At 37.4% G+C, this 57,671-nt stretch carries 53 protein-coding genes, 4 tRNA genes and 1 riboswitch; of the genes, 27 read left to right on the top strand and 30 right to left on the bottom strand.

From position 1 onward, the window contains the following. The first annotated feature begins 42 nt into the window (after window positions 1-42). Window positions 43-1,290 carry a carbohydrate-binding domain-containing protein gene (locus HMPREF2832_RS05945; RefSeq protein ID WP_186823068.1) on the top strand — a complete coding sequence of 416 codons (1,248 nt, stop codon included), beginning with the start codon at window positions 43-45 and terminating at the stop codon, window positions 1,288-1,290. Window positions 1,291-1,379: 89 nt separating this feature from the next. After that, window positions 1,380-2,063 carry a DUF4947 domain-containing protein gene (locus HMPREF2832_RS05940; protein WP_083306324.1) on the top strand — a complete coding sequence of 228 codons (684 nt, stop codon included), beginning with the start codon at window positions 1,380-1,382 and terminating at the stop codon, window positions 2,061-2,063. Between the two features lie 369 nt (window positions 2,064-2,432). Here HMPREF2832_RS05940 and HMPREF2832_RS05930 read toward each other — a convergent pair whose 3' ends face one another. Beyond that, window positions 2,433-5,228, bottom strand: coding sequence for a YhgE/Pip domain-containing protein (locus HMPREF2832_RS05930; RefSeq protein WP_070505978.1), 2,796 nt, complete (start codon window positions 5,226-5,228; stop codon window positions 2,433-2,435). Window positions 5,229-5,362: 134 nt separating this feature from the next. Between HMPREF2832_RS05930 and HMPREF2832_RS05925 the strand changes: the two genes are divergently transcribed. Continuing rightward, window positions 5,363-5,896: a TetR/AcrR family transcriptional regulator gene (locus HMPREF2832_RS05925; RefSeq protein ID WP_003001962.1), complete on the top strand. Its 534-nt coding sequence runs from the start codon at window positions 5,363-5,365 to the stop codon at window positions 5,894-5,896. A gap of 151 nt (window positions 5,897-6,047) precedes the next feature. On the opposite strand, the gene rpsD is transcribed toward HMPREF2832_RS05925, so the two are convergent. The 12 genes from rpsD to HMPREF2832_RS05865 all read right to left on the bottom strand — a co-directional run bounded on the left by rpsD (window position 6,048) and on the right by HMPREF2832_RS05865 (window position 18,272). Then, a complete protein-coding gene (gene rpsD / locus HMPREF2832_RS05920; protein WP_003002210.1) occupies window positions 6,048-6,659 on the bottom strand; it encodes a 30S ribosomal protein S4 in 612 nt (203 codons plus the stop codon). A gap of 205 nt (window positions 6,660-6,864) precedes the next feature. Further along, window positions 6,865-7,596 carry an ABC transporter ATP-binding protein gene (locus tag HMPREF2832_RS05915; protein ID WP_070505976.1) on the bottom strand — a complete coding sequence of 244 codons (732 nt, stop codon included), beginning with the start codon at window positions 7,594-7,596 and terminating at the stop codon, window positions 6,865-6,867. Further along, window positions 7,589-8,584, bottom strand: a complete 996-nt coding sequence (locus HMPREF2832_RS05910) for an ABC transporter substrate-binding protein (RefSeq protein ID WP_070505974.1) — start codon at window positions 8,582-8,584, stop codon at window positions 7,589-7,591. The genes HMPREF2832_RS05915 and HMPREF2832_RS05910 overlap by 8 nt, the downstream gene beginning before the upstream one ends. 57 nt (window positions 8,585-8,641) lie before the next feature. Next, complete coding sequence (locus HMPREF2832_RS05905; RefSeq protein ID WP_070505973.1) at window positions 8,642-9,400, bottom strand: ABC transporter permease; 759 nt, start codon at window positions 9,398-9,400, stop codon at window positions 8,642-8,644. 74 nt (window positions 9,401-9,474) lie between these two features. Further along, a riboswitch (TPP riboswitch) is annotated at window positions 9,475-9,576 on the bottom strand. A gap of 34 nt (window positions 9,577-9,610) precedes the next feature. Further along, on the bottom strand, window positions 9,611-9,883 hold the full coding sequence (locus HMPREF2832_RS05900) for a Veg family protein (RefSeq protein ID WP_003009183.1): 273 nt from the start codon (window positions 9,881-9,883) through the stop codon (window positions 9,611-9,613). A gap of 1 nt (window position 9,884) precedes the next feature. Then, window positions 9,885-11,243 carry a replicative DNA helicase gene (dnaB, locus tag HMPREF2832_RS05895; protein ID WP_014714093.1) on the bottom strand — a complete coding sequence of 453 codons (1,359 nt, stop codon included), beginning with the start codon at window positions 11,241-11,243 and terminating at the stop codon, window positions 9,885-9,887. 25 nt (window positions 11,244-11,268) lie between these two features. Then, window positions 11,269-11,721 (bottom strand): 50S ribosomal protein L9, encoded by a 453-nt coding sequence (rplI, locus tag HMPREF2832_RS05890; RefSeq protein ID WP_070505971.1) that lies wholly within the window; start codon window positions 11,719-11,721, stop codon window positions 11,269-11,271. Beyond that, entirely contained in the window at window positions 11,718-13,697 is a 1,980-nt protein-coding gene (locus tag HMPREF2832_RS05885) for a DHH family phosphoesterase (RefSeq protein ID WP_083306323.1), read from the bottom strand. The genes rplI and HMPREF2832_RS05885 overlap by 4 nt, the downstream gene beginning before the upstream one ends. Before the next feature lie 195 nt (window positions 13,698-13,892). Further along, the gene (mnmG, locus tag HMPREF2832_RS05880) at window positions 13,893-15,803 is read right to left on the bottom strand and encodes a tRNA uridine-5-carboxymethylaminomethyl(34) synthesis enzyme MnmG (RefSeq protein ID WP_070505968.1); all 1,911 of its coding nucleotides are present in this window, start codon (window positions 15,801-15,803) and stop codon (window positions 13,893-13,895) included. 8 nt (window positions 15,804-15,811) lie between these two features. Next, window positions 15,812-16,267, bottom strand: coding sequence for an NUDIX hydrolase (locus HMPREF2832_RS05875; protein WP_049495763.1), 456 nt, complete (start codon window positions 16,265-16,267; stop codon window positions 15,812-15,814). A gap of 136 nt (window positions 16,268-16,403) precedes the next feature. Continuing rightward, window positions 16,404-17,525: a tRNA 2-thiouridine(34) synthase MnmA gene (gene mnmA, locus HMPREF2832_RS05870; RefSeq protein WP_023919979.1), complete on the bottom strand. Its 1,122-nt coding sequence runs from the start codon at window positions 17,523-17,525 to the stop codon at window positions 16,404-16,406. A 204-nt stretch (window positions 17,526-17,729) separates the two neighbouring features. Beyond that, window positions 17,730-18,272 carry an aggregation-promoting factor gene (locus tag HMPREF2832_RS05865; RefSeq protein WP_070505966.1) on the bottom strand — a complete coding sequence of 181 codons (543 nt, stop codon included), beginning with the start codon at window positions 18,270-18,272 and terminating at the stop codon, window positions 17,730-17,732. A gap of 228 nt (window positions 18,273-18,500) precedes the next feature. On the opposite strand from HMPREF2832_RS05865, the gene sdaAB reads away from it, so the two are divergent. The 3 genes from sdaAB to HMPREF2832_RS05850 are packed head-to-tail and all read left to right on the top strand — an operon-like array spanning window position 18,501 to window position 20,685. Then, entirely contained in the window at window positions 18,501-19,172 is a 672-nt protein-coding gene (sdaAB, locus tag HMPREF2832_RS05860) for an L-serine ammonia-lyase, iron-sulfur-dependent subunit beta (RefSeq protein ID WP_070505964.1), read from the top strand. Window positions 19,173-19,181: 9 nt separating this feature from the next. Beyond that, the gene (gene sdaAA / locus HMPREF2832_RS05855; RefSeq protein WP_045760056.1) at window positions 19,182-20,054 is read left to right on the top strand and encodes an L-serine ammonia-lyase, iron-sulfur-dependent, subunit alpha; all 873 of its coding nucleotides are present in this window, start codon (window positions 19,182-19,184) and stop codon (window positions 20,052-20,054) included. Window position 20,055: 1 nt separating this feature from the next. After that, a complete protein-coding gene (locus HMPREF2832_RS05850) occupies window positions 20,056-20,685 on the top strand; it encodes an HAD hydrolase-like protein (RefSeq protein WP_070505962.1) in 630 nt (209 codons plus the stop codon). Window positions 20,686-20,709: 24 nt separating this feature from the next. Here HMPREF2832_RS05850 and HMPREF2832_RS05845 read toward each other — a convergent pair whose 3' ends face one another. The 8 genes from HMPREF2832_RS05845 to yfmF all read right to left on the bottom strand — a co-directional run bounded on the left by HMPREF2832_RS05845 (window position 20,710) and on the right by yfmF (window position 27,486). Continuing rightward, window positions 20,710-21,351, bottom strand: coding sequence for a LysM peptidoglycan-binding domain-containing protein (locus HMPREF2832_RS05845; RefSeq protein ID WP_023919985.1), 642 nt, complete (start codon window positions 21,349-21,351; stop codon window positions 20,710-20,712). Between the two features lie 157 nt (window positions 21,352-21,508). Further along, a complete protein-coding gene (locus HMPREF2832_RS05840; protein WP_061455871.1) occupies window positions 21,509-22,306 on the bottom strand; it encodes an energy-coupling factor transporter transmembrane component T family protein in 798 nt (265 codons plus the stop codon). Next, a complete protein-coding gene (locus tag HMPREF2832_RS05835; RefSeq protein ID WP_070505960.1) occupies window positions 22,299-23,141 on the bottom strand; it encodes an energy-coupling factor transporter ATPase in 843 nt (280 codons plus the stop codon). Before HMPREF2832_RS05835 ends, HMPREF2832_RS05840 begins: the two co-directional genes overlap by 8 nt. Continuing rightward, window positions 23,126-23,950, bottom strand: a complete 825-nt coding sequence (locus HMPREF2832_RS05830) for an energy-coupling factor ABC transporter ATP-binding protein (RefSeq protein ID WP_070505958.1) — start codon at window positions 23,948-23,950, stop codon at window positions 23,126-23,128. The genes HMPREF2832_RS05835 and HMPREF2832_RS05830 overlap by 16 nt, the downstream gene beginning before the upstream one ends. Then, a complete protein-coding gene (gene pgsA, locus HMPREF2832_RS05825; protein ID WP_003009208.1) occupies window positions 23,951-24,490 on the bottom strand; it encodes a CDP-diacylglycerol--glycerol-3-phosphate 3-phosphatidyltransferase in 540 nt (179 codons plus the stop codon). A 31-nt stretch (window positions 24,491-24,521) separates the two neighbouring features. Further along, window positions 24,522-24,929, bottom strand: a complete 408-nt coding sequence (locus HMPREF2832_RS05820) for a helix-turn-helix domain-containing protein (protein ID WP_003009210.1) — start codon at window positions 24,927-24,929, stop codon at window positions 24,522-24,524. 26 nt (window positions 24,930-24,955) lie between these two features. Beyond that, a complete protein-coding gene (gene yfmH / locus HMPREF2832_RS05815) occupies window positions 24,956-26,230 on the bottom strand; it encodes an EF-P 5-aminopentanol modification-associated protein YfmH (protein ID WP_070505956.1) in 1,275 nt (424 codons plus the stop codon). A gap of 8 nt (window positions 26,231-26,238) precedes the next feature. Then, the gene (gene yfmF, locus HMPREF2832_RS05810; protein WP_070505954.1) at window positions 26,239-27,486 is read right to left on the bottom strand and encodes an EF-P 5-aminopentanol modification-associated protein YfmF; all 1,248 of its coding nucleotides are present in this window, start codon (window positions 27,484-27,486) and stop codon (window positions 26,239-26,241) included. Window positions 27,487-27,641: 155 nt separating this feature from the next. Here yfmF and yaaA point away from each other — a divergent pair, with 155 nt between their 5' ends. Both yaaA and recF read left to right on the top strand, forming a co-directional pair. Then, entirely contained in the window at window positions 27,642-28,004 is a 363-nt protein-coding gene (gene yaaA / locus HMPREF2832_RS05805; protein WP_061455875.1) for a S4 domain-containing protein YaaA, read from the top strand. Continuing rightward, window positions 28,004-29,098, top strand: coding sequence for a DNA replication/repair protein RecF (gene recF / locus HMPREF2832_RS05800; protein ID WP_070505951.1), 1,095 nt, complete (start codon window positions 28,004-28,006; stop codon window positions 29,096-29,098). Before yaaA ends, recF begins: the two co-directional genes overlap by 1 nt. Before the next feature lie 45 nt (window positions 29,099-29,143). Here recF and guaB read toward each other — a convergent pair whose 3' ends face one another. Continuing rightward, the gene (guaB, locus tag HMPREF2832_RS05795) at window positions 29,144-30,625 is read right to left on the bottom strand and encodes an IMP dehydrogenase (protein WP_003009220.1); all 1,482 of its coding nucleotides are present in this window, start codon (window positions 30,623-30,625) and stop codon (window positions 29,144-29,146) included. Between the two features lie 142 nt (window positions 30,626-30,767). Next, on the bottom strand, window positions 30,768-31,796 hold the full coding sequence (gene trpS, locus HMPREF2832_RS05790) for a tryptophan--tRNA ligase (RefSeq protein WP_003002236.1): 1,029 nt from the start codon (window positions 31,794-31,796) through the stop codon (window positions 30,768-30,770). A gap of 205 nt (window positions 31,797-32,001) precedes the next feature. Here trpS and HMPREF2832_RS05785 point away from each other — a divergent pair, with 205 nt between their 5' ends. Beyond that, window positions 32,002-33,627 (top strand): ATP-binding cassette domain-containing protein, encoded by a 1,626-nt coding sequence (locus HMPREF2832_RS05785; protein ID WP_049486042.1) that lies wholly within the window; start codon window positions 32,002-32,004, stop codon window positions 33,625-33,627. 49 nt (window positions 33,628-33,676) lie between these two features. Then, window positions 33,677-36,244 carry a YfhO family protein gene (locus tag HMPREF2832_RS05780; protein ID WP_070505949.1) on the top strand — a complete coding sequence of 856 codons (2,568 nt, stop codon included), beginning with the start codon at window positions 33,677-33,679 and terminating at the stop codon, window positions 36,242-36,244. A gap of 97 nt (window positions 36,245-36,341) precedes the next feature. Here HMPREF2832_RS05780 and HMPREF2832_RS05775 read toward each other — a convergent pair. The 6 genes from HMPREF2832_RS05775 to rlmH all read right to left on the bottom strand — a co-directional run bounded on the left by HMPREF2832_RS05775 (window position 36,342) and on the right by rlmH (window position 39,578). Next, window positions 36,342-36,415 (bottom strand) — tRNA-Asn (locus HMPREF2832_RS05775). Window positions 36,416-36,423: 8 nt separating this feature from the next. Beyond that, window positions 36,424-36,495: transfer RNA gene (locus tag HMPREF2832_RS05770), tRNA-Glu, on the bottom strand. A 50-nt stretch (window positions 36,496-36,545) separates the two neighbouring features. Further along, window positions 36,546-37,304, bottom strand: coding sequence for a response regulator transcription factor (locus HMPREF2832_RS05765; protein WP_049495803.1), 759 nt, complete (start codon window positions 37,302-37,304; stop codon window positions 36,546-36,548). Next, window positions 37,301-38,641 (bottom strand): sensor histidine kinase, encoded by a 1,341-nt coding sequence (locus HMPREF2832_RS05760; protein ID WP_070505948.1) that lies wholly within the window; start codon window positions 38,639-38,641, stop codon window positions 37,301-37,303. The genes HMPREF2832_RS05765 and HMPREF2832_RS05760 overlap by 4 nt, the downstream gene beginning before the upstream one ends. 341 nt (window positions 38,642-38,982) lie before the next feature. Next, window positions 38,983-39,056, bottom strand: a tRNA-Arg gene (locus HMPREF2832_RS05755). A gap of 42 nt (window positions 39,057-39,098) precedes the next feature. Further along, complete coding sequence (rlmH, locus tag HMPREF2832_RS05750; RefSeq protein WP_003009233.1) at window positions 39,099-39,578, bottom strand: 23S rRNA (pseudouridine(1915)-N(3))-methyltransferase RlmH; 480 nt, start codon at window positions 39,576-39,578, stop codon at window positions 39,099-39,101. A gap of 204 nt (window positions 39,579-39,782) precedes the next feature. On the opposite strand from rlmH, the gene HMPREF2832_RS05745 reads away from it, so the two are divergent. The 5 genes from HMPREF2832_RS05745 to HMPREF2832_RS05725 all read left to right on the top strand — a co-directional run bounded on the left by HMPREF2832_RS05745 (window position 39,783) and on the right by HMPREF2832_RS05725 (window position 44,923). Further along, the gene (locus tag HMPREF2832_RS05745; protein WP_049495809.1) at window positions 39,783-40,964 is read left to right on the top strand and encodes a serine protease HtrA; all 1,182 of its coding nucleotides are present in this window, start codon (window positions 39,783-39,785) and stop codon (window positions 40,962-40,964) included. A 71-nt stretch (window positions 40,965-41,035) separates the two neighbouring features. Continuing rightward, a complete protein-coding gene (locus HMPREF2832_RS05740; protein WP_049495811.1) occupies window positions 41,036-41,797 on the top strand; it encodes a ParB/RepB/Spo0J family partition protein in 762 nt (253 codons plus the stop codon). Between the two features lie 267 nt (window positions 41,798-42,064). Next, window positions 42,065-43,423: a chromosomal replication initiator protein DnaA gene (gene dnaA, locus HMPREF2832_RS05735; protein ID WP_049495814.1), complete on the top strand. Its 1,359-nt coding sequence runs from the start codon at window positions 42,065-42,067 to the stop codon at window positions 43,421-43,423. A gap of 159 nt (window positions 43,424-43,582) precedes the next feature. After that, on the top strand, window positions 43,583-44,719 hold the full coding sequence (gene dnaN / locus HMPREF2832_RS05730; RefSeq protein ID WP_021154169.1) for a DNA polymerase III subunit beta: 1,137 nt from the start codon (window positions 43,583-43,585) through the stop codon (window positions 44,717-44,719). A 12-nt stretch (window positions 44,720-44,731) separates the two neighbouring features. Beyond that, window positions 44,732-44,923, top strand: a complete 192-nt coding sequence (locus HMPREF2832_RS05725) for a DUF951 domain-containing protein (RefSeq protein WP_003002008.1) — start codon at window positions 44,732-44,734, stop codon at window positions 44,921-44,923. A 35-nt stretch (window positions 44,924-44,958) separates the two neighbouring features. Here HMPREF2832_RS05725 and HMPREF2832_RS05720 read toward each other — a convergent pair whose 3' ends face one another. Beyond that, complete coding sequence (locus tag HMPREF2832_RS05720) at window positions 44,959-45,456, bottom strand: DUF1307 domain-containing protein (RefSeq protein WP_049495817.1); 498 nt, start codon at window positions 45,454-45,456, stop codon at window positions 44,959-44,961. A 177-nt stretch (window positions 45,457-45,633) separates the two neighbouring features. Here HMPREF2832_RS05720 and ychF point away from each other — a divergent pair, with 177 nt between their 5' ends. From ychF to HMPREF2832_RS05665, 12 genes are all read left to right on the top strand, one after another. Further along, entirely contained in the window at window positions 45,634-46,749 is a 1,116-nt protein-coding gene (gene ychF / locus HMPREF2832_RS05715; protein WP_049495819.1) for a redox-regulated ATPase YchF, read from the top strand. Window positions 46,750-46,817: 68 nt separating this feature from the next. Further along, window positions 46,818-47,387, top strand: a complete 570-nt coding sequence (gene pth, locus HMPREF2832_RS05710) for an aminoacyl-tRNA hydrolase (protein WP_003002186.1) — start codon at window positions 46,818-46,820, stop codon at window positions 47,385-47,387. A 4-nt stretch (window positions 47,388-47,391) separates the two neighbouring features. Beyond that, window positions 47,392-50,886 (top strand): transcription-repair coupling factor, encoded by a 3,495-nt coding sequence (gene mfd, locus HMPREF2832_RS05705; RefSeq protein WP_049495823.1) that lies wholly within the window; start codon window positions 47,392-47,394, stop codon window positions 50,884-50,886. A gap of 68 nt (window positions 50,887-50,954) precedes the next feature. Continuing rightward, complete coding sequence (locus HMPREF2832_RS05700) at window positions 50,955-51,221, top strand: RNA-binding S4 domain-containing protein (RefSeq protein ID WP_003002258.1); 267 nt, start codon at window positions 50,955-50,957, stop codon at window positions 51,219-51,221. Then, on the top strand, window positions 51,214-51,582 hold the full coding sequence (locus HMPREF2832_RS05695; protein WP_003009251.1) for an FtsB family cell division protein: 369 nt from the start codon (window positions 51,214-51,216) through the stop codon (window positions 51,580-51,582). The genes HMPREF2832_RS05700 and HMPREF2832_RS05695 overlap by 8 nt, the downstream gene beginning before the upstream one ends. Window positions 51,583-51,585: 3 nt before the next feature. Beyond that, a complete protein-coding gene (locus HMPREF2832_RS10500; protein ID WP_003009253.1) occupies window positions 51,586-51,714 on the top strand; it encodes an SP_0009 family protein in 129 nt (42 codons plus the stop codon). Next, window positions 51,686-52,972 (top strand): serine hydrolase, encoded by a 1,287-nt coding sequence (locus HMPREF2832_RS05690; RefSeq protein ID WP_049495826.1) that lies wholly within the window; start codon window positions 51,686-51,688, stop codon window positions 52,970-52,972. The genes HMPREF2832_RS10500 and HMPREF2832_RS05690 overlap by 29 nt, the downstream gene beginning before the upstream one ends. Further along, window positions 52,972-54,246, top strand: coding sequence for a tRNA lysidine(34) synthetase TilS (gene tilS, locus HMPREF2832_RS05685; protein WP_049495829.1), 1,275 nt, complete (start codon window positions 52,972-52,974; stop codon window positions 54,244-54,246). The genes HMPREF2832_RS05690 and tilS overlap by 1 nt, the downstream gene beginning before the upstream one ends. Window positions 54,247-54,250: 4 nt before the next feature. Continuing rightward, the gene (gene hpt, locus HMPREF2832_RS05680; RefSeq protein ID WP_003018402.1) at window positions 54,251-54,793 is read left to right on the top strand and encodes a hypoxanthine phosphoribosyltransferase; all 543 of its coding nucleotides are present in this window, start codon (window positions 54,251-54,253) and stop codon (window positions 54,791-54,793) included. 10 nt (window positions 54,794-54,803) lie between these two features. Next, window positions 54,804-56,777, top strand: coding sequence for an ATP-dependent zinc metalloprotease FtsH (gene ftsH / locus HMPREF2832_RS05675; protein ID WP_070505947.1), 1,974 nt, complete (start codon window positions 54,804-54,806; stop codon window positions 56,775-56,777). 91 nt (window positions 56,778-56,868) lie between these two features. Further along, window positions 56,869-56,940 (top strand) — tRNA-Glu (locus HMPREF2832_RS05670). Between the two features lie 154 nt (window positions 56,941-57,094). Then, window positions 57,095-57,574: a sigma-70 family RNA polymerase sigma factor gene (locus HMPREF2832_RS05665; protein ID WP_003009261.1), complete on the top strand. Its 480-nt coding sequence runs from the start codon at window positions 57,095-57,097 to the stop codon at window positions 57,572-57,574. Window positions 57,575-57,671 lie beyond the last annotated feature (97 nt).

Below are 57,671 nucleotides of genomic sequence, written 5' to 3'. Positions count from 1 at the left end.
CTTTAGACTAGAAGCATATCAATGGAACGAGAGGAAAAGCTCATGCAATCAAACAAATGGAAATTTTTATTAACGGGGGCCGCAACCCTCACCTTACTGACAGCTTGCACCCAGGCGTCATCACAATCAGCTACAAAAAGCAATACTGCACAAACAACCGCTACTTCTACTTCAAAAAATAAAACAAACAATTCCAACTATTTTACAGATAAGGACAAGGACAGCTCTTATGATGAAAGCAAAGCCTCTACTGTAAAACTGTCTGGATCTTCTGCAAGTGTATCAGGTGACGGCGTAGCTGTATCTGGATCAACTGTGACCATCTCAAAGGCTGGAACCTATGTCATCTCTGGTGAATCCGATGGGGTTCAAATCAAGGTCGAAGCAGGTGACTCAGATGATGTTCACATCGTCTTGAAAGGCGTTACCATGACCAACACCAACGCCCCAATTTCTGCTACGAAAGCAGGGCATGTCTACCTGACTCTAGCGGATGGCACGACCAATACCTTGTCTGATTCAAGTTCAAACAATGATGAAGATGCCGACGCAGTGATCTTCTCTAAGGGCGACCTCACCATCAATGGTTCAGGTACGCTCAACATTGACGCCAAGAAGAACAACGGGATCAAGGCCAATGACACTCTCCATATCACAGGTGGAACCTATAAGATCACGGCTGTAGGAGATGCCTTCAACGTCAATGACGAACTCAATATCACTGGCACGACCATGACCATCGATGCAGATGAAGATGCCGTCAAGGTGGATAATGATGACGATACTTCGGTCGGAACCATGTACCTTTCAGATAACAAAATGACCATCACCGCAGGAGACGACGGCATCCATGCTTCTGGTGATCTGGTCATCGATAGCGGAACCTACAAGGTAACAGAGTCTGTCGAAGGTCTCGAAGGAAAATCGATCACCATCAACGGTGGTGATATCACCATCTACGCAACCGATGATGGTGTCAATGCAGCCAATGCTAATGCCAACCAAGATGAAATTTTCTTCACCATGAATGGCGGAACACTTAACGTTGAAGTTGGCCAAGGCGATACCGATCCAATTGATTCGAATGGAAATATCACTGTTACCGGAGGAACCATTAAATTAACGGGACAATCTGGATTCGACTTTGATGGTACTGCTACCTACACTGGCGGAGACATCTATATCAACGGTGAAAAACAAACAGAAATTGTCAACTCCATGCCTGGAGGCGGTGGGGCTCCAGGCGGTGGCGGACCTCAAGGCGGTGGACCTGGAGGTGGGCATCCATAATAACAAATAAAGGCAGGATTTCTTCCTGACCTTTTTTTGTTACCCTTTTTATGATAGAATAGAAAATCAATCAGCTTATCGAAAGGAACATGATGAAAAAACAAACGCTCCCTCTTTTCTTCACACTCTTGCTGTCTCTTCTTTTGCTATCAGCCTGTGTGCCGGATCTTAAGATCAACTTTAAAAAAGAACCAACAACTACCAGCTCAAAAAAGAAAACCTTTAAAAAAAGTAGCTCGAGTCGTTCTAGCCTCCCGAGTCGCTCAACCAGTTCAAATAGCTCAAGCAACTCCTCTAGCTCTCCCTCAACTACTACGGAAACCACTTCTGATATCGTCACAACCGAAGGACTCCCTAGAAATGCTCAAGAAGCACCCAAAGATAAAATTTATGCGACAGGGAACTTAAAAGTAGCCTACTCTAGAAATGACGATAAAATTTTTGCACAGACGCCGGATTATGAAGGATATACCACCGCTCTTGTCCAAACAATTCTTGGAAATCCAGAGAAACAACTAACAGACCCTGCTTATATTGCCGAATCTTTTGAAAATACCGAATTAGAAAATATTAAAGGGCTCTACCACGAGGGGAAAATCACAGAGGAACAAGCTCATGCCTTTTTGATGGGAGCTGTTGATCTCAAACAAGCGTCTAAATTCGGAGTAAACTACACCATTTACACCTATAAAAACAACACCATCCAACTGGTCTTTGAAAACGATCAACTTCTCTATATTACTCCAAATCCTGATGTCGTCTTCTTTAAATAATTTACATTCTCGCATAGACAAGCGAGAATTAGAATCTAAACAAACTATTTTAAAGTAAAATAAGTTAAATGATTCTCCAAAAAAATAAAAATGAGTTCCAATTTTTAAATCAATTCAAGAGAATACCGAAACTTTCCATGAGAAAAGTGCCTGAAATGTTATTGTTTCAGGCACTCGGAATTATTGAGACCTTAGGCTCAATAATTAGTCATGGAACTTCGAAGAAGTTCGCTGACGTCCGTACTCACCTAAGGAAAGTTTTTAATATGACTTTATCTTCAATCTGAGTCTCGCTTAAACAAGCGAGAATTTTCGTTTCACATGAAACAAAAAACTTCCAACACTCTCATTGTTGGAAGTTTTTTAGGATTAGTCCTCTTCATATTTTTTTGGATTATAGAACCACATTCCGAGGCCTGCAAAAAGAACAATAGTCATCAGAAGGAAGGCCACTTGATTTCCAATTTCTCCTGTCATCGAAATCGTTTGACGAAGACCAGAAACGGTATAACTCATTGGCAAGAATGGATGAACAGCTTGGAAAAATCCATTTGTCAAAGCAAGAGGATAAGTTCCTGCACTAGAAGCCAATTGCAAGAGCAAGAGGATCAAGGAAAGGAAAGCACCGACTTTTCTTTGCCATGTCGTTAAAGCTGTTACGATAGACATGAAGGCTACACTACCAATCACACAAAGGAAGAGAGTAGCCATCTCATGATTAGCTGATAAACCAATCAAGTGAACGGCACCATAGACCAAGACTCCTGCAATCACCGCAATCGTTCCGTTGACCTCAAAGCGAGATTTAAACCATGCCCAGCGACTTTCAGGATGACGACCGGATGGTAATTTTGCAAAGATCATGTTGGTTGACAAGGCACAAACAAAGAGAGCTACCGAGATCATATAAGGAGCCATTCCAACACCATTCACAGGGGTATTGTCATGGTCTGTTTTAGACAAAGTGACAGGATCTGCTAAGGTTTTAGCGTTTTCTTTTTCAGTTGTCGCAGCATTCAATTGTCCCTTAGCATCATTTAATCCTTGACTCAAGGTTTGGCTTCCTGTTGCTAATTCACCCAAACCATTTGTCAATGTTTGGCCACCCGCTGCTAATTTGCTAGACCCATCTGAGATTTGATTTGCACCGTCGGCTAGTTTATCAGCCCCAGTCACCAATTGACTTGATTTTTCTGTCAACTGGTTGACACCCGTGACAAGTTTATTGACACCACCTGCCAATTCTGGAGTTTTACTGTTCAATTGTCCTACACCGTCAGCTAATTTTCCAGCTCCAGCAACCAACTCACTAGACTTCCCTGTTAATTGTGTCGCTCCTGAAGCCAGTTGATTCATGCCTGATGTCAAGGCAGGCATCTTTCCATTTAACTCACCTAGACCAGAAGCTAATTGATTGCTTCCTGCAAGTAATTCTGATGATTTACTATCTAGTTGACCAACTCCTGCTGCTAACTGACTAGCCCCATTTGTTAAAGTACTGCTATTCGTCTGAAGTTGGGTTGCTCCATTAGCGATTTTATCGACACCAGCTGTATAAGCGCCGATCCCTTGACTGATGGTTTGGCTAGCTGGCAACAATTGTCCACTAACTGCGGATTGGATCTTAGACAAGCCACTTGACAAGTCTGTCAAGGTAGAAGAAGCTGTCGGTAAAACTTGATTGGCTGCCGTTTGCAGTTGTGTCAAGCTATTTCCTGTATTCAAACTACCTTGGATCGTTTGAATCGTAGTCAAGATTCCTTGAGCCGCCGTTTCACTCGAGCTTGGACTCGATGAGATCGCCGCATTGATTTCCGCTTGTTGGTCAGCTGTCATTGCTTGATAGGCTGCTGTCCCTTGTACACTTGCAAGGGCATTTGCACGATCCGCTTGGGCTGAAGCAAGGATTGATTGAGCTGAATTCGCTATACTGGTCAATCCAGCTGACAGTTGACTGGTATCTACTGAAGCATTTTGAATCGCTGCATTTAATTGGTTTAAACCTGCTGCCAATTGATCAATCTGAGCGGATTGACTTGTAGAAGCTTGTAGCTGGCTTGATAATGTTTGAATACCTGATTCTAATTGTGAAACCCCATTTCGAAGGGTAGCAGATTGACTACTTAATTGACCCGCTCCCTCTGATAAAGTAGCGACTCCATTTGTATAGGTTGCTAAACCATTTGAAAAGTTTGACAGGCCTGAATTCAATTGACGCACACCATTGGTATAATTCCCAAGACCATCATTGAGGGTCCCCATACCGCTGGTTAACTGACCAACTCCTGAGGCCAACTGAGGGGTTTGACTCGCCATTTGATTGAGACCATTTCCTAATCGATCCACTCCGGTAGCGTAAGCCATCAAGCCTGTATTAAAAGTACCAAACCCATTATTTAATTGATTGACGCCAGATACCAAGTTTGGAAGTTGACCAGCCATTTGATTGAGACCATTTCCTAATTGACCAACACCATCTGTATAGGCTGCTAGACCCGTACGAAGAGTAGTCGCACCATCTGAAAATGCTAAGCTTGAACGAGCCAATGTATTCAAATTAGTAGACAGTGTTTGACCACCATCTTCCAATTTACTTGCACCATCTGCTAATTTAGCACTTCCATCTGCCGCTGTCCCCATACCAGATTTAAGCGATCCCATTTTGGAAAATAAAGCTGTTGTATACGTATTGGTCACTTTTTCGGCCACTGACTGCTTCATCTTTGTCATCGCAGTGTCGCTCATTTTCCCTGCGATAAAACTATGACCACTGGATGTTTGGTAATCAATGGTCATCTGTTCCGGATGATTGGTTAAGATGGAGCTAGCTTTCTTTGAAAGATCCTCAGGCAGGGTTACAATCATATAATAATCGCCATTTTTAAGACCATCTTTCGCAGCTTTCTCATCTACAAAATGAAAATCAAGTGAGTCATTGTCCTTCAAATTGGACACCATGTCTTTTCCTATTTCCATCTTTTGTCCATTATATGTAGCAGATTGATCCTTATTGACAACCGCTACAGGAAGATCCGAAACTTGGCCATATGGATCCCACATGGAAGATAGAAAAATAATATTATAAAGAGCTGGAATCAAAGCAACTCCAATCATGACAATGATAAATGTTGGCTTTTTAAGAATAGCCTTCCATTCTTTCATCATATTTTTTGTCTCCTTTTTATACACATTGTCTAAATTTCTGATATAATAGATTATACAGTTTCTAGAAATTTTCACAAGTAGGAAATCTTTATTTTTAGACACTGTGTATAATTTTGTGCAAAAAGGATTAACAGATGACTGAGAGCAATAAACGATTAAAAACAAAACGAAATATCGAGGAGGCGATGGTTCGACTACTAGAAAAGGAATCATTCGACCAAATCACAACGGTTGAGTTAGCACAAGAATCCGGCATTAGTCGCTCTAGCTTTTATACCCACTATCGAGACAAGTACGATATGATCGAGCGCTACCAACAAGCACTCTTTCACAAGCTTGAATATATCTTTGACAAACACCAAGACGACAAGCGCCAAGCGATTACAGAAGTGTTCGAATTCCTAACCAAGGAGCCACTCTTTGCAGTTCTTCTGACAGAGAATGGAACCAAAGAGATCCAAACCTTCTTACGACATAAATTACAGATTCTTCTGGTTGATAGTTTGCAAGAGCGCTATAGTCATAAATCATTAACAGATATTGAAAGAGTCTACAGTTCTGTCTATCTGACCAATGCCTTCTTCGGAGTCTGTCAGATGTGGGTTTCGCGCGGAAAAAAAGAAAGTCCTCAACAAATGGCTGAATTTTTAATGAAAATGTTACGGTAACAGTCTCTCCTGATCGATCTAGATCAGGAGTTTTTTTATTAGCAGGTTTAGGTTTTAAGAAAACAAAAAGGGGAGCAAAGCCAGAAATCAACCCTTTAAGACAAAATAAAAAGCCCACTGTAGTAGGCTTTCTGCAAAGTATATCTTAAAATTAAAGCATTTTGTTGTAGAATTCAACGACAAGTGCTTCGTTGATTTCTGGGTTGATTTCATCGCGTTCTGGAAGGCGAGTCAATGAACCTTCAAGTTTGTCAGCATCGAATGATACGAATGCTGGACGTCCAACTGTAGCTTCAACAGCTTCAAGGATAGCTGGAACCTTAGCTGATTTTTCGCGAACTGAGATCACTTGACCTGGAGTTACGCGGTATGAAGGGATATCAACGCGTTTTCCGTCAACAAGGATGTGACCGTGGTTAACGAATTGACGAGCTTGACGACGAGTAGTCGCAAGTCCAAGACGGTAAACAACGTTATCCAAACGACGTTCTAAAAGAAGCATGAAGTTGAAACCGACAGTTCCTTCTTTAACTTTAGTAGCTTGTACGAACAAGTTACGGAATTGTTTTTCACCAAGTCCGTAAGAGAAACGAAGTTTTTGTTTTTCAGCTAATTGCAAACCGTATTCTGACAATTTTGAACGGTTGTTTGGTCCGTGTTGACCTGGTACGTAGTTACGACGTGCCAATTCTTTACCTGTACCTGTAAGTGACAAGCCAAGACGGCGAGATTGTTTCCAAGATGGTCCTGTATAACGTGACATTTAAAATGTCCTCCTATAAAAATAATTTTTGTAGGAAATAACGTTTTAGACAAACCTGATTCGTTCAGAAAGCCTTCGCCCAAACAGCAAAGGTTACTTTTCTAGCTGACTTCCTGTTGACGAGCTTCATTTTGTCCTGCTGTCATTTCGCACAAATTCTATTCTATCACGGAATAGAAACTTTGTAAAGTCCTTCAAAACAATTTCAATGAAATTCAGACAATAATTCTATGATTCGTTTTTTATATTGCAATTGTTGCCAGTCTCTATCCGTTGCTGGATCCCATTTTAAAGGAAGATCTGCAATAATTTCACCGGGATTATGATTTAAGATATAGATCCGGTCACTCAATGTCAAAGCTTCTTCGATACTATGAGTGATCACTAGAGTGGTGAGACCAAGACGTTCCTTACTGTCTAGATACCAGTGATAAAGATCCTGCCTTGTCAATTCATCTAAGGCACTAAAAGCTTCATCTAATAGGAAGACAGAATGACCCAGAAGATAGGTTCTCAATAGCGCCACCCGTTGCCGCATCCCCCCACTCAGGGCATTGGGATAAAGGTTGGCAATACTTCCCAATTTAAATTCATCTAACAATTTTAGAGCTGTAGATGTTGCCTCTTCCTTAGGAATCTTTTTTAATTGAAGGGGAAGAATAATATTTCCCAATACTGTCTTATGTTCTAACAAAAGATCCTTTTGTAGCATATAGCTGACTTTTCCAAAGGAGATCGGGGCATCATCTACTTCTATAGCGCCCTTTTGTAAGGGAAAGATCCCAGCAATTAAATTAAACAAGGTTGATTTCCCTACCCCACTTGGACCTAGAATAGAGACGATTTCTCCTTTTTGCACTTCTAGTGATACATTGTTTAAAACTGCTTTATCTCCAAAAGAGAAACTTACATCTTTTACGGTTAAAATATCAGTCACCTACCAATTCATTTGTAAAACCTTTGTCTTCTAAGTCATTTGAAACCAATCCTTGCTCTTTTGCCCAAGCATAAAAAGCATTCCAACGCTTGGAGTCAAACTGCCCCCATTTATCCTTGTCTGAAGCATATTGACTGGAAAGATATTTTTGAGAAGCTAGTACAAAATCACGCTGGTTAGCTAAGGCAGGGGCCTGTTTGATCAAGATATCCGCAGCTTCTTCTGGATGCTCTATAGCATATTGGTAGCCTTTTTTCACCGCTTGAATGAATTTTTTTGCTTCCTCTTTATGAGACTTCAAATAGTCATTGTTAGCAATAATAACAGGCGAATAGTAGTCAAATGCAGGAACAAAATCTTTCATATAGAAGAAATTGGTCTTCATTCCCTTTTGCTCAGCCAAAATTCCATCCCAACCGTGATAAATCCAAGCAGCATCAAAGACCTTATTTTCAATCGGAGTAATGGAATTTGAATCACTATTTGGAACCAATTTTACTTGATTAAAATCAGCTCCTTCTTTTTTCATCATCGATTTGATCATTTCCAACTCAATCGGATCATTCCAGGTACCATACTTCTTACCCACCAAATCTTTTGGACTTGTGATCGCTGCATCTTTTCTTGAAATAATCCCTGACGTATTGTGTTCGACGATAGCTGCAACAGCGGTAATACCCGCACCTTTATCTAATTTCTTAGCCATAGAATCTTGGAAATAAATACCAAATGGAGCTTTCCCATTGATAATCAAATCAGAACTACTGTCTTCCGGCGGAAGTTTTATATCTACATCCAGTCCTGCATCTTTAAAATACCCTTTTTCCTTTGCTACATAGAGACCCGTATGATTGGTATTCGGGGTCCAATCTAGAATAAAATCAATCTTTTTCAAATCACTTGACGATTGCTTGACAGAATTTTGACAAGCACTCAAGAAAACAAATCCCAATATTATTGAGAAAAATAAACCTATTGACTTTTTCATTAGCTATACCTCTTTTACATTTTTGTCAATTTAATTTTTACACCATTTACAAGTTTGTCAATCCTTTTTCCATTTTAGAATGTTTTTTTCTAATTGGTCAACGAGAAACATACCGAGTAAACTAATAGCAGAAATCAATACAATGATCGCAAACATCGTATCATACTGAAATAACTTCTTCGATTGGATCATATAGACCCCCAATCCATCAAAACCTCCTAGCCATTCTGAAACGACTGTACTGATAAAAGCATAGGAAACGCTCACACGTAAACCTGCAAAAAAATAAGGAAGCGCTGCAGGAATTTTATAATGGACTAAGGTCTGAAAGCGATTGGCTTGCATAATCTGAAATAATCTCAGAATATCTTGATCGCAATGCCGAAAACCATCTAACAGACTGACTACGATGGGAAATACCACCGTAATAATGATCAAAACCAGTTTTGGAAGCATACCATAACCAAACCAAAGAACCAGGATAGGGGCCAAGGCAATCGTCGGAATGGTTTGAATAACAACCATAAAAGGATAGACCAGATCATTCACCCATTGAAAACTATCCATGAGAATCGCAAAGCCAGAAGCAAGAAGAACCCCTATAACAAGTCCGATCAAGGCCACTTGAAGGGTAGACAAACTGTGATGAATCAGGAGAGCTCGATCTCGTACAAAGGCATTCCCGATTTCAAGTGGCGTTGGTAATACAAATTTGGGGAGGATATTTAAAAATCCTGCTAACTGCCATAAGACAAGAAGACTGCTAAAACCTGCAAATCCTATCAATTGTTTTGAATATCTTTTTACAAGAGACATCGTAACCTCCTTTCTAACAAATAAAAAACGCCTCCAAAATAGGAGACGGATTGCACAAGGTCACTCATAACGAAAAATACATTTCATTTGTTTCCTACGCTGGCATTACCCAGATCAGGTGCGGTCGAAGCTTACACTTCCTCTCAGACTGTACACAGACTCCCATATGTATTTATTATAATAACTGATTTAGACGATAAAAGCAAGAAATTAATCCAAATAACGAATTAAATTCTTCTCTGTTAAAATATCTGAATAGGTGTAAGACTCCACGTAGGTATTAGCTGGTTCACCTGGTAAGCTATTGTCGTTCGTATACTCGATAATGAATAAAGAAGGATAGACCTCAATCAAGCGTCCAAATTTATTTTTTTGACGTTTCCGTCCATTTTCAAGCGTCATTTCAACCACTTGTCCTTCATGGGCCTTGATTTCTTCCTTAATTTTTTTCATTTTTGCAACATCTGTAAATGCATCACTCATCTTATTGATCCTCTCTCTTTGAAATACTTGAGAATTTATTGTATTCCTTTTGGAATATTAATTCGACTGTCCCACGCGCACCTGAACGGTTTTTCTCTATAATCACTTCAACCGTATTATTGGGCATTCCATCTTCTTCCTCTTCACCAGCTCGATCATAATAATCATCACGGTACAAGAAAGCAACAATATCCGCATCCTGCTCAATCGATCCAGATTCACGAATATCAGAAAGAACAGGGCGTTTGTCTTGGCGCTGTTCCACACCACGTGATAGCTGACTCAAAGCAATAACGGGAACTTTTAGTTCCTTAGCCAAAATCTTTAACTGACGAGAAATTTCTGAAACTTCCTGTTGACGGTTTTCTCTTCCAGTCCCTGTAATCAGCTGCAGGTAGTCAATCAGAATAAGACCAAGATTCCCTGTTTCCTGCGCCAATTTTCTTGCTCTCGAACGAATCTCAGTGATCCGAATTCCTGGGGTATCATCGATGTAAATACTCGCATTGGCCAAATTTCCTTGAGCAATGGCATATTTCCGCCACTCTTCATCCGTCAATTGACCTGTACGAATCGAATGGGATTCAATCAAGCCTTCAGCTGCTAACATCCGGTCAACCAAACTTTCAGCACCCATTTCTAATGAGAAAATAGCCACTGTCTTATCCAACTTTGTCCCGATATTTTGAGCAATATTTAGAGCAAAGGCTGTTTTCCCTACTGCAGGACGAGCCGCTAAAATAATCAACTCTTCCTCATGTAGCCCCGTCGTCATATGGTCCAAATCGCGATAGCCTGTCGCAATACCCGTAATATCAGAGGTTTGAAGCGAGCGGGCTTCTAAGCTACCAAAATTTATATTCAAGATGTCTCGAATATTTTTAAATCCACTACGATTTGCGTTTTCACTAACATCAATCAGAGCTTTTTCAGCACCCGCAATGATTTCATCTGAAGGACTTGCACCATCATAAGCTTGATTAATACTTTCCGTTAATCGAGAGATCAATCGACGTAAGACAGCTTTTTCGGCAACAATCTTCGCGTAATACTCCGCGTTAGCTGAAGTTGGTACCGAATTAATGACTTCTACCAAATAGGAGAGACCGCCAATGTTTTGGAGATCCCCCTGACTATCTAAAATATTTCGAACAGTCGTCGCATCAATCGCATCCCCGCGGTCAGCTAGATCGATCATGGCTTTAAAAATCAAACGGTGCGAGTACTTAAAGAAATCGCCAGGCTCGATATATTCACGAACAAAGACCAATTTCCCCTCATCAATAAAGATGGCTCCCAACACTGATTGCTCCGCTTGGATATCCTGAGGTTGTGTTCGTAATTCCTCTATCTCAGCCATAAAAAAACCTTTCTATCGATCGTGTTTACCCTTCGTTTACACGAATATTAATCACACCTGTAACATCTTGATAAATTTTTACAGGGACATCAATCAAACCTGTTGAACGAATTGGAGAGGAAACTTGGATATGACGTTTATCAATTTTAATGCCAAATTGTTTCTCAAGCTCTTCTGCAATCTTTTTATTGGTAATAGAGCCGAAAGTACGGCCATCTGGCCCAATTTTTTCAGTGAATTGAACAACAGTTGCTTCTTCTTCTAATTTTGCTTTAATATTTTGCGCTTCCGCTAACAATTCAGCATGCGCTTTTTCTTCTGACTTTTGCTTTCCACGAAGTTCACCGATTGCTTGGGCATTGGCTTCTTTCGCAAGATTTTTCTTGATCAAAAAGTTTTGTGCATAACCAGTAGGCACTTCTTTAATTTCGCCTTTTTTACCTTTACCTTTTACATCCGCTAAGAAAATAACTTTCATTCTACATTCTCCTTTTCAATAGTTACTTCGTTTTCAATAGTCTCAATCAATTGTTGACGAATACTCATCAAATCTTGACCCTCAATTTGAGAAGCCGCCGAATTGAAATGACCTCCTCCGCCAAGCTGTTCCATGATACGCTGTACATTGACTTTGCTTCGACTACGTGCAGAAATCGAGACAGTCCCACTTTGATTACAAGCAATGACAAAGGTTGCTTCCACCTCAGACATGGCCAGCATACTATCAGCAGCCTTACTAATGGTTACTGAATCATAGGCTTTAGTCGTATTGGCACAAGCTACGATGATATGCGGCAAAATCTTTTCACCAGTCAAGATCAGTTCGTTCACTTCGCGGTACTCGTCAAACTGAATCGCAGAGATCTCCTGGATGGCTACACTATCACTACCTCTTGAACGAAGGTAACTCGCCACATCAAAGGTCCGACTCGTAACACGTGCGGAGAAGTTCTTAGTATCCAGCATGATCCCAGCCATCAAGACACTAGCTTGAATCTTCGTCAACCGATTTTTCTTCGACTTCTGGAACTGAATAAGCTCACTAACCAATTCGCTCGCGCTACTTGCTCCACTTTCAATATAGGTGATCAGAACATTTTCAGGGAAATCATCATCCCGACGGTGATGGTCAATGACAATAATCTGTTGAAATTCCTGATAAAACTCTTTAGAAAGGGTCAAGGCTGTCTTAGAATGGTCAACCATAATTAACAAAGAGCGATCCGTCACCATTTGCATGGCTTCCTCTAGGGGAAGGATTTTCGTTACCTGCTCTTCTTCTAGTTTTGCAATTGCTCTTGAAATATCACTAGCCATTGCACGTGGGTCATAAACCACATAAGAGGAAGCCAAAATATTGCTAGAGAAAAACTGCATTCCCACAGACGCTCCTAAAGCATCCATATCCAAGTTTCTATGTCCAACAATGAAGACTTGATCAACGGATTTAATCTTATCCGAAATAGCTGTCATCATAGCGCGTGTGCGAGTCCGAGTCCGCTTCACAGCTGAAGCTGTTCCCCCACCAAAGAAAATAGGGTTTTTCTGTTCATTATTTTCCTTGACAACCGCTTGATCCCCACCACGAACTTCCGCAAGGTTTAGGTTCAAGAGAGCCACTTTACCAATCTCATCATGCTCTCCATCACCGTACGAGAATCCCATACTTAAGGTAATAGGTAGCTCACGATTTTTAGCTTCTTCACGGAATTGATCGATGACTGAAAATTTTGATTCCATCAACTGTTCTAAGACCGTGTAGTCTGTAAACAAATAGAAACGATCCATCCCCACACGTCTGTAAAACATATGGTAATGAGCTGTAAACTCTTCTACAAAGTTGGCAATAAAACTATTGATATTACTAATATCAGAGTCTGAAATGACATCTTCTAGATCATCATAGTTATCAACAGAAATAATACCGATAACAGGACGAGTTGTCACCAATCCCACAGTAGCTTCATACTCACTTGAAACATCAAAAAAGTAAACAACACTAGACGTCTGATCAAAGTAAACGGAATATTTCTTATCGGCTACAGTGACATAATGTCCTTTATCCTCAAACAGAGTATTGAGTAACTTTTTCAATGATTCAACATCAAAGTCCCCATCATCTGTTGAAAAAATCAATTCAGCATAAGGGTTGAACCACTCTACTTCATTTGACTCTTCATTAATTTTGATAACTCCAACAGGCATTTTATCAAGGAGGGATGCTAATCCGCTTTCTGCCTGATGGTTCACATATTGTATTTGTTCTAATTCATCTAACTCTGAAATTTGTAACTGGTATTCAAATAAAGCAATCAATCCAGCTAAGACTAAAAAAATTGCAATGAGAGTTACATAGCCTTTGCCAAAGATTCTTAAAAAAATTGCTAAAATTGCAAATGAAATAAAACCAATTAACACATAATGGATGAACGATAAACGAAATTTTTTCATCATAAACCTCTTCTCGGAATTATACCATAAATAGAGGTAAAAAGCGAGGTTTCTCTCTATATTACAGAGAAGATTGACTTGTAAAAAGAGCTTCCTCCGCCTCACTACTTTGTAAACAACGTTTACAACTGTGTAAACAGAAACAACAGATTTCAATCCATAAAATTGAGGCTGAAACATCATCTCAGCCCCATTTTATTAGTGGTTTGCTTTGTTTTTGGAGATACTCCGAGATTTACCTTCCAAGTAAACCATTAAAATAGAGATATCCGCTGGATTGACACCTGAGATACGACTTGCTTGACCAATCGTTTCTGGATTAATTAATTTAAATTTTTGACGCGCTTCGGTTGCGATGGAGTCAATATCATCCCAGTCAATATTCGCAGGAATTCGTTTTTCTTCCATACGCTTCATTTTTTCGACTTGGTCCATTGCTTTTGAAATATAGCCTTCGTATTTAATTTCAGTTTCAATCAATTCAATGATTTTATCATCCAGTTCTTCAGCTGCAGGACCGATAAATTCTACCACATCTTGGTAAGAGACTTCTGGTCTTCGCAAGAATTCTTTAGCAGTGACAGCATCTGTCAATGGTTTAAAGCCCATTGCAGCAACCTTTTCATTGGTTTCCTTTATTGGCTTTAACTTAATGCTGTCTAAACGCTTCATCTCGCTTTCAAACTGATACTTCTTGGTTTCGAAACGTTGCCAACGTTCATCATCTACCAATCCAATTGCTCGTCCCATTTCTGTCAAGCGCATATCGGCATTATCATGACGCAAAATCAGACGGTATTCTGCACGGCTTGTTAACAAGCGATACGGTTCGATCGTTCCCTTTGTTACCAAATCATCGATCATGACCCCAATATAACCATCACTGCGTTTCAAAATAAGTTCTGGTTTTCCTTGGATTTTTAGAGCCGCATTGATCCCTGCAATAATCCCTTGACCAGCGGCCTCCTCATAGCCTGATGTGCCATTGGTTTGACCAGCTGTAAAGAGACCTGAAATTTTCTTGGTTTCCAAAGTTGCGCGCAATTGATGAGGCAAGACCATATCATACTCAATCGCATAACCCGTTCGCATCATTTCTGCCTTCTCAAGTCCCTTAATAGAATGGACGAGATCTCGCTGAACATCTTCTGGTAAACTCGTTGACAGTCCCTGAACATAGACTTCTTCTGTATTTCGTCCCTCTGGTTCTAAGAATAGTTGATGACGCTCTTTGTCAGCAAAACGGACAATTTTATCCTCAATGGACGGACAATAGCGAGGACCCACTCCCTTTACAACCCCTGTAAACATAGGGGCCCGGTGTAAATTATTCTGGATAATTTTATGGCTATGCCCATTCGTATAAGTCAACCAACAAGGAACCTGATCCTTTACATAATCTTCATCACGCGATGTATAAGAAAAATGATTTGGAGCTTCATCTCCAGGTTGAATTTCCGTTTCGTCATAATTAATTGACGATGCCTTTACACGAGGTGGTGTCCCTGTTTTGAAACGTCCAATTTCTAATCCTAGCTGTTTGAGATTGTCGGCCAAATTGATAGAAGCTAGACTATGATTAGGTCCTGATGAATACTTGAGATCTCCAATGATAATTTCTCCGCGTAAAGCTGTACCAGTAGTGACAATAACAGCCTTTGCCCCATACTCTTGGTGAGTCGCAGTCCTTACACCAACAACCTTACCATTCTCCACCAAAATCTCATCAATCATAGTTTGGCGAAGAGTTAAATTTTCTTGGTTTTCAACCGTTTTCCGCATTTCTTTTGAGTAAAGTTCTTTGTCTGCTTGAGCCCGAAGTGCACGAACAGCAGGACCTTTACCAGTATTGAGCATTTTCATTTGGATGTAGGTCTTGTCGATATTCTTCGCCATTTCTCCACCGAGGGCATCGACTTCACGCACGACAATTCCTTTAGCAGAACCACCAATAGAGGGATTGCAAGGCATAAAAGCCAGCATTTCAATGTTAATAGTCGCAAGTAAGACCTTACAACCCATACGGCTAGCAGCTAGAGAGGCTTCTACTCCCGCATGCCCCGCACCGATTACAATGATATCGTATTCTTCAATAAAATTATAAGTCATTTTTTCTCCTATTTCTCAAGATGGATGTGAAGTAATTTTCCGTCCCATTCTGGTAGGGCTGATTTTAAAAAGGCTGGTTTCAGGTCAACAGTGTGTAAATCTTCTAAAGCAATCCAACGGCAAGGTAATTGCTTTGTATCTTCCTGCATGACCAAAGGTGCATCTTCCAGCAAGTCCACCAAATAATGAAATTCAATATTATGGTAGTGGATTCCAGCTTGTTCAAAGTGATTTTCAACCACGAAAGCTAACGGACCTGCTGTAGATGTGACACCAAGTTCCTCTTTGACTTCACGAACTACAGCATCTCCTGTAGTTTCATTGACTTGAATAGCACCTCCGATTGTATAACAGCCGTCCTCATCTTCTATGACGAACAAGCGATTATCTTTTACAATCAAAGCAGTCGCTCTCACACCAAAAACAGTAGAACCTATTTTCGTCCGAAAATCCTGTTGCCTCATTTTACTTCCTTTCGAAATCACACAAAAATAGTCAAAACTCTGAGAAGTGCAGGACAAAAAAGCCTGCAACATCCATGAGCTTTGACCATCATTTCTATTGCTTTTATTATTGTAGCAAATTGAGAAAATTTGTCAATTAAATATACTGACAAACTTTTCCATCCCGATAAGCATTGTCAATCAAGCCACCGCCTAGACACTCTTCACCGTCGTAAAAGACAACAGCTTGTCCTGGTGTAATGGCTCGTTGAGGTTCTGCGAAAATCACTTCTGCCTTGTCACCTTTAACGTGTACAGTCACCTTGGAATCTGGTTGACGATAGCGGAACTTAGCTGTACACTCTAATGTAAACTCTTCTGGCATATCTCGTGTAAAGTGAACTTGACTAGCCTGTAAACTTGTTGACATCAATGCTTCATGGTAGAAGCCTTGGCCGACATAAAGAATATTTTGACTAAGGTCTTTACCCACTACAAACCATGGAGCATTGTCTCCACCTTGTTGGCCACCAATTCCAAGGCCTCCCCGCTGACCGATCGTGTAATACATCAAACCAGCATGTTCGCCCATATCTCTTCCATCGATGGTCATCATTCGACCTGGTTGGGCAGGAAGGTAGTTCCCTAGAAACTCTTTGAAATTCTTTTCTCCAATAAAGCAAATCCCAGTTGAGTCTTTCTTTTTAGCTGTTGCTAGTCCTGCCTCTTCTGCCAAACGGCGAACCTCAGGCTTTTCCAAATGTCCCAATGGGAACATGGTTTTTTGAAGTTGTTCTTGTGACAGTTGGCTTAAGAAATAAGTTTGGTCCTTCCCGTTGTCAACGCCACGTAACATATGGACAATGCCATCCTCATCACGCGCCACTCGCGCATAGTGCCCTGTCGCTACATAATCGGCACCGAGTGTCATAGCATAATCTAAAAAGGCCTTAAATTTGATTTCCTTATTACACATGACATCCGGATTTGGTGTTCGACCAGCTCGGTATTCAGCAAGGAAATATTCAAAGACACGATCCCAGTATTCTTTCTCAAAGTTGACAGAATAGTAAGGAATGCCAATTTGGTCTGCAACCGCTGCTACATCTTTGTAATCTTCTGTAGCTGTGCAGACGCCATTTTCGTCTGTGTCGTCCCAGTTTTTCATGAAGATGCCGATGACATCGTAACCCTGTTGCTTTAATAATAAAGCTGTTACAGATGAATCCACACCACCACTCATACCAACAACAACACGTGTTTTCGAGTTATCACTCATAGATTTCTCCCATCTTTTCGTTTCTCACGATTGAAGGTCGTGGTTTGCTTCAACGATTGAAGGTCGTTTTGAGCAGTTACCATTTTAACACGCTTTATATTAGAAAACAAGCATCTTACTATTCTTTTTGTTGATCAGGATCGATGGGTTTACAAGTCTGTAAATTAAAAAAGAGTCCTATTCAAGAACTCTTTTCATACGAATTTAATACCAGCCATTTGCCAACCAGAAATTTTTAGCTGCTGACCATGATCCATAACGGTTGACAACATATTGATTGGCCACTTTTTCTTGGTTTGCAGGTGATAAATCACCATTCAAATAAGTGATAGTCAATTGGTAACGACCATAATATTGGCCATTTTGTGCTGTATAACTACCACTTGACTCTTTTTGGGCAATCCATTCCTTGGCAGCTGCATCTTCCGCACTCAAGCCATCTGAAGCAGAGACAGTAGTTGTTGCTTGTGTAGTATCCGTTTTACTAGCAGGAGCTTGCTCCGTGTTTTTCTGCGTTGTATTTGCATCTTCAATTTCAAGAACTTGACCAACTGAGATGAGATTCACGTTACTAATCTTATTTTTCTTAGCAATTGCATCAACCGTTGTGTTCTTCTCTTTAGCAATAGCTGATAAAGTATCACCTGATTTTACAGTATAAGAATCTGCATTCGCTACAATTGGAAGGAAAAGTCCTGCAAGTAAACTAAGTCCAATAATTCGTTTCATCATTTGTTTTTTATTCATTATTATATACTCCTTTATTGGTATACCTCTATACTACACAAGAAATATTTCATATTTATTGAAATAATGTGTCAAATATTTCAGTCAGATGTTAGAAATACTAAAAATCCAGGATAATATAAATGCTTTAAGCCCCCTTTAAGATTTCTCAGATATTTCGGGAAAAATAGAAGAAATCATCAGCCATATCTGATATAATGAAGTAAAGTGATCACAAAGGAGCAGAGCATGAACTCTTTAAAATTCCAATCAGTTTTTGATATTATTGGACCTGTGATGATCGGCCCATCCAGTAGTCACACTGCAGGCGCTGTTCGAATTGGTAAAATTGTTTCTTCTATCTTTGGAGAGGAACCAAAAGAAGTTGAGTTCCAATTATTTAATTCCTTCGCCAAAACCTATCGTGGTCATGGAACAGATTTAGCCTTAGTAGCGGGCATCTTAGGAATGGACACAGATGATCCTAGAATCCCAGATAGTCTAAAAATTGCACATGAACGAGGCATTCGGATTATTTGGTCTATTCAAAAAGAAAGCAATGCTCCTCACCCAAACACAACGACTATTACTGTTAAAAATGATCATAAAACGATTTCTGTCACTGGAATCTCAATTGGTGGTGGGAACATACAGGTTACTGAGTTAAATGGCTTTGCTATCTCGCTAAATATGAATACTCCAACCATTATCATTGTTCACCAGGACGTCCCTGGAATGATCGCTCATGTGACAGAAGCTCTTTCTCGCTATGATATTAACATTGCACAAATGAATGTGACGCGGGAAAAAGCTGGAGAAAAAGCGATTATGATTATAGAAGTTGACTCAAGGAGTTGTGAAGTAGCGATCGAAGATATCCGTAAAATTCCTCATCTTCATAATGTCAACTTTTTCAAATAAGGAGTTCATATGTTTTATTCAATTGTAGACCTCGTAGAACAAGCAAGCACGCAATACCAAGGAAACGTCGCAGAGTTAATGATTGCAACTGAATTTGAACTAACTGGTCGTGAACGAGAAGAAGTCCTACGATTAATGACCCGTAATTTAGAAGTGATGATTGATTCTGTAAAGTTAGGATTAAATGAAAACCACTCTCGTAGTGGGTTAACCGGTGGGGATGCCGCAAAATTAGATCGCTATATCAAATCAGGAAAAACGTTATCTGACTTGACCGTCCTAACCGCAGCGAAGAATGCTATTGCTGTCAACGAACACAATGCTAAGATGGGACTGGTCTGCGCAACACCCACTGCAGGATCTGCTGGCTGCCTTCCCGCAGTTCTCACTGCAGCAACTCAAAAATTAGGGTTAAACCGTCAGCAACAACTAGATTTTCTACTGACAGCTGGAGCTTTTGGTTTAGTCATCGCCAATAATGCTTCTATTTCAGGTGCAGAAGGTGGTTGTCAAGCAGAAGTTGGTTCTGCTTCAGCTATGAGTGCGGCTGCATTGACACTTGCTGCTGGGGGAACTCCTTATCAAGCGAGTCAGGCAGTCTGTTTTGTCATCAAAAACATGCTTGGGCTCATTTGTGATCCAGTAGCAGGACTCGTGGAAGTTCCATGTGTCAAACGAAACGCAATGGGAGCCAGCTATGCCTTCATTGCTGCTGATATGGCCTTAGCAGGTATTGAATCAAAAATACCTGTTGATGAAGTGATTGACGCCATGTACCAAGTTGGTTCTAGTCTTCCGACTGCCTTTAGAGAAACAGCTGAAGGAGGATTGGCAGCAACACCAACCGGACGTAGATTACAAAAAGAGATATTTGGAGAATAACATGCAAGCCTTGTTTTTTGATTTAGATGGAACATTAGTTGACAGTTCCAAGGGAATTACAGAGAGCTTTCAACATACATTCGATACTTTGAAGGTTCCTCAACCCGATCTCAAAACCATCCGTAGTTTTATGGGACCACCTTTGATTTCTAGTTTTGAAGCTACTCTTCCTGAAGCTTTGGTAGATCAAGCTGTAACTATTTATCGCCAGTATTATCATGAAAAAGGTCAATACAAATCAACTCTGTTTCCTCAGATAGTAGAAGCTTTGAAAGCATTACAAGACGAAAACATTCCTCTTTATGTAACTACTTCAAAACATGAACCGGTTGCTTTACAGATGTGTCAAGATTTAGGTATCGCTAAATACTTTAAAGGAATTTATGGATCAAATTCAGATCGTATCCACAAAGCCGATGTCATTCGATACGCCTTGTCAAGCAATGACCTTCCAAAAGAGGAGACAGTGATTATTGGGGACACAAAATTTGACCTCATTGGAGGTCAAGCAGTTGGTATAAAAACCATGGCAGTCACTTGGGGATTTGGAGATCTTGAAGAGCTACTTCTTTACTCACCAGATTTTATTTGTCACTCTCCGCTTGACATTCTTGAGACATTAAAAAAATAGGTTTACAAATTGTAAACCTATTTTTTAATAACCCCAAGCTGATAAACCTTGTGAGCTGTATGCATTATATGCTGCCTGGATTTGATCATCAACCGTTGCAGTTGAACCCCAACCTGGCATTGTTTGGAACAAACCACTTGCACCAGAAGCATTTGCTGCATTTACTTGACCATTTGATTCACGGGCAATGATTGCTTCCCAAGTAGAAGCAGGTACACCAGTCATTTCAGCCATACGAGCAGCTGCATAAGATCCTTGTTCTCCAGCAGTATTACCATTTGATAGAACAATTCCACCATTTGTTGATTGTGCAGAAGTCACTGCAGCATTTGCTGCATAAGTTGTTTGTTTTTGAGCAGTTTGTGCTGCTGCAGGTGCACTTTCAGCAGGTTTTGCTTGCTCTTGTGGAGCAACTTTATCAATCATAGATTTTGAACGCTCACCTAACTCAATAATTTGTCCTGCATAGATCAAATCTTCATTGGTCAAATTGTTAGATGCAATAATATTTTCTACTGAAGTGTTATTTTCTAGTGCAATTTTTGATAGAGTATCTCCAGACTTCACTTCGTAAGTTTCAGCATTCACTGTAGCAATACCAGAAATGAAAAGTGATGCTGCTGAAAGTAGGGAAGTGACTGTCCATTGGAACTTTTTACTGTTCATGAATTCTATTCTCCTTTCGAACATAATTCTATCATACACACAAAATGTTACAGTTTATTGTAGAATATATTACAAATGTTACAAGAATATGTGAATTTAATGTAAAAAGCGCTTTGTATAGCGCTTTTTCCTTATTTTTGAACCAATACAACTAACTCTATCCATTTTTTAGATAAAAAACTATCAACATGAGGCACAGAATAACGAGCAATGCCAGGGTATCTTTTGCTCCCCACTGCAGAGTCCGATAGCGTGTTCGTCCCTCACCGCCTTTGTAGCCTCTCGCTTCCATAGCAATTGCTAATGCATCTGCGCGTTTAAAACTAGAAGCAAATAGAGGAATGAGGATAGGAATAAAGGAACGGATCCTTTTTAATAGATTTCCTTCACCAAAATCAACACCACGCGCCCTTTGCGCATTCATGATTCGATTCGTATCATCCACCAAAGTTGGAACAAAGCGCAAACTCATAGATAACATTAACCCAATCTCATGAGCCGGAACCTTAATAATTTTTAGTGGTGTAAGGATCTTTTCAACAGCATCTGCTAAACTTAATGGTGTCGTCGTCACTGTTAAAATTGTCGAATAAAAAATGATTAAAATAAATCTGCAAAATATGATTGCGGCCTGTATCAATCCTTGGTCGGTTAATTTAAAAAACCACCAGTGATATAAAATTGTTCCTTGAGAGGTCGCAAATAATTGAAAAATCGTTGTAAAAGCAATGATAAAAATCATTGATTTTAAGCCTTTGACATAAAAACTAACCGAAATCCTCGTTAAATACATTAAAACAAAGATGAAACCAAAGAGCAGAAGATTGGTCTGCAGGTTATTGGCCCAAAACAGAAGAAAAATGAATAGAAACATTGAGAGCAACTTTCCACGAGGATCCAGTTGGTGGATAATGGAGTTTCCAGGAATATACCTTCCTAAAATCATATTATTCATGAAGTAACAGCTCCTTTAGTTCCTCAATTTTGATTGGTAGTCTGTCCAGAGGAAGCCCCCTTTTTTTCAATTGAAGAGCAAAATTCGTAATTTGTGGGACTCCTAATTGAAGTTTTTGTAAATACTCAACCTGTTGAAACACTTCCCTTGGGGATCCGTTTAGGACAAGTTTTCCCGCTTCCAAAGCAAATACGGTATCAGCAAAGTTTGCTACATCATCCATCGTATGAGTCACCAAAACAAGAGTCATTCCATTTTTATGTAATGTCTCAAACAGCGCCATCAATTCCTTTCTTCCAGCAGGATCTAGGCCTGCTGTCGGTTCGTCCAATACTAAAATCTCTGGTTCGATAGCTAAAATACCCGCGATCGCAACCCGTCTCATCTGTCCACCAGATAGTTCAAATGGACTTTTATCATAGATAGACTCTTCTAAACCAACGATCGCTAATTTTTCTTTGGCTATTTCCTCCGCTTTATCCTTAGGTACTCCAAAATTTTGTGGTCCAAAGGCTACATCAGCTAGAACGGTTTCTGCAAATAGCTGACTTTCTGGAAATTGAAAAACCAAACCAACCTTTTTTCTCAGGTACTTCATTTCTTTTGGCTCAGAATGATTATCTAAAACAAAATCTTCAAATTGAATCGTTCCTTTAGTCGGACGCAGTAAACCATTTAGTAATTGCAACAAAGTGGACTTACCACTACCAGTATGTCCGATGATAGCTGTATAAGATCCATCTTTTATTTCCAAACTAATATCAGAAAGCGCCTGTCCTTCAAAAGGACTTCCCTCTTGATAAGTATAATAGACATTCTTTAAAGAAATTCCCATAGTTGGTCTAATAACTCACTTTCTGTTAGATAATCCTGTTTTAGCGGAAAATGCGAGCTGAGAGATTCCTGAACCTGCTTACTAAAAGGCTTATCTAGTCCAATCTCATTGAGGTCATTTCTTGAAAACAATTCCCGCGGCGTCATAGAAGACTCTAGTTTTCCTTTTTGAAAGACGAGTGTTCGATCACTTAAGGCAATTTCGGATAAATCGTGGGTAATGGAGATAATAGTTAATTGAAATTTTTTCTGAAGTTCTCTCATTACCGCCATTAGATCCTCTCTGCCTTCTGGATCTAACATACTAGTTGCTTCATCAAGGATAATAATAGTTGGTCTCAAGGCGATAATACCTGCTATGGCCACTCGTTGCTTTTGACCACCTGACAAACGAGATGGTTCGCGATCTTTAAACTCCAGCATACCGACTTGCTCAATAGCCTTCTCCACACGTTGAAGCATTTCTTCCCGTGGAATTCCTTGATTTTCTAGACCAAAGGCTACATCATCTTCTACTGTCGCACCAACAAATTGGTTGTCAGGATTCTGAAATACAATCCCAATTTTACTACGGATTTCCCATATAGTTTCACGAGTCAGTTGTTTTCCATCAATGTAAATCTCACCAGACTCAGCTTCTAAAAGACCATCAATCAAGCGTACAACCGTAGATTTTCCACTACCATTATGTCCGACAATCGAAAGCCACTCTCCTTGTTTCACGTGAAACGAAACCGTGTCAATTTGATATTCTTCTACTGTATTATCGTATCGAAAGGATACATTTTTTAGCTCAATCATCTGTTTCATTTATTTGAAAGTGTCTTTAAAGAGATAGCTACTTCCTTTAAAGTAGTCGTAACCAGAATAAATTGTGAAAATCAATGCGATATAAAGCAACACTTGCCCAGGAAGTGTCCAATGGCAAAGCAAAAAGATAATGGCAAACATTTGGCTAAAGGTTTTAATTTTTCCTGGCATGGCTGCAGCAAGAACTGTACCACCTGTCTCAACAAGTAGAAGACGCAAACCAGTAACAGCTAACTCACGACAAATGATAACGGCTGCAATCCAAGCAGGAACCATTTTTAATTCAATCATCATGATAAAGGCTGACATGACCAATAATTTATCTGCCATTGGATCCGCAAATTTACCAAAATTACTAACTACATTCCATTTTCGTGCAAGAAAGCCATCTAAATAATCTGTAATACTAGCAATTGCAAAAATAACTGCCGCTACAATATGTCCTAAGTAAGAGTGACTTAAACTTAAAATGGCAATAAAAATAGGAATCATCACAACCCGAATTAATGTCAATGCATTAGGAATATTTTCTTTTTTCATACTTCCTCCAAAAAATAAACTATCTTTACATCTATTTTACAGATGCTGTAAACTCATAAAAATATACGATATAAATCACAAAACCAAGAATGGCAAAGCTAACTAGTAGATAATACAGGATTGGTAACCAGCTCGCTTTCTGTCTTAATTTTCTTGAATGAAGCTCTTCGTCATCTACAAGTATCTCTTCATCAAATAACAATTCTTTTCCTTCACGAAAAGCTGTCAATAGGATAGACTCATCTAATCCCAAAGCCCATGCTAACTTTTTAAGATAGATCTGAGCGTAAAAGGGACTCGGTAATAGATCAAACTCATCGTTTTCCAACGCTTCTATATAAGGAATTTCAATGGCTGTCTTATTTGACACATCCTGTAAACTTAAGTGTAAATTTACTCTTGACAGTCTTAACACTTGACCAATCGTTCTCTTCTTCATGTTTTCCCTTCTTGATACATTGTTTACTACTTTTGAAAAATCATATAGTCAACCATCTCAGCCTGGTCGATGAACTGACGCCCTAATTTGATGATATCTTGTAAACTAATACCTTGTAAAATCTTTGGAAGATCATAAGAAGTGCTACCGTCTGAAAAATATTCAAACTGAGTGGCACTATACTCAAGCGAATTTAAACCTTGTAAGAAATCACCAAACATTTCGCTTTTAATCGTATCCAAATGTTCCTGATTGACATCTGGATCCTTTTCAAATTGTTTGATCGCTGACCTAAATTGATGAGATAAGGACACCGGTTCTTGAGTATCCATTGTCAAAATAACGAAATGAAATAATTCCTCAACCTCGACTTCAAGTGTCAATGAATTGTCAATCTTCCCAGCTTCATATAAACTTTGAAACCGTTGCGAAGTCCAACCAAACATCATCGAAAACAGTAATTTCAACATCAATTTATAACGAAATTTTTCCTTTTCCTTAATGATATCATTTCCTCGAATTCCAATTGCCAACTTAGGAGTAGCAACTTCCATTCTACAAGATTGATTCAATCTTACTTCATTTTTTTCTACAGGAAAACGTTCTAACTCCACAGATGGATGAGGAGGAACTAGATCATATTCCTTTACTACTTGCAATACTTCATCAACATCAAAGTTTCCGATCACTAATAAGTGCATTTGAGAGGGATGATAGAATAGATCAAAGTTTTCACGGAGATTATCTATTGTAATGTCAGAAATAGACTCCCTAGTTCCAGCAATATCATCTGCTAACGGCGTTCCAGGATATAAATTTTCTAAAGCACCAAAAAATAATCGATAGTCTGGACTATCTTGGTACATTCCAATTTCTTGTTGAATGATTTCTCTTTCCTTAGATACAGATTTTTCTGTAAAGGAAGCCTTTGAAACCATCTCCAATAACAATTGAATATTTTCAGGGACTTTTGAAGTTGTTGAGAAAAGATAACTTGTCTTTGTAAAGCTTGTAAAGGCATTACTTTCCGATCCTAAATGAACGAATTTTTTTAAATAATCTTGACCATTTTCATCTTCAAATACTTTGTGTTCTAGAAAATGAGCAATTCCTGCAGGATATTGCCTTTCATCACCATTCACTAGAATTCGTGTATCCACTGAGCCAAACTTAGTTGTTATTATTCCATAGGTTTCATAATAATCTTCTTTGGGAATTAAATGAATAGTCAACCCATTTGACAAGCGTGTAAAGTAAACTTGCTCACCAACTGATTCATAATATTTTTCTTTAATCTTCAATCTTTACACTACTTTCCTTCCATAAAATAAACAGACTGTAAATTAATTGTTTTTGCCACTTCAATAATTTCTTCTCTACTAACCTTATCGATGGATTCTAACCACTCCTCTAGAGAAAGGACTTTCGTTCCTAGGATCGTTTTCAAATATTCCCTTTCAATCAAAGTATTTTGCCGATCCTGTGCTAATAAGGTCGTATTCACCAACATTTCTTTTGTCAATTGAAGCTCTGACTCTGTAAACTTGCCTCGTTTTAAATCATTCAACTGTCTCATAATCAAGGTCATTACTTTCGTACGAGATTCCTTATCAATGCCTGCAAAAACTCTCATAAAGCCTGTAAAAATATCAAAATGGCTTGAGATAGTATAAGCAAGACCTTCTTTCTCTCGAATAATTTGAAAAAGTCTCGAATGCGAGAAAGCTCCCAGCATCCCATTTAATACAACTAGTGGGATATGGAAAGATTCTCCATACTGGGTAGAAAAATGGTAACCTAATTCTAAAATAGATTGTTGGTTTTGTTTTTGCTCTAACTTTTCTCTAGCAACATTTGTAAAAGGTTGTTGATAGGTGACAGACAAATTGTTATCACGTGGCTTGAATTCAAACTGGTTCACTCGATCCACAATAGCGACCTCATTAAAGTCACCTATGAAAAAGAAGTCAATGTTATCTAATTGGAGCATCTGATGAAACTGTTCAAGAGAACTTTGAGCTGTTTCTTGTCTCACTAAATCAACTTTCCCCAATCTTGACATCCCGATTGTTTCGTCTTCAAAAAATAGTTGATTCAATTGCCCGTGTGCATAATAATAAGGCTCTTCAATTTCCGACTCCAAATTGGAAATTGTATTTTTCTTTTCAACGTCAAATGTATCACTGTCAAAGTGATCTTCTACTACCAAAGGTGAAAAGAAGATAGTTTCTATAATGTCCAAAACCTCATCAGTAAGAACATTTTTCTTGCTCAAAAAGTCATCGCGCACAAAGGAAATATTCAAATCAACATAATGAACACGCCCCCTCTTAGAGACTGAGGTGGACAATTCTACCCCGTATAGACTCGCTAATTTTTCACGGAATAATTGTGAAGTTGGATATTTTTGATTTGCAGTTTCCATCATACAGGCTACTAAAACACGCGCAGCCACGGTATTTTCATCTAATGGCGATGAAAAACGGACCTTAATTTTATTGGTTTTAAATTTTTTTGATTGAAGAAAGTGAAGATTCACGCCCTTTACTAATTCCATTTTCATCCTCGTTCTACTCAATAGTAACTTTCATTATAACACGAAATCACACTAAAATCCTAATTCAAACTGTGAAAAAGCTCCTCAAATCACTCAACATTCTCTACCCTAGAAAAACTAAAAATATGGTATAATAACACGCAAAGAGGTGAACTATGAATTACAAATTATTTAATGACTTTATTACATTACAAGCAATCTTAAAAGAACTCGGTATTATACAGAGTGGTGGGGCAATCAAAGCCTTTCTTCAAGAAAAAGAAGTCTTTGTTAATGGTGAATTAGAACAACGGAGAGGCCGTAAACTTCGTGTCAATGATCAAATTGACATTTCTGAACTGAACATGACTATCACCATTCTTGAACCTTCTCAAGAAGAAATAGAAGATCATCTTAAAGAGAAGGAAGAAAAGGAACGTGTTGCTAAACTTGTCAAGAAACTCAATCAACAACAAAAGAAACAACCGACAAAGACTAACAAAAAAGAAAAAGCAATTCGCTTTCCTGGTATCTCGTAATGTGGTTAAAACAGTTATCCATTCAACATTTTCGTAATTATCAAGAACTAGAAGTCGAGTTTCATCCTGGATTAAATATTTTCCTAGGTCAAAATGCTCAAGGAAAGACCAATATTCTCGAATCAATTTATTTTCTAGCTTTAACCAGAAGTCATCGAACACGAAATGATAGAGATCTCATCTATTTTGAATCCACCGATTTTAAAGTTTCTGGTCAATTGCAAAGAGAAACTGGTCCCCTTCCATTAGAAATTTCCTTGACACCAAAAGGTCGGATAACTAAGGTAAATCATTTGAAACAAGCCAAATTATCAAACTATATTGGCCATATGAATGTTGTCCTTTTCGCACCCGAAGATTTGCAACTGATCAAAGGATCACCTGCAGGGCGCCGAAAGTTTATTGACATTGAATTAGGTCAGATGAAACCTCTCTATTTATCCGACTTATCTCAATACAACCATGTACTGAAACAAAGAAATAGTTATCTAAAAAATTCGGAAAAAATTGATGCTACATTTTTGGAGGTCCTAGATTCACAACTAGCTAGTTTTGGAAGTCGCGTCATCCATCATCGGCTTGAGTTTATTAAAAAATTAGAAGCTAAAGCAAAAGAAAAACACACTCGACTTTCTGACAACAAAGAAGACCTATCAATTCAATATCAGTCAACTGTTTTTTCTAAAGATGGAAATGATATAGAAGAGCAGTTTCTCTCTATGTTGGAAAAAAATCGTCAGAAGGATATTTTTAGGAAAACAACAAGTATTGGGCCTCACAGGGATGATTTGGCATTTTTTATCAATAATATGAATGCTACCTTTGGTAGTCAAGGCCAGCATCGAAGTGTTGTTCTCTCTCTAAAATTAGCAGAAATCGAATTGATGGAAGAAATCACAAGAGAAAAGCCTATTTTATTACTTGACGATGTCATGAGCGAACTTGACAATTATCGTCAACTTCAACTACTTGAAACCATCTCTAATAATATTCAAACATTTATTACTACGACCACTCTCGATCATTTAAAAGAACTACCTGAAGAGTTGAAAATTTTCACTATTCAAGCTGGTCATATCAAAACAGCATCTTGACAATATTGTCAAGATGCTGTTGTTTTTGTTTACAAATGTGTAAATTTATTGTGCTGAGTAGTTAGGAGCCTCGTTTGTAATTTGCACATCATGAGGATGGCTTTCTTTCAATCCGGCACCACTCATTTCAACAAATTGTGCATGATCATGTAAATCTTGAATGGTTGCTGCACCAACATAACCCATACCTGAACGAATACCACCGATCATTTGGAAGACCATATCTGCTACAGAACCTTTATAAGCAACACGTCCTTCAATTCCTTCAGGGACCAATTTATTGGCTTCATTGACAGATCCTTGGAAGTAACGGTCGCTAGAACCTTTCTTCATTGCTGCAATAGATCCCATACCACGGTATGTTTTAAATTTACGACCTTGGAAGATCTCTGTTTCACCTGGTGCTTCATCTGTACCTGCAAGCATTGAGCCAAGCATAACCGCATTCCCACCAGCTGCGAGTGCTTTGACAATATCTCCTGAATACTTGATACCACCATCAGCAATGATCGTTTTTCCATATTCACGAGCTACAGCGGCTGCATCATAAATGGCAGTCACTTGAGGAACTCCAACCCCTGCAACAACACGAGTTGTACAGATTGATCCTGGACCAATTCCGACCTTAACTACGTCTACCCCTGCATCAAATAATGCACGAGCACCTTCAGCAGTTGCAATATTTCCTGCAATCAAGGTACGATCTGGGAAGTGAGCACGAATTTCTGCAATCTTACGAAGAACACCCGCAGAATGTCCATGAGCAGTATCAATGACAATTGCGTCTGCACCAGCTTCAAAAAGAGCTTCTGCACGTTCAAAAGTATCTGAAGTAACCCCTACGGCACCAGCCACAAGCAAACGACCAAATTCATCCTTAGCCGCATTTGGGAACTCAATAACTTTTTCAATATCTTTGATTGTAATCAAGCCAGAAAGACGACCATTTTCATCTACCAATGGTAATTTTTCAATACGGTGCTCTTGTAGAATGCGTTCAGCTGTTTCCAAATCAGTTCCAACCGGTGCAGTCACCAAATTTTCACTTGTCATATGATTTGAAATGGGTTGATTGTAATCAGAAATAAAACGCAAATCCCGGTTTGTAAGGATACCAACTAATTTACGATTTTCAAGTGTTTCAACAACAGGAACACCACTGATTCGGTATCGTCCCATCAACTCATCTGCTTCTGCAATTGTATGAGACGGAGTCAAATAGAACGGATCAATGATAACTCCATTTTCAGAGCGTTTTACTTTGCGTACTTCATCTGCCTGTTGCTCAATTGACATGTTTTTATGGATAACACCAAGTCCACCAGCACGTGCCATAGCAATTGCCATTTGACTTTCAGTCACTGTGTCCATGGCAGCAGTAATGATTGGGATATTCAAGCGTAAATTACTTGCTAATTGTGTACTTAAATCTGCATCATTAGGCAATACGTGACTTTCTGCTGGAATCAAAAGCACGTCATCGAATGTAAACCCTTTTTTTAAAAACTTTGTGTCCCAATTAGACATTAGCTGGATCCTCTTTTCTTTTTATTTGAGCAAGGCTCGAATTTTTATTGTTAATATCATACCATTCTATGGCAATTTGTCAATCATTTATTGGTAAATTATCAATGAACAGTAAGAAATGTTCGCTTTTAATGAAGTCGTTTTATTTTTTAAAATAGGTAATTCCCATCGCAGATTTTACTTCATCCAGTGTTTGAGCTGCTACATTTCGAGCGCGCTCACTTCCTTTTTCAAGAATAGAGTAGACCTCACCCATATCCTTTGCAAACTCAAGGCGTCTTTCACGAATCGGTCTTAATTCACGATCTAAAATTTCTAAAAGATATCGTTTGGTCTTTACATCACCAAGTCCACCACGTTGATAATGTTCTTTCATTTCTGCAATTTCAGCTGCATCTTCTGGACGGCCAAATACATCCAGGTAATGAAACACCATATTGCCTTCGATTTTTCCTGGATCCTCTACTTTAATATGATCAGGATCAGTATACATACTCATCACTTTTTTCTTTAAAGTATCTGCATCATCAGCTAGGTAAATGCCATTATTCAACGATTTAGACATTTTAGCATTTCCGTCTAAACCAGGTAAGCGCCCTGCTGCTTCATTTTCAGGATAAATCCCTTCCGGTTCCACCAAAGTATCTGTGTTGTAAGCATGATTAAAGGAACGCACAATCTCACGAGTTTGCTCAATCATTGGCTTTTGATCATTTCCTACTGGAACAAAATTCGCTTTAAATGCTGTGATATCGGCTGCTTGTGAAATAGGGTATACCAAAAATCCTGTTGGAATACTCTCACCAAAACCTTTTTGAGAAATCTCGGTTTTTACAGTTGGGTTTCTTTCAAGTCGCGCCAAAGATACAAGATTCATGTAATACATGGTCAATTCCGCTAATTCAGGAATCTGACTTTGAATGAAAATCGTAACTTTTTCAGGATCTAGTCCAGCTGCCAGATAATCCAAAGCAACATTACCAATAGATTCTACAATCGTTTTTGGATCTTTTGCATGATCTGTCAAAGCTTGCTGGTCTGCTAGGAAAACAAACATATTATACTCGTCTTTATTTTGCAACAAGACGCGATTTTTTAAAGAACCAACATAGTGGCCAATATGGAGTTTTCCTGTCGGTCTATCTCCTGTCAGAATGATGGGTTTTGTCATACTCTTCTCCTTAATCGTTATCCCTATCATTATAGCACTTTCTAATTGAAAATGTTAGTCTATCCTCTATGTTTGTACCGAATTAACAATTTACTAAACTGTCAATTTAGTTTACATAGTTGTAAAAACAAATTGACAGTAAAAAAGTTGAATTTTCCCCTATTTTCTAGTAAAATGAAGACATTATAGAAAGAGGAGAATATCATTGCTTACAGTATCAGACGTCTCACTACGTTTTAGTGATCGAAAATTGTTTGACGATGTCAATATCAACTTTACAGAGGGAAATACATACGGTCTCATCGGTGCCAACGGTGCTGGAAAGTCAACCTTTTTAAAAATTTTAGCTGGAGATATTGAACCAACAACTGGTCATATTTCTCTTGGCCCTGATGAACGTTTGTCTGTTTTGCGTCAAAATCACTTTGACTACGAAGACGAGCGGGTCATCGATGTTGTCATTATGGGAAATGAAAAGCTCTACAACATTATGAAGGAAAAAGATGCTATCTACATGAAAGAAGATTTCTCTGATGAAGACGGTGTCCGTGCAGCTGAACTTGAAGGTGAATTTGCCGAACTTGGTGGATGGGAAGCAGAAAGTGAAGCATCTCAATTGCTTCAAAATCTAAATATTTCAGAAGACCTTCATTACCAAACTATGAGCGAGTTAGCCAATGGGGATAAAGTAAAAGTTCTCTTAGCTAAAGCCCTTTTTGGTAAACCAGATGTCCTTCTTTTGGACGAGCCGACCAATGGATTGGATATTCAATCCATTACCTGGTTAGAAGATTTTCTGATTGATTTTGAAAATACGGTTATCGTTGTATCCCATGACCGCCACTTTTTGAATAAAGTCTGCACCCATATGGCGGATCTCGACTTTGGAAAAATCAAACTTTACGTCGGGAACTATGATTTCTGGAAAGAATCTTCTGAACTTGCAGCAAAATTACAAGCAGATAGAAATGCAAAAGCTGAAGAAAAAATTAAACAATTACAAGAGTTTGTCGCACGTTTCTCAGCCAACGCTTCAAAATCAAAACAAGCAACTTCGCGTAAAAAAATGCTTGACAAGATTGAACTTGAAGAAATTGTTCCATCTAGTCGGAAGTACCCATTCATCAACTTTAAGGCAGAACGAGAAATTGGTAACGATCTCTTGACAGTTGAAAATCTTTCTGTCAAGATTGATGGAGAAACCATCCTTGACAATATCAGCTTTATCTTACGGCCTGGTGACAAAACTGCCCTTATCGGACAGAACGATATTCAAACAACCGCTTTGATCCGTGCATTGATGGATGATATTGAATATGAAGGAACTGTCAAGTGGGGAGTTACAACTAGTCGATCTTATCTACCAAAAGACAACAGTCGGGATTTTGCAGGTGGTGAAAGTATTCTTGATTGGCTTCGTCAATTTGCAAGTAAAGAAGAAGATGACAATACTTTCCTTCGTGGTTTCTTAGGACGTATGCTCTTTTCGGGTGACGAAGTTAACAAGTCTGTAAACGTCTTGTCAGGGGGAGAAAAAGTTCGTGTCATGTTGTCTAAATTGATGCTCCTCAAGTCAAATGTTCTTGTACTGGATGATCCAACCAATCACTTGGATTTGGAGTCTATTTCAAGTTTGAATGATGGATTGAAGAATTTTAAAGAATCGATTATCTTTGCTAGCCATGACCACGAATTCATTCAAACACTCGCCAACCATATTATCGTTCTTTCAAAAAACGGCGTAATCGATCGTATTGATGAAACCTATGATGAGTTTCTTGAAAATGAAGAAGTTCAAGCAAAAGTGAAAGAACTTTGGAGTCAATCATAAAAATAAAGAGCCCTGAAATAATGATTTCAGGCTCTTTCAGTAGAAATATATGAATAAAACAAAGCTAAAAACATCCCTTTTTATAGTATCTTCTTTCCTGATTCCAGCTATCATGATGTTCTTTATTTACCTCTCACAAGGAATCTACTGGAACAGTGATACTTCACCATTATTAGGAGATGGTTATCATCAGTATGTCATTTTTGATACCACACTTCGAAATATTTTACATGGGACAGATAGCCTATTTTACAGTTTTCAAAGTGGATTAGGTATTAATTTCTATGCACTCAGTAGCTATTATCTAGGAAGTTTCTTTTCTCCTCTTGTCTACTTCTTTAATGCACAATCCATGCCGGATGCTGTTTACCTCATCACTCTTTTTAAATTTGGAGCTATTGGGTTAAGCACTTATATTAGTTTACATGGAATGTTTTCTAAAATTCCTAGATCCCTGGTTCTTACCCTTTCAACATCATTTGCTCTTATGAGCTTTGCTATCAGCCAAATTGAAATCAAAACTTGGCTAGATGTTTTTATCCTAGCACCATTAATTCTCTATGGATTCAAAAAACTCATTTACAATGAGGGAGAGATTCTCTACTTTATCAGCTTAACCAGCTTGTTTATCCAAAATTATTATTTTGGGTTTATGATGTCTATTTTTCTTATTTTATGGTACTTGACACAACTGTCATGGGACATCAAAGGAATTGGAAAACGCTTCTTTCATTTTGTGATTGTATCTCTTTTATCAGTTATAACAAGCCTTGTGATGTTATATCCAACCTTCTTAGATTTACGCACTCATGGAGAAAGTTTTTCAAAGGTTGACAGTATCTTTACCGAAAAAAGTTGGTATCTTGACGTATTTGCAAAAAATTTCATTGGAAGTTTTGACACTACTAAATATGGATCAATTCCAATGATCTACGTGGGATTATTTCCACTTCTATTAGCGATCACCTTTTTCTTTGTAAAGTCGATCAAGTTTCACGTGAAACTTTCTTACTTTATACTCTTGACCATTCTTATTTTGAGTTTTCGTTTTCAATTATTAGATCTCCTTTGGCAAGGTATGCACGCGCCAAATATGTTTCTTCATCGATACTCTTGGATCTTTTCTTTGACGATTATTCTGATGGCAGGAGAAGTACTAAATCGAATAGAGGAGATCACTTGGATTCGTTTTAGTCTTGCTAATTTCCTCCTTATTCTAGGATTTGGAGCAACTGTCCTTTACAGCAGTCACTATAAATTTTTAGATGCAGTCAATTTCATTGTTACTTTTGAATTTTTAATTGCTTTCTATTTGGTCTGTTTAGGATTTATCCTAAAAAAGATACCGCCTAGACTTTTCTATCTTTCGATCCTTTTTTTCTCCATTTTTGAATTATCGGTAAATAGTTATTATCAAATGGAAGGAATTGCGAATGAATGGGTCTTTGCTTCTCGATCATCCTACGAACGCGACTTAAAAGCCATCCAATCCTTAGTAAGAGAGAAGACAGACTCAAATTATCGGACTGAGATTCTACAGCCACAAACAGGCAATGATAGCATGAAGTATGGTTATAATGGAATTTCTCAATTTTCATCTGTACGAAATACGGATGCTAGCTCGACATTGGACAAACTAGGATTTAAATCTGAAGGAACTAACCTCAATCTTCGATACCAAAACAATTCTATTTTAATGGACAGTCTATTTGGTGTTCGCTATAATTTAAGCCAACAACCTGTTCAAAAATTTGGATTTAAAGAGATTGCAACCAAAAATGGAGTCTCACTTTCAGAAAACGAATATGCCTTACCAATCGCCTTTCTGTCAACAAAACCTTATAAAAATACTTCCTTTACGAATTTGACACTGGATAATCAGACACGATTCATCCATCAAATCACAAATGAAAAATATAAATTTTATAAGAAATTAAATATTCTCTCGCCTACTTCACAAAATACTACATCTTCGTTGCAAACTGCAAAAATTGAAGAAGATAGTCATCTATCCTACGCAAGTATTCAATATGAAGTAACGGTTCCTGCCCATAGCCAACTATATGTCAATGTTCCAAATTTAAAATTTTCAAACGATGATCGGAAAGATATTGAAATCAGCTACAATGGACAGACCCAACGCTATACCATTGATAATGCCTTTCCATTCTTTTCGATTGGCCATTTTGACACAGAGAAAACAGTTACTATTCGTTTGAGTTTTCCAGAAAATTCGACAGTCTCCTTTGATACACCAGAATTTTTTGCTCTGGATCTTGACCAATACACACAAGCTATCGCTAGCATTCGTCAGCAAGAAGTTGCTATTCACAAAAAGAAAAACAAATTGGTAGCAGCCTATAACGCAAATAGAGACACTACTCTTATTTTTACACTCCCTTATGATAAAGGCTGGTCAGCTAAACAAAATGGAAAGCCTATCCAAATTCATCGCATCCAGAAAGGATTGATGGGAGTTCGTGTTTCAAAAGGATCCGGAACAGTCACCTTAACATTTGTTCCCCAAGGCTTCATTGAAGGACTCATTGCCTTTTTCGTTGGAATCATTCTCTTCTTCCTCTACGAATGGAGACAAATAAAAAGACGAAAAAGTTAAGGAATCTAACTATCGTTCACTTATAAATAAAAGGCTAGGATAGTCATTATCCTAGCTTTTTCAAAACAAAAAAACACCCAAATGGGTGCTATACTAGCTCCGCCAGTAGGACTCGAACCTACGACATCATGATTAACAGTCATGCGCTACTACCAACTGAGCTATGGCGGAATGAGATATAGTCCGTACGGGATTCGAACCCGTGTTACCGCCGTGAAAAGGCGGTGTCTTAACCCCTTGACCAACGGACCATATATTCATTAACAGAACATATCCCATTATATCAAAATTTAACTAATTGTCAAGCACTAAATTCTAAATTTTGCTCTTCAATTAATTTTTTGGCACGTTTGATATTGCTTCTTGAGATTGGACAAGAATACCCTTCTTTCAACAGCAGCTGTTTCTTTTTCTTATCCATTCCAATGATCATACTTCTATTCACGATAAAAGATTGATGGGGACTGAAATATCTCTCCTCCACATCTTTCTCCAAGACATCTGATAAACTTCCCGCAATTTCTTTTTGAAAATTTTTCCCAACTAAGTTTAATTTATAAGCCGAACCAACCGTTTCGATATAAAGAATATCCTTAAATGGAATTTTTATCTTTTTATCCTTAAAGTCATACTCAAAATAATCTGTCAAATCATCATTTCCAATTTGAATAGTCGTTAGGTACTCAATACACTCCTTGATTTTTAATCTAAATAAATCTTCATTCAAATTTTTATCAATAAAATCTAAGGCAGATACTTTGTAACGATAGGTAATCGAAGCGAATTCTGATTTTGTAGTAATAAAAACAATAATGGCATAAGGATTTGCTTCTCGTATTTTTTGAGCAATTTCCAGCCCACAATACTCATTGTCTTGGATATGAATATCTAGAAAATATAATTGGTGGATATCCGAATTCTGGATATAATTTTCAAATTCCGAAATTTTACCGGTAGAAATCACTTCAAGTTTAATTTCTAATTCCTTAGCAATTTCTGCAATATGTTTTTCTACCCGTATCTGTTGAGAGAGCTCATCTTCTAATAAAAAAATCTTCATTCTTGTTCGTATCCTCCAATCTTCAAAACTTGTAAAAAACGATTTCCTTGCAATTCCGTTTCTAAAAACATCGTTCCATAATTTGCTAAGATTTTTCTCACATTATTTAATCCTAGTCCTCTATTTTCTCCTTTTGTCGAATAGCCTTCTTCATATATTTTTCTAATATCAAAAGTGATTTCATTTGTTGTATTATGAATCACTAAGTAAACAATTTTTGAAATAGAGAAAATAGCAATATGAACTTTCTTTTCTTCTGCTTCTTTTGAAGCTTCCAAAGCGTTTGTCACTAGAATCCCAACGATTCTCACAATATCTAATAAATCAACTGGTAGTTGCTCGATTGGTTCACTCGTTTCAAAGGTCATTTCCACCCCAGCATCTCTTGCATCCAACCAGCCTCGAATCAAAATACTTCGTAAAGCAGAATCTTTGATATTGACCAAGTTGAATCCTGATAATGCTTCTGTATTGATCTCTTTATAACCTTTTTCCAATACTTCTCTATGGATTCTCTGTATTTCTGGAATATTTTCTTCCTCAATGGCTAATGACATAGAAATAACTAAATTTCCCAAATCGTGACGAAATCCCCTAACAATAGAATAGAGACTTTGAATTTCAGCCATATACCGACTCATTTGTTGCTCAGAAAATTCTTTATACTCCAATTCTAAATTTTTACGATACTGATCTCGCTCGATTTTCATATGGAATAAGCTGACTACAAAAGAGAAAAAACAAATCGTTGCCAACATACTCCCAAAATTTTTAAATTGCGCTTGTTCACTAATCCATAAAGCAAAATTAATCACTACAAATATAGCAAAATAGACACAGATGAGTCTCTTTAAATATTTTTCAAATTCTTTCTCATAAAAAGGAGTAAAATCAAATTCAAATAAGTCAATTAACTTCAAAATGATTCCTAAAGAAAGCAAACGAATAAACATATTATAGACAATTGAGTAAGCTGCTACAACAGCATCTCCCAACACTGAAGAGACAATTATCGTCAGAAAAGTTGCTGTTCCTTCAACCGCTAAATAAGTAAAAAAAGAATAAAAAATGGCGCACAAGCGATTCGTCCGATTGGCATAATGATAATAAGGATATAAATAAACTGGCCATAAGAGCATATTTAAATCAGAGAGTCGAATATTTGAAAATAAAGTCACATCTAAAAATACTAAGAGACTTTCAAAAAGAAGAACAAAGGTGCTCAGCAGAAAGATAAATGCAAATTGATGTTCCTGATAGATTTTTTCGTCCACTAATGCAAACGTCAGAACAATGATCCCTCCCAAGAGAAAAGACAAGATTAATGACTGAATCACACAAACTCTCCCACTTTGTTTTTTTCTATTTTATTATACTCTAGTATTATTATAAAAAAATAAAATTTTATATACAAAAAATTATAATATAAAATAGCCTAAAATTAAAGGGAATCGGTAAAATTGTAATGTTTTTGTTACATGAATGAAAACTATTTTACACAATTTATATAATCTACACTTTGCACTATATAGGGATTGTTAGTTCTTTTTTTAAATATTCCTAATAAATCATTTCATTACTATTTGTCTATAGTGAAGTATACAAAAATTAATAGATAATGAGAATTTATACATTTTTACATAAAAGAAAAGATGCAGCAAAAGCTGCATCTCTCATTTGATCCCAGCAGGATTCGAACCTGCGACCGTTCGCTTAGAAGGCGAATGCTCTATCCAGCTGAGCTATGAGACCGAACTTACTTCATTTTAGCAGAAAAAGGAAGGAGCGTCAAGGTTATTTATGGTAAGGACTCCCCTGTTGAATCATGAAAGCACGATAGATTTGTTCCACCAACACTAATTTCATCAACTGATGAGGAAGAGTTAATTGACCAAAGCTCATTAATAGATTTCCTCTTTTTTTCACTTCAGGAGACAGACCAAGACTGCCTCCAATAACAAAAGTAAGGTTTGAATAACCAGATGTCATAATCTGGTCAATCGTTTGACTAAATTTCTCTGAAGGAAATTGTTTTCCTTCGATGGCTAATACAATCACATATTCCTTATCTGAAATCTTAGAGAGAATTCGTTCCCCCTCTTTTTCAAGGATTTGTTGATTTTCGAGTTGACTGGCACGATCTGGAGTTTTTTCATCAACTAACTCAACCTGTTCTACTTTTGCAAATCGACCAAGCCTTTTAATATACTCCGCGATCCCATCTTTTAAGTATTTTTCTTTTAATTTTCCAACGGTTATCAATTTAATTTTCATTCCCCTATTGTAGCATAATTCTTCAATTCCACAAATAATCCACAGCTATAGAAAGGAAATCTATTCTATAAAGTCCTTTTTAAAGCCATTTCTCAACTAAATTCTACAAGTTATCCACAATTTGTGGATAACTTGTAGAATTTAAGATATAATTAAGAAAGTTTTTTTATACTCTAGACAATTTGATATCCTTAGGAGGAAAATATGAAATCTTCATCTAATTTACTGAAAAAAATTGGAAACGTAGCCCTCATTTTTGTTGTAGGTTTTCTAGGTGGGATTCTTGGAACCTTTTTAACCTTACAAACATCTCATTTTTCTACTTCAAATACTGAAAGTAAGCAAGTCCACTCAACCACTGTTAAAACAGCTTATAAAAATACAACCTCAACTAGTGAGGCCGTAGATAAGGTGAAAAATGCTGTAGTTTCTGTGATTACTTATTCTGATTCTTCGAATCAAGGGTTATTTGAAAAAGAAGAAAACTCTGATTCACAAATTTCTAGTGAAGGTTCTGGGGTCATTTATAAAAAAGAAGGAAAATATGCCTACCTTGTTACCAACACCCATGTAATCAATGGTGCTAAAAAAGTAGATATTCTTTTAGCAGATGGGAATAAAGTCCCAGGAGAAGTAGTTGGGTCAGATGTCTATTCTGATATTGCAGTCGTTCGCATCAGTGCGGATAAAGCAAAGGCAGTAGCCGAATTCGGAGATTCAAACCAATTAACGGTCGGTGAGACTGCAATTGCAATTGGTAGCCCTCTTGGAACAGATTATGCTAATTCTGTTACCCAAGGAATTATTTCCAGCCAAGGCCGCAATGTGAAATTGAAAGCCGATAATGGACAAAATATCTCTACACGCGCCCTACAAACAGACGCAGCCATCAACCCAGGAAACTCTGGAGGTCCATTAATCAATATTCAAGGACAAGTCATTGGGATTACCTCAAGTAAAATTTCAAATAACGGACAAACTTCAGTAGAAGGAATGGGATTTGCAATTCCTGCAAATGATGTTGTCAATATTATCAAGCAACTAGAAGAAAAAGGAAAAGTAGTTCGACCAGCTCTTGGAATCCAAATGATGGATTTATCCAACCTTTCAACTTCTGATTTAAGCCAATTAAAACTTCCTGAAAAAATCTCTGGAGGGGTACTGGTTCGTTCAACACTTGAAAATATGCCTGCTTCAGATAAATTGCAACGCTATGATGTCATCACAAAGATCGATGATACAGATATCGAGTCAACTGCAGATTTACAATCTGCCCTCTATTCTCACCAAATCAATGATACGATAAAGGTCACATTCTATCGTGATGGAAAACAACAAACAACTTCTATCAAGTTGACAAAATCAACTGAGGATCTGAGCGATTAACTTTCACTTTCTTGACATACTTGTAAACACACCTTTACGAATTTGTAAAGGTGTGTTATTCTATTCATAAGATGGAAAAATTAGAAAAAATAGCGGTAAAGGACATTCGAACCAATCCTTTCCAACCAAGAAAAGTATTTGATCAAGAAAAATTAGAAGAACTGGCTCAGTCAATCAAAGAAAATGGCTTAATTCAACCCATTATTGTCAGAAAATCTCCAATAATTGGTTTTGAATTGCTTGCAGGTGAAAGACGTTTTAGAGCTTCAAAAATTGCTGGATTAGAGCTTGTTCCTGCGATTATTAAAGAGTTAACAGATCAAGAAATGATGCGACAAGCCATTATTGAAAATCTTCAACGAGAAGATCTCAATCCAATTGAAGAAGCTATCTCCTACCAAAAGCTCGTTGATCATGGCTATAAGCACGACCAAATCGCTCAATTTATGGGGAAATCTAGACCCTATATCAGCAATATGCTTCGCTTGTTACATCTAGCACCCTCTGTTCAAGAAGCAGTCATTCAAAATGATATTTCTTCGGCTCACGCGCGTGTTCTTGTTCCTCTTGATGAAGAAGAGCAGCGATTTTGGTTGGAGCGAATCAAACAGGATCATTTAAATGTTCGAACATTAGAAAGCAAGATCAGTTCAAAAAGAAAACAGAAAAATAAAAAAGCAAAAGAGAGCTTCCTACTGGAAGAGGAACAGCGATTGAAAAAAATATTAGGAACAGATGTGACGATACACTCCTCTTCTCAAAATAAAGGAACTATCCAAATTTCTTTTTCCAGTCTTGATGAATACCAACGAATTATCAACAGCCTTAAATAAGGCTGTTATTTTTATTTTTTGTATTGACAAGCTTTTCCACCATAAAAATCTTTTGTAAATAGCAGAAAAATAAGGATATTCACTAGTTATCCCCACTTTGTGGATAACTTTTAAAAACAATGTGAATTTAAATCCACAACTTGTGGAAAAGTATAAAACTATAATTTAATTTCATGAAATTTAGCCTGTGGAAAACTATTTTTGTTTGTGGTAGAATAGGAGTACGTATGATTTGATACAATTCAAGAAAAGGAGGGAAGTCTGATAGTGTCACAAGAAGAGCAATTTTGGTCTCGTTTTTTAGAATTAGCCCAATTACAACTAAAAGATAGTGCCTATGATTTTTTTGTCGCCGATTCAAAATTAGTCAAAATCGATGGAGAGACGGCTACCATTTATCTTGATGGAAATTATAAAGAATTATTTTGGGAAACAAATCTAAAAAATGCTTTGATCACAGCCAGCTTTGAAGTCTACAATACAGATTTGAAGTTCCATTTCGTTTTTGAAGATACCGAAGAAATTCCTAGTAGTCATAGCGGTGAGAATAGGAGATTATCTTCAGGTAGCTTAGCAACCGAACCGTTACCTAAAATTGATACAGGTCTGAAATCAAAGTACACCTTTGATAATTTTGTGCAAGGGGATGGAAATATTTGGGCGAAAGCAGCAGCGCTTGCAGTTTCTGAAAATCTTGCAACAACTTACAACCCTCTCTTTATTTATGGTGGGCCAGGACTTGGAAAGACTCACCTATTGAACGCAATTGGAAATCAAATTCTAGAAAATATTCCAAATGCACGAGTTAAGTATGTTCCAGCAGAAACCTTTATTAATGAATTTTTAGAACACCTTCGATTAGGAGAAATGAAGACGTTCAAGAATACCTATCGAAGTCTTGATCTCTTACTGATTGATGATATCCAGTCACTCGGTGGGAAAAAAGTCACGACTCAAGAGGAATTCTTTAATACTTTTAATGCCCTCCATAGCGACAACAAACAGATTGTTCTAACAAGCGATCGAAGTCCGGATCATTTAGATAGTCTTGAAGAGCGGCTGGTTACTCGTTTCAAATGGGGACTAACGCAAAATATAACACCACCTGATTTTGAAACTCGGATTGCCATCTTACGGAATAAAATTGAAGATCTAGACTATATTTTTCCTAATGACACACTGGAATATCTAGCAGGTCAGTTTGATTCAAATGTTCGAGACTTAGAAGGTGCCTTAAATGATATTTCTTTAATGGCGAAGGTGAAAAAACTTAAAGAAATTACGATCGATGTTGCAGCTGAAGCTATTCGAGCTCGTAAAAACGATAATAGCAAGACGCTTGTCATCCCCATTGAAAAAATTCAGGAAGCAGTTGGAGCCTTTTATGGAGTCAGTGTAAAAGAAATCAAAGGTTCGCGAAGAGTTCAGAATATTGTCCTAGCACGACAAGTGGCTATGTATCTTTCAAGAGAGATGACGGACAACTCACTTCCTCGAATCGGAAAAGAATTCGGTGGGAAAGACCACACGACTGTCATTCATGCCTATGAAAAAATTAAAAGTATGGTCGACACAGATGATAATCTACGACTCGAAATTCAAAGTATCAAGAAAAAGTTAAATTAATCTGTGGATAACTTCCTCTTAACTTCTAGGGGTTATGCACAATTTTTAAACAAGTAACTTTTTAAGTCATAGATAGGATTCTGAGAGTTTTCCACAACTTCCACACAACCTACTATTACTATTAACTTACTAATCATAAAATAAATAAAAGGAATGACCATGATAAATTTTTCTATTAACAAAACTTTATTTTTACAAGCACTAAATACTACCAAAAGAGCGATCAGTTCTAAAAATGCTATTCCAATCCTTTCCACAATTAAAATTGATGTCACTCCAGAAGGAGTTGCCTTATCAGGATCGAATGGCCAAATTTCAATTGAAAACTTTATTTCTATCAAAGATGAAAATGCTGGTTTATTGGTGACCTCTCCAGGTTCTATTTTATTGGAAGCAACTTTCTTTATTAATGTGGTTTCAAGTTTACCAGATGTTACTTTAGATTTTAAAGAGATTGAACAAAAACAGGTTCTTTTAACAAGCGGAAAATCAGAAATTACACTTAAAGGAAAAGATGCAGATCAATATCCACGTATTCAAGAAATTGCTGCAAGTAATCCATTAGTTTTAGAAACAAAATTATTAAAACAATTAATTAATGAAACGGCATTTGCAGCAAGTGTACAAGAAAGTCGGCCAATTTTGACAGGTGTTCACTTTGTTTTATCAGATAATAAAGAGCTAAAAACAGTAGCAACAGACTCTCACCGTATGAGTCAAAAAGTGATTACACTGGAGAAAAATGGAGACAACTTTGATGTTGTCATCCCAAGTCGCTCTCTTCGTGAATTCACCTCTGTTTTTTCTGATGATATTGAAACAGTTGAGGTTTTCTTTGCTAACAATCAAATTCTCTTTAGAAGTGAACACATTAGTTTTTATACCCGTTTGCTAGAAGGAAATTATCCTGATACAGACCGTCTCATTCCAACAGAATTCAATACAGAGGCAACCTTCAATGTGGCCAACCTTCGATTTGCAATGGAGCGTGCTCGTCTTCTTTCAAATGCGACTCAAAACGGAACGGTTAAATTAGAGTTCAAAAATGGAGTGGTTTCTTCCCACGTTCATTCACCAGAAGTTGGGCGAGTAAATGAAGAGATCGATACAAGCGCCGTTTCAGGAGAGGATTTGTCTATTAGCTTTAATCCAACTTATTTGATCGAAGCGCTCAAAGCTATTGATAGTGAACAAGTTGTTATTCGTTTTATTTCTTCTGTTAGACCGTTTACATTGGTTCCAGAAGGAAATGAACAAGGGTTCATTCAATTGATTACGCCAGTTCGCACAAATTAACAAAGGTGAATCATGTATACGTTAGGTGATTTTGTAGAAATGAAAAAGCCCCACGCTTGTGTGATTAAAGAAACAGGTAAGAAGGCAAATCGTTGGGAAATTACGCGACTTGGTGCAGACATAAAAATCAAGTGTAGCAATTGTGACCATGTGGTCATGATGAGTCGCCATGATTTTGAACAGAAAATGAAGAAAGTACTATAAAAGGTTCAGTCACTTATGTGACCGAACCTTTTCGATTATTTTAATTCTTCAAATTTTCCATTTTTAACTTCTTTGAAACCACCCTGTTTCATCATATCAAAAGTTGATTTAAAGCTGATATAGTCGACTTTTTTATCTTTTTGTGTCATTACTAATTTCTTTTCAATTAGCTGATCTAAGTCTGCCTTTTCATAATTTAGTGTTGTTTTTTCAACCATATAATCATCTTTGTATTCAGCAGAATGTGTGAATCCTTTGACATCCTTGTATTCTTCATCATATTTATCGATCATTTCCTTTAATTGATCTTTTGTAACTCCCGCCTCTTTGTAATAAATAGTAGTGGTGGTTTGGTTACTGATCGCTTTATCACCTTTATGTTCTAGTGTAATACGAACATCCGTTTTCTTTTCTTGGTTGATTGCCTGAAGATAGGATTTTTGAACAGATTGTTGTCCACAAGCTCCAAGAAGAAAGAGAGTAAAGATAGCGATTAAAGAAAGAAAAATAGATTTCCATGTTTGTTTTTTCATCTGAAAAACTCCTTTGTTCATTGTTAAATAGAGTATACCATATTTATATTTTTAGAACGTTACAGTTTGATGAAAAAATCTAGTTTCAAAGGTCATGAAATATTTCATTTTTCATCACTTGTCTTTTGAATTATGTTATAATGAAAGAGATTGAAATTTGAACGGAGAAAAAGAAAAATGGCATTAACAGCAGGTATCGTTGGCTTACCAAACGTTGGTAAATCAACCCTATTTAACGCAATTACAAAAGCAGGAGCAGAGGCCGCAAACTATCCCTTTGCGACCATTGATCCAAACGTCGGGATGGTAGAAGTTCCAGATGAACGCCTCCAAAAATTGACGGAAATGATTACTCCTAAGAAGACAGTTCCGACTACTTTTGAATTTACAGATATTGCTGGGATTGTGAAAGGGGCTTCTAAAGGGGAAGGACTTGGTAATAAATTCTTGGCCAACATCCGTGAAGTAGATGCCATTGTCCATGTAGTGCGTGCTTTTGATGATGAAAATGTCATGCGGGAGCAAGGTCGTGAAGATGCCTTTGTTGATCCACTGGCAGATATTGATACCATCAATTTAGAATTAATTTTAGCCGACTTAGAGTCTGTCAATAAACGCTATGCGCGTGTAGAAAAAATTGCTCGTACACAAAAAGATAAGGATTCTGTTGCGGAATTTAATGTTCTACAAAAAATCAAACTAGTTCTTGAAGATGGTAAATCAGCTCGGACCATTGAATTCACGGAGGAAGAACAAAAAGTGGTGAAAGGACTTTTCCTTTTGACTACCAAACCAGTTCTTTATGTAGCAAATGTGGATGAAGATGTTGTTGCAGATCCAGACTCTATTGACTATGTGAAGCAAATTCGTGACTTTGCGGCAACAGAGAATGCGGAAGTCGTGGTGATTTCTGCGCGTGCTGAGGAAGAAATTTCTGAGCTAGATGATGCAGATAAACAAGAATTTTTAGAGGCGATTGGCCTAACAGAGTCTGGAGTTGATAAACTCACGCGTGCAGCTTACCACTTGTTGGGACTTGGCACTTATTTCACAGCTGGTGAAAAAGAAGTGCGTGCTTGGACCTTCAAACGTGGCATGAAAGCTCCTCAAGCTGCTGGAATCATCCACTCTGATTTTGAAAAAGGATTTATTCGTGCCGTGACCATGTCCTATGATGATTTAGTTAAATACGGTTCTGAAAAGGCTGTAAAAGAAGCAGGACGCTTGCGCGAAGAAGGAAAAGAATATGTTGTCCAAGACGGGGACATCATGGAATTCCGTTTTAATGTATAAGAGAGTTAAAAAGATGTAAAGGTTGGAAAAAATATTTCCAACCCTTTTAGTGTTTTGAAAGGAAAGAGATGACGAAATTAATTGTTGGATTGGGAAATCCAGGTGATAAGTATGTTGAAACCAAACACAATGTAGGCTTTATGTTAGTTGATCAAATGGCAAAGTCTTTAAATCTTACTTTCTCCCATGATAAGATTTTTCAAGCTGATATCGCCTCAACATTTTTGAATGGAGAAAAGGTCTATTTTGTAAAGCCGACCACTTTTATGAATGAGAGTGGAAAAGCAGTCCATGCCCTTCTGACTTATTATGGTCTGGATATTGAAGATCTTTTGGTTATTTACGATGATTTAGATATGGAAGTTGGCAAGATTCGTCTTCGAGCTAAAGGATCAGCTGGAGGTCATAACGGAATCAAATCGATTATCAATCATATTGGAACTCAGACTTTTTATCGAATTAAGATTGGAATTGGAAGACCTAAGCAGGGCATGTCAGTTGTTCATCATGTCTTAGGAAAATTTGATAAAGACGATTACATCACCATTCTACAAACAATCGATCGAGTAGAAGAAGCGGTTAACGATTACTTGGTAGAAGAAAATTTTGAAAGAAGCATGCAGAAATACAACGGGTAAGTAGATGAATGTAATTGATTTAGTGAGTCAAAACTCCACCCTTCTATCCTGGCAACAAGGTTTGCAAAAAAATAATAGGGAATTGATCTTAGGATTGTCTGCAACTACAAAGGCTATTGTAATGGCTTCAGCCTTTGATTCTATTGAAAAAGCAGTCCTCATCACTTCCAGTTATAACGAAGCGGAACGATTGGCCAGTGATTTTATTTCCTTGCTTGGAGAAGAGAAAGTCCATACATTTTTGGGAGATGATAATCCTTTAGCAGAATTTGTTTTCGCTTCACAAGAAAGGCAATTTGCACGATTAGAGGCTTTGAACTTTGTATGTCAAGAAGATCGTCAAGGCATCCTTGTGACCAATGTGAGTGGTATAAAACTACTATTACCTTCTCCTAAAGTTTTTGCATCTAGTATTTTTCAATTGAAGGTTGGTCAAGAAATAGACTTAACTACTCTGAGTGAAACATTACAAAAGATTGGCTATCAAAAGGTGAGCCAAGTTTTGCAACAGGGAGAGTTTAGTCTACGAGGAGATATTTTAGATATCTTTGAGATCGAACAACTCCAACCCTATCGGATTGAATTTTTCGGAGATGAGATTGATGGAATCCGAATCTTTGACCCAGAAAGTCAGCGTTCTGTTGAAAATGTTGAAGAAGTTCAACTGAAGGCAGTGAGTGATCTATTGTTGCAAGAGGAAGATTTTATCCGTGGTCAGCAGCAAATAGAACAATTGCAAGAACAGAGCGCGAATGAAGAATTTAAATCTTATCTAGCAGAAATTCTGGGAGATATTTCTCAAAGGAAACTCCATCCGGATCTTAGAAAATTTATTAGTTTCTTTTACAAGAAACAATATACTCTATTCGATTATCTTCCTAAACACACTCCAGTCTTTCTGGATGATTATCAAAAAATAGCAGATCAAATAGCGAGATTTGAACTAGATACAGCTAATCTCTTGACGGAAGATTTACATAAAAATAGAGCTTCTTCTCGCCAAGTGTATTTTGCAGACACCAGTACAATTTTACGAAAATATACGCCTGCAACTTATTTTTCAAACTTTCAAAAAGGATTGGGAAATCTGAAATTTGATCATTTGTATCAATTCAATCAATATCCCATGCAGGAGTTTTTTGGACAATTTGATTTACTAAAAGAGGAAATTGAACGGTATCGAAAATCAAACTATACTGTTATTGTTCAAGCAACTTCTCATCAAAATCTTCAACAGCTCCATAAAAATTTAGAAGAGTATGGGATTAGATTAGATTATATTGATGGGGATGCGATTATCCCTCAAGCTAGTCAATTAATTGTTGGAGGACTAGCTCACGGTTTCCAATTTGTTGATGAAAAAATTGTCTACATTACAGAATCAGAGATTTATCAGAAAAAGATCAAACGAAAGATTCGCAGGCAAAATATTTCCAATGCAGAACGCCTAAAAAATTATAATGAATTGGAAAAAGGGGACTATGTTGTTCACCAAGTTCATGGTATTGGTCAATATTTGGGAATTGAAACGATTGAAATTTCGGGTGTCCATCGTGATTATGTTTCAATTCAATATCAAAATGGAGATCGCATCTCGATTCCTGTCGATCAGATTCAGATGTTGTCCAAATACGTTGCAAGCGATGGAAAAGCGCCAAAAATTAACAAGTTAAATGATGGGCGTTTCCAAAAAACGAAGCAAAAGGTTCAGACCCAGGTGGAGGACATTGCAGATGATTTGATAAAACTTTATGCGGAGCGTAGTCAATTAGAAGGATTTGCCTATTCCAAAGATGATGAAAATCAAGAGGCTTTTGAACAAGATTTTCCATATATTGAAACAGATGATCAATTACGTTCCATTGAAGAAATCAAAAAAGATATGGAATCGAATCGTCCGATGGACCGATTGCTGGTTGGAGACGTCGGTTTTGGGAAAACAGAGGTCGCTATGCGAGCAGCCTTTAAGGCAGTAAATGATCATAAACAAGTAGCAGTGCTGGTTCCTACCACGGTTCTTGCCCAACAACATTATGCCAATTTTAAGGAGCGTTTTGAATCTTTTGCAGTAGAAGTTGCTGTTTTAAGTCGTTTCCAGAGTAAGGCAGAGCAGAAAGAAACGCTTGAAAAGTTGAAAAAAGGACGAGTGGATATTATTATTGGAACTCACCGGCTCTTGTCCAAAGATGTTGTTTTTTCAGACTTAGGCTTAATCGTGATCGATGAAGAACAACGTTTTGGAGTGAAGCACAAAGAAACCTTGAAAGAATTGAAAAAAAAGGTGGATGTGCTTACCTTGACAGCTACCCCTATACCTCGAACTCTTCATATGTCTATGCTAGGAATTCGAGATTTGTCTGTCATCGAAACACCTCCGACCAATCGGTATCCTGTGCAAACTTTTGTATTAGAGACCAATCCAACCATTATTCGAGACGCTGTGTTGCGGGAGATGGATCGTGGAGGTCAAGTGTACTATCTTTACAACAAGGTAGATACAATTGAACAAAAGGTGTCTGAATTAAAAGAGTTGATTCCAGAGGCTTCGATTGGCTTTGTTCATGGTCAGATGAGTGAAGTTCGCTTAGAAAATACCCTGTTGGATTTCATTAATGGCGAATACGATGTCTTAGTGACGACAACCATTATTGAGACAGGTGTGGATATTCCAAATGCCAATACACTCTTTATTGAAAATGCGGATCACATGGGGCTTTCAACGCTTTATCAACTAAGAGGTCGTGTGGGACGAAGCAATCGAATTGCTTATGCTTATTTGATGTATCGTCCAGACAAATCTCTTACAGAAGTGTCTGAAAAACGTTTAGAAGCTATTAAAGGTTTTACTGAGTTGGGGTCTGGCTTTAAAATTGCTATGCGAGATTTATCGATCCGTGGAGCAGGGAATATCCTTGGAGCTTCTCAATCTGGTTTCATCGATTCAGTTGGTTTTGAAATGTATTCTCAATTGTTAGAAGAAGCTATTGCTAAGAAACAAGGCCAAGAGCATCGTAGGCAAAAGAGCAATGCAGAGTTGAACCTTCAAATAGATGCGTATTTACCTAATGAATATATTTCAGATCAACGTCAAAAAATTGAAATTTACAAACAAATTCGTGAAATGAATTCTGCGACAGACTATGAATACTTGCAAGATGAATTGATCGATCGTTTTGGAGAATACTCAGATGTTGTCGCCTACCTACTTGAAATTGGTTTAGTGAAAGCTTACTTGGATCAAGTCTTTGTCCGTCTTGTTGAGAGAAAACAACAAAAAGTGACAGTGAAATTTGAACCTATTGCCAAACAACTGTTTTTAACACAGGATTATTTCAAAGCTCTGTCAATGACACAGTTAAAGGCACAGATTGCAGAAGAAAAGGGATTGATTGAAGTGATCTTCGATATTCGAAATAAGAAAGATTTTGAAATTTTGGAAGCTCTGAAGCAATTTGGTCAAACCTTATTGGAAATTAAACAGGAAAAAGAAAAGGACTAGCAGTTCTTAGCTCATTTTTCGCATTTTATGTATAAAAAATGATACAATACTATGTTAGAGGTGACAGTATGAGATTAGATAAATATTTAAAAGTTTCTCGCATTATTAAGCGTCGTCCTGTTGCAAAGGAAGTTGCAGATAAAGGGCGAATCAAAGTCAATGGAGTATTAGCAAAAAGTTCAACGGATTTGAAAGTGAATGATCAAATTGAAGTTCGTTTTGGAAATAAAGTATTGACGGTTAAAGTCTTGGAAATGTTGGATAGTACAAAAAAAGAAGATGCATCCAAAATGTACGAAATAATTAGTGAAACAAGGATAGAAGAAGATGCCTAAAAATATCGTTCAAATGAACAATAAATATATCAAAGACGAAAGTCAGCGAAAACGTTTTTTAGAAGAAGAAAGAAAAAAACGCAATCGTTTTCTGGGGCTCGTTTTGATATTGGTCATGTTACTGTTTATTCTTCCAACTTATAATTTAGCCCAGAGCTATCAATCGCTACAAGATAAAAAAGAACAATACAAACAGTTGGAAAAAGAGTATAAAGAAACAAGTGAACAAAAAGAATACCAACAAGACATCGCTAAAAAATTAAAAGACGATGATTATGCAACAAAATATGCACGCGCTAAGTATTCTTTTTCAAAAGATGGTGAATATGTTTACACCATCCCAGATTTACTCCCGCAATAACCGATGGAAAATATCTTACAAACAGTTAAACAATTTCTTGAATTTTCGGATGAAAAATTAGAGGAATTAAAAAAGAAAAACCAAATGATTAAACTTCAAAAGGATGAAAAGGAAAGGAATACAGGTGTCTAAACGATTTCTACTCCTATTGTTAGTTCCAATTTTATTTATTGGGTCTCAAGCAGCGAGTGTCGAGCAGTCTGAGTCTTCTCAGACAATGGCTCATCCATCAGAACTTTATTTTTCTTCAATTCCAGCGAACCCGAATGTCTATCGCAAAATTTCTGTTTTTTCTGATCCTCAGTTGAAAAAAGCACAAGGAGAAATTCTCCCCAACACACCGTTTACAATCGAACAACTCTTTGTAAATGATGAAGGGAAAGCTGTATTTAAAATAGCAGATAAAGGATATGTATTAGCAGATTCTTCTGTCATTTTTTCTGATGTTGTACAAGAAACACAAGAAAAAAAACAAGACATGTGGCTAAAACCTGGTTTTAAAGTGTATGACCGACCCTTAATAAATGGTACAAAAGAAAAAAATACACCTCTTTCTCCTTATACAAAAGTGACAGTCTTACGTACAGCTAAGACTTTACGAGATGAATTTGTGGAGATTGAAGGTCAGGGCTGGGTGAACAAAGCATTCGTCACTGAAAAAGATAATCGAATGGAAAAAGTCCAGGAATTGTTGAATAGTAAATACAATTCTCCTTCGTATGGAATCTATGTAAAACAATTAGAGACTGGAAATACTGCTGGAATCAATCCGCAAAAAGAAATGTATTCTGCCAGTGTAACAAAATTACCATACTTGTACTACGTCCAAGAACAGCTCAATAAAAAAGCCATTTCTCCAACTACAACCTACAAATATATTCCAGAAGTCAATGATTTCAAAGGTGGCTATGAACCAGAAGGAAGTGGTAGCCTTTCAAAAACACCCGATGGAAAAGAATACAGTGTTCAAGAGTTGGTAGATAAGATTGCAAAAGAATCAGATAATGTTGGACATAATATCTTGAATTATTATGTCACTCATCAATCAGATCAAGACTTCCAAAAAACTTTGGATAGGATTGCAAAGAAACATTGGGATGTTGAAAAAAGAGAAGCATCCGCTGAAATGGCTGGCAATGTCATGGAGGCTGTCTATCAACAAAATGGCCCTATTATTGATGCGCTCTCCTCTACAAAATATGATGATCAACGGATTGCGCGTGACCTTCCAGTAAAAGTTGCTCATAAAATTGGAGATGCCTATGATTTTAGACATGATGTTGCGATTGTATACACAAATTCACCCTATGTAATAGCCATTTTTACAGATCATTCGAATTATGATACGATTTCCAACATTTCAAAAGATATCTATGAGGTATTGAAATAATGGAAAAGCGATTTTTAGAGTTTTGTGAAAAACAAGATCTATTTACTCCCCATCGCCGTGTTTTGGTTGCCTTATCTGGTGGATTGGATTCAATGAATCTGTATGAACTTTTATATAAGAATAAAGAACGATTGAAAATCCATCTGGTACTCGCTCATGTCAATCATGGACAAAGACCAGAATCAGATTTAGAAGAAAGTGAACTTCGAACGCTAGCTGATAGGCGAGAGACACGTATCTATGTGGCTCACTATTCGGGTGATTTTACAGAAGCAAAAGCTCGTACCTTTCGTTATGATTTTTTTAAACAGATTATGGAGAAAGAAGATTGCACCGCTTTAGTAACAGGTCATCATGCAAATGATCAAGCTGAAACAACTTTCATGCGCTTAATACGAGGAACAAAATTACGCCATTTAAATGGCATTCCTGTACGCCAACCATTTGGTAAGGGTGAGCTAATCCGTCCTTTGTTAACTTTTACCAAAGATGAGTTGATGGAAATCCCTCACTTTGAAGACAGTAGCAATGACTCACAGGACTATTTTCGAAATCGTGTACGCCATCAATACCTTCCAGAATTTGAAAAAGAAAATCCTCAAATGCAAGTAAGTCTTCGTTATTTAGCAGAAGAAGTGACTCATTGGCACCAAGCACTGAAAGAATTGACTAGCGAGTTAACCATTCAAGATTTAGCTTTTTTTAGAACGTATTCTCATTCTGTACAATCATTCTTATTAGAAGAGTATTTGGCACAATTTCCAGATTTGCAACTTGGTAGGGTACAGTTTCAAGAATTATTAAATTTACTGCGAAAAAAAAGAAATTGCGTCCATTATTTAAAGTCGAATTATGAACTACATCAGGAATATGATTTCTTTGAAATACAAAAAATCAGTCAAAAGTCGGATGACCAACCCCTCCCATTTTTGTTAGAATTTGGGAATATCTTTGAAATTGCAAATTATAAACTATCTTTTGGACAACCATTAGTAGGGGAAAATGTAGAAATTCTTTCTGTTTCACGCGAAACTCCCATCTTAATTAGAAGGAGAAAGGAAGGAGATCAGCTACTTGTTAATGGCCACCATCAAAAATTAAGACGGTGGTTTATCAACCATAAAATTCCAATTTCTCTTCGGCAAAAGGCTCTCATTATAGAACAAAATCATAATATTCTTTCTGTAGTGGGATTGGTAACGAGTGATTTGAGTAAGCTCTCAAAAAGTGGTATAATGAAAGATAGTCTTTATATTCAAAAAATAGATAGGTAAAAACATGTTAGAAAAAGATATAAAAAAAGTATTGGTTTCACATGATGAAATTGTAGAAGCAGCAAAGAAATTGGGTGAAACCCTAACAAAAGAGTACCAAGGAAAAAATCCAATTTTTGTTGGAATTTTGAAAGGCTCTGTTCCATTTATGGCAGAGTTGATCAACCACGTGGATACACATATTGAATTGGATTTTATGCTGGTTTCAAGTTATCATGGTGGTACAGCAAGCTCAGGTATTATTAATATTATCAAGGATATCGACCAAGATATTACTGGTAGAGATATTTTATTTGTAGAAGATATTATCGATACAGGTAAAACCCTCAAGAGTCTAAAAGAACTCTTTGAAGAACGAAATGCGGCATCTGTAAAGATTGCTACCTTACTGGATAAACCTGAGGGACGTTTGGTTGAGATTGAAGCAGATTACACCTGCTTTACGATTCCAAATGAGTTTGTTGTAGGATATGGTTTAGACTATGATGAAAATTATCGTAACCTACCCTATGTTGGTGTATTAAAAGAGGAAGTGTACTCAAAATAGAGGAGACTAGATGAATAACAGAAAAAATAACGGTTTTGTTCGAAATCCATTTCTGTATTTGTTGATTATTGTAGCGGCTGTGACAGGATTCCAGTACTTTTTTGCGGGTAATGGAGTTGGTCAAAGTCAGCAAATCAACTACACAGAATTGGTCAAGGAAATTAAAAATGATAATGTAAAAACGATCAGTTACCAACCAAATGGTAGTGTGATTGAAATTGCAGGGACCTATAATAAAGCTAAAGAATCAAAAGATGATACAGGAATTCAATTTTTTACCCCAAGTGTTCAAAAAGTATCTCGCTTTACTAGTGTCATCCTCCCATCTGATATCACCGTCAATGAATTACAAAAATTAGCAGCTGACCACAAAGCAGAAATCACCATTAAGCGTGAGAGCTCAAGTGGCATGTGGATAACAATTCTCACTTCAATTGTTCCATTTGTTATCGTCATGTTTTTCTTCTTCTCAATGATGAACCAAGGCGGTGGCGGAGGTGCCAGAGGTGCAATGAACTTTGGTCGTAATAAAGCCCGCGCTGCTAATAAAGAAGATATTAAAGTTCGTTTTTCAGATGTAGCGGGAGCTGAAGAAGAAAAACAAGAACTTGTTGAAGTTGTTGAATTTTTAAAAGATCCAAAACGCTTTACTAAATTGGGTGCAAGAATCCCAGCAGGTGTGCTTCTTGAAGGCCCTCCAGGAACTGGTAAAACCCTTTTAGCAAAAGCAGTAGCTGGTGAAGCTGGAGTTCCATTCTTCAGTATCTCTGGTTCTGACTTTGTTGAAATGTTTGTCGGAGTCGGTGCTAGCCGGGTTCGTTCACTTTTTGAAGATGCTAAAAAAGCAGCACCAGCCATTATCTTTATCGATGAAATTGATGCTGTTGGGCGCCAACGTGGTATAGGTCTTGGTGGCGGAAATGATGAACGTGAACAAACCCTTAATCAGCTCTTGATTGAGATGGATGGTTTTGAAGGCAACGAAGGAATCATTGTTATCGCAGCAACTAACCGTTCTGATGTCCTTGACCCTGCCCTTCTTCGTCCTGGCCGTTTTGACCGTAAAGTATTAGTTGGACGTCCAGATGTGAAAGGTCGTGAGGCAATTCTTCGTGTTCATGCTAAGAATAAGCCACTTGCTCAAGATGTGGACTTGAAATTGGTTGCTCAACAAACACCAGGATTTGTCGGTGCTGATCTCGAAAATGTTTTGAACGAAGCAGCCTTGGTTGCAGCTCGTCGAAATAAAAAAGTAATTGATGCTGCTGATATCGATGAAGCAGAAGATCGTGTTATTGCAGGTCCATCTAAGAAAGATCGGACGATTTCGCAAAAAGAACGTGAAATGGTTGCTTATCACGAAGCTGGTCATACAATCGTTGGTCTGGTCTTATCAAATGCTCGTGTAGTTCATAAAGTTACTATTGTTCCACGCGGTCGCGCAGGCGGTTACATGATTGCCCTTCCAAAAGAAGATCAAATGTTACTTTCTAAAGAGGACATGAAAGAACAATTAGCAGGGCTCATGGGAGGACGTGTTGCCGAAGAAATTATTTTCAATTCGCAAACAACAGGTGCTTCAAATGACTTTGAACAAGCTACCCAAATGGCGCGTGCAATGGTGACAGAATATGGTATGAGTGAAAAACTTGGACCGGTTCAATATGAAGGAAATCATGCGATGTTTGGTGCTCAAAGCCCACAAAAAATGATTTCAGAACAGACGGCTTACGAAATTGATGAAGAAGTTCGTGGTCTATTGAATGAAGCCCGTAATAAAGCGGCAGAAATTATTCAAGGAAATAGAGAAACGCATAAACTGATTGCTGAAGCTCTATTAAAATATGAAACCTTGGATAGTGTTCAAATTAAATCATTATACGAAACAGGAAAAATGCCTGAAAATTCAGAGCATGAATTAGAAGAAGAAGCAAAACCTCTATCATATGATGAGATTAAGTCAAAATTAGAAGAAAATAACTAATTCAAAAGAAGGAAAATATTTCCTTCTTTTTTTATTAAAAAAGTGTTGACAGAGTAAAAATATTCTGTATAATAGAATATGTTGTAAAAATGGTCCGTTGGTCAAGGGGTTAAGACACCGCCTTTTCACGGCGGTAACACGGGTTCGAATCCCGTACGGACTATCGATAAACTGTCACCAAGTGGCAGTTTTTTTGTGTATTTGGACAAAATAGTCAAAAATAATAACCAAATAGTTAAAAAAACGTGCAGAATAGAAAAAAAGTCCAATGGGCTTCTTTATTTTTATAAAATACAGATAAAAGTAAAGGAGAGCTTATGGAATTTAATAAAATGTATCAAAAAGTAAAATATATCGTAAGAAAATGTGAAAAAGAGTATTATATTCAATTATGGGAAAAGGATGATTGGGAACAAGAAGGTCAGCTAACTCTGTTTGAACTTTATCAAAAAAATCCTGAAATTGAAACAAATGAAGAATTACTTTATACATATTTCAAAACAAAATTTAGAAATCATATTAAAGATAAAATAAGACAACAGGAAAGTGATAAGAGAAAAATTAATAGACTTCCATATATTGAAATTGGAGAAATTAGTCACAGAATTTCATCAAGAAAAATATATTTAGATGAGCTAGTTGTTCTGAGAGATGCATTAAAACGTTTTAAAGAAAAATTAACAGTAAAAGAAAAAGAACAATATGAAGCATTACTAGCAAACAGAAGATGTCTAGGAAAAACAAAAATGAAAAAGAAATTAGAGAACTATCTAAAGGATTTTAAAAATTCAATTTAAGAACGGAAAGTTGACAGTGTATAAATGAACTTTCAAAAAAATAAAATTTTTTGAGAAAAAGTGTTGACAGTAAGGGTAGGTCATGATATACTAATAT

Source organism: Streptococcus sp. HMSC073D05 (genome assembly GCF_001812015.1).
In the GTDB taxonomy this organism is placed as follows: domain Bacteria; phylum Bacillota; class Bacilli; order Lactobacillales; family Streptococcaceae; genus Streptococcus; species Streptococcus parasanguinis_D.
Note: the sequence above shows the minus strand (reverse complement) of the source record. Positions and strands in the feature narration are given on the sequence as shown.

Bases quoted from the DNA above. Each gene is read 5' to 3' on its own strand.
- HMPREF2832_RS05945 (WP_186823068.1), top strand. From the start codon at position 43: ATGCAATCAAACAAATGGAAATTTTTATTAACGGGGGCCGCAACCCTC.
- HMPREF2832_RS05940 (WP_083306324.1), top strand. From the start codon at position 1,380: ATGATGAAAAAACAAACGCTCCCTCTTTTCTTCACACTCTTGCTGTCT.
- HMPREF2832_RS05930 (WP_070505978.1), bottom strand. From the start codon at position 5,228: ATGATGAAAGAATGGAAGGCTATTCTTAAAAAGCCAACATTTATCATT.
- HMPREF2832_RS05925 (WP_003001962.1), top strand. From the start codon at position 5,363: ATGACTGAGAGCAATAAACGATTAAAAACAAAACGAAATATCGAGGAG.
- rpsD (WP_003002210.1), bottom strand. From the start codon at position 6,659: ATGTCACGTTATACAGGACCATCTTGGAAACAATCTCGCCGTCTTGGC.
- HMPREF2832_RS05910 (WP_070505974.1), bottom strand. From the start codon at position 8,584: ATGAAAAAGTCAATAGGTTTATTTTTCTCAATAATATTGGGATTTGTT.
- HMPREF2832_RS05905 (WP_070505973.1), bottom strand. From the start codon at position 9,400: ATGTCTCTTGTAAAAAGATATTCAAAACAATTGATAGGATTTGCAGGT.
- HMPREF2832_RS05900 (WP_003009183.1), bottom strand. From the start codon at position 9,883: ATGAGTGATGCATTTACAGATGTTGCAAAAATGAAAAAAATTAAGGAA.
- dnaB (WP_014714093.1), bottom strand. From the start codon at position 11,243: ATGGCTGAGATAGAGGAATTACGAACACAACCTCAGGATATCCAAGCG.
- rplI (WP_070505971.1), bottom strand. From the start codon at position 11,721: ATGAAAGTTATTTTCTTAGCGGATGTAAAAGGTAAAGGTAAAAAAGGC.
- HMPREF2832_RS05885 (WP_083306323.1), bottom strand. From the start codon at position 13,697: ATGATGAAAAAATTTCGTTTATCGTTCATCCATTATGTGTTAATTGGT.
- mnmG (WP_070505968.1), bottom strand. From the start codon at position 15,803: ATGACTTATAATTTTATTGAAGAATACGATATCATTGTAATCGGTGCG.
- HMPREF2832_RS05875 (WP_049495763.1), bottom strand. From the start codon at position 16,267: ATGAGGCAACAGGATTTTCGGACGAAAATAGGTTCTACTGTTTTTGGT.
- mnmA (WP_023919979.1), bottom strand. From the start codon at position 17,525: ATGAGTGATAACTCGAAAACACGTGTTGTTGTTGGTATGAGTGGTGGT.
- HMPREF2832_RS05865 (WP_070505966.1), bottom strand. From the start codon at position 18,272: ATGAATAAAAAACAAATGATGAAACGAATTATTGGACTTAGTTTACTT.
- sdaAB (WP_070505964.1), top strand. From the start codon at position 18,501: ATGAACTCTTTAAAATTCCAATCAGTTTTTGATATTATTGGACCTGTG.
- sdaAA (WP_045760056.1), top strand. From the start codon at position 19,182: ATGTTTTATTCAATTGTAGACCTCGTAGAACAAGCAAGCACGCAATAC.
- HMPREF2832_RS05850 (WP_070505962.1), top strand. From the start codon at position 20,056: ATGCAAGCCTTGTTTTTTGATTTAGATGGAACATTAGTTGACAGTTCC.
- HMPREF2832_RS05845 (WP_023919985.1), bottom strand. From the start codon at position 21,351: ATGAACAGTAAAAAGTTCCAATGGACAGTCACTTCCCTACTTTCAGCA.
- HMPREF2832_RS05840 (WP_061455871.1), bottom strand. From the start codon at position 22,306: ATGAATAATATGATTTTAGGAAGGTATATTCCTGGAAACTCCATTATC.
- HMPREF2832_RS05835 (WP_070505960.1), bottom strand. From the start codon at position 23,141: ATGGGAATTTCTTTAAAGAATGTCTATTATACTTATCAAGAGGGAAGT.
- HMPREF2832_RS05830 (WP_070505958.1), bottom strand. From the start codon at position 23,950: ATGAAACAGATGATTGAGCTAAAAAATGTATCCTTTCGATACGATAAT.
- pgsA (WP_003009208.1), bottom strand. From the start codon at position 24,490: ATGAAAAAAGAAAATATTCCTAATGCATTGACATTAATTCGGGTTGTG.
- HMPREF2832_RS05820 (WP_003009210.1), bottom strand. From the start codon at position 24,929: ATGAAGAAGAGAACGATTGGTCAAGTGTTAAGACTGTCAAGAGTAAAT.
- yfmF (WP_070505954.1), bottom strand. From the start codon at position 27,486: ATGGAATTAGTAAAGGGCGTGAATCTTCACTTTCTTCAATCAAAAAAA.
- yaaA (WP_061455875.1), top strand. From the start codon at position 27,642: ATGAATTACAAATTATTTAATGACTTTATTACATTACAAGCAATCTTA.
- recF (WP_070505951.1), top strand. From the start codon at position 28,004: ATGTGGTTAAAACAGTTATCCATTCAACATTTTCGTAATTATCAAGAA.
- guaB (WP_003009220.1), bottom strand. From the start codon at position 30,625: ATGTCTAATTGGGACACAAAGTTTTTAAAAAAAGGGTTTACATTCGAT.
- trpS (WP_003002236.1), bottom strand. From the start codon at position 31,796: ATGACAAAACCCATCATTCTGACAGGAGATAGACCGACAGGAAAACTC.
- HMPREF2832_RS05780 (WP_070505949.1), top strand. From the start codon at position 33,677: ATGAATAAAACAAAGCTAAAAACATCCCTTTTTATAGTATCTTCTTTC.
- HMPREF2832_RS05765 (WP_049495803.1), bottom strand. From the start codon at position 37,304: ATGAAGATTTTTTTATTAGAAGATGAGCTCTCTCAACAGATACGGGTA.
- rlmH (WP_003009233.1), bottom strand. From the start codon at position 39,578: ATGAAAATTAAATTGATAACCGTTGGAAAATTAAAAGAAAAATACTTA.
- HMPREF2832_RS05745 (WP_049495809.1), top strand. From the start codon at position 39,783: ATGAAATCTTCATCTAATTTACTGAAAAAAATTGGAAACGTAGCCCTC.
- HMPREF2832_RS05740 (WP_049495811.1), top strand. From the start codon at position 41,036: ATGGAAAAATTAGAAAAAATAGCGGTAAAGGACATTCGAACCAATCCT.
- dnaN (WP_021154169.1), top strand. From the start codon at position 43,583: ATGATAAATTTTTCTATTAACAAAACTTTATTTTTACAAGCACTAAAT.
- HMPREF2832_RS05725 (WP_003002008.1), top strand. From the start codon at position 44,732: ATGTATACGTTAGGTGATTTTGTAGAAATGAAAAAGCCCCACGCTTGT.
- HMPREF2832_RS05720 (WP_049495817.1), bottom strand. From the start codon at position 45,456: ATGAAAAAACAAACATGGAAATCTATTTTTCTTTCTTTAATCGCTATC.
- ychF (WP_049495819.1), top strand. From the start codon at position 45,634: ATGGCATTAACAGCAGGTATCGTTGGCTTACCAAACGTTGGTAAATCA.
- pth (WP_003002186.1), top strand. From the start codon at position 46,818: ATGACGAAATTAATTGTTGGATTGGGAAATCCAGGTGATAAGTATGTT.
- mfd (WP_049495823.1), top strand. From the start codon at position 47,392: ATGAATGTAATTGATTTAGTGAGTCAAAACTCCACCCTTCTATCCTGG.
- HMPREF2832_RS05700 (WP_003002258.1), top strand. From the start codon at position 50,955: ATGAGATTAGATAAATATTTAAAAGTTTCTCGCATTATTAAGCGTCGT.
- HMPREF2832_RS05695 (WP_003009251.1), top strand. From the start codon at position 51,214: ATGCCTAAAAATATCGTTCAAATGAACAATAAATATATCAAAGACGAA.
- HMPREF2832_RS10500 (WP_003009253.1), top strand. From the start codon at position 51,586: ATGGAAAATATCTTACAAACAGTTAAACAATTTCTTGAATTTTCGGAT.
- HMPREF2832_RS05690 (WP_049495826.1), top strand. From the start codon at position 51,686: ATGAAAAGGAAAGGAATACAGGTGTCTAAACGATTTCTACTCCTATTG.
- tilS (WP_049495829.1), top strand. From the start codon at position 52,972: ATGGAAAAGCGATTTTTAGAGTTTTGTGAAAAACAAGATCTATTTACT.
- hpt (WP_003018402.1), top strand. From the start codon at position 54,251: ATGTTAGAAAAAGATATAAAAAAAGTATTGGTTTCACATGATGAAATT.
- ftsH (WP_070505947.1), top strand. From the start codon at position 54,804: ATGAATAACAGAAAAAATAACGGTTTTGTTCGAAATCCATTTCTGTAT.
- HMPREF2832_RS05665 (WP_003009261.1), top strand. From the start codon at position 57,095: ATGGAATTTAATAAAATGTATCAAAAAGTAAAATATATCGTAAGAAAA.